The sequence below is a fragment of the Halomonas sp. PBN3 genome (assembly GCF_000475415.1).
In the GTDB taxonomy this organism is placed as follows: Bacteria; Pseudomonadota; Gammaproteobacteria; order Pseudomonadales; family Halomonadaceae; genus Halomonas; species Halomonas shengliensis.
The window spans coordinates 1-57671 of sequence record NZ_AXCA01000185.1 but is presented as its reverse complement, the minus strand read 5'-3'; the positions used below and the strand labels follow the sequence as shown (position 1 = coordinate 57671).

The 57671-nt window shown below is 64.3% G+C and carries 44 protein-coding genes and 1 tRNA gene (1 of these 45 running past the window's edge); 9 read left to right on the top strand and 36 right to left on the bottom strand.

Annotation, left to right across the window (positions count from 1 at the left end):
• From pheT to Q673_RS31950, 8 genes are all read right to left on the bottom strand, one after another.
• Positions 1–2187 carry the 5' portion of a phenylalanine--tRNA ligase subunit beta gene (gene pheT, locus Q673_RS31985; RefSeq protein WP_023006839.1) on the bottom strand. It extends 195 nt beyond the left edge of the window, so only the first 2187 of its 2382 coding nucleotides appear in the window; it begins with the start codon at positions 2185–2187; the stop codon falls past the left edge of the window.
• Between the two features lie 39 nt (positions 2188–2226).
• Positions 2227–3246, bottom strand: coding sequence for a phenylalanine--tRNA ligase subunit alpha (gene pheS, locus Q673_RS31980; RefSeq protein ID WP_023006838.1), 1020 nt, complete (start codon positions 3244–3246; stop codon positions 2227–2229).
• A gap of 126 nt (positions 3247–3372) precedes the next feature.
• Positions 3373–3726 carry a 50S ribosomal protein L20 gene (rplT, locus tag Q673_RS31975; protein ID WP_013332273.1) on the bottom strand — a complete coding sequence of 118 codons (354 nt, stop codon included), beginning with the start codon at positions 3724–3726 and terminating at the stop codon, positions 3373–3375.
• Between the two features lie 37 nt (positions 3727–3763).
• The gene (gene rpmI, locus Q673_RS31970) at positions 3764–3958 is read right to left on the bottom strand and encodes a 50S ribosomal protein L35 (protein ID WP_023006837.1); all 195 of its coding nucleotides are present in this window, start codon (positions 3956–3958) and stop codon (positions 3764–3766) included.
• Positions 3959–4079: 121 nt separating this feature from the next.
• On the bottom strand, positions 4080–4622 hold the full coding sequence (infC, locus tag Q673_RS31965; RefSeq protein ID WP_081712064.1) for a translation initiation factor IF-3: 543 nt from the start codon (positions 4620–4622) through the stop codon (positions 4080–4082).
• 12 nt (positions 4623–4634) lie between these two features.
• A complete protein-coding gene (gene thrS / locus Q673_RS31960; protein WP_023006835.1) occupies positions 4635–6554 on the bottom strand; it encodes a threonine--tRNA ligase in 1920 nt (639 codons plus the stop codon).
• A gap of 292 nt (positions 6555–6846) precedes the next feature.
• Complete coding sequence (locus Q673_RS31955; RefSeq protein WP_023006834.1) at positions 6847–7503, bottom strand: OmpA family protein; 657 nt, start codon at positions 7501–7503, stop codon at positions 6847–6849.
• A gap of 256 nt (positions 7504–7759) precedes the next feature.
• A complete protein-coding gene (locus Q673_RS31950; RefSeq protein WP_023006833.1) occupies positions 7760–8227 on the bottom strand; it encodes a DUF2489 domain-containing protein in 468 nt (155 codons plus the stop codon).
• A 128-nt stretch (positions 8228–8355) separates the two neighbouring features.
• On the opposite strand from Q673_RS31950, the gene Q673_RS31945 reads away from it, so the two are divergent.
• Complete coding sequence (locus tag Q673_RS31945) at positions 8356–9816, top strand: SLC13 family permease (protein WP_023006832.1); 1461 nt, start codon at positions 8356–8358, stop codon at positions 9814–9816.
• 71 nt (positions 9817–9887) lie between these two features.
• Here the strand turns inward: Q673_RS31945 and cyoE are convergent, their stop codons facing one another.
• The 4 genes from cyoE to Q673_RS31925 are packed head-to-tail and all read right to left on the bottom strand — an operon-like array spanning position 9888 to position 13196.
• The gene (cyoE, locus tag Q673_RS31940) at positions 9888–10841 is read right to left on the bottom strand and encodes a heme o synthase (protein WP_023006831.1); all 954 of its coding nucleotides are present in this window, start codon (positions 10839–10841) and stop codon (positions 9888–9890) included.
• Entirely contained in the window at positions 10834–11895 is a 1062-nt protein-coding gene (locus tag Q673_RS31935; RefSeq protein ID WP_023006830.1) for a COX15/CtaA family protein, read from the bottom strand. The genes cyoE and Q673_RS31935 overlap by 8 nt, the downstream gene beginning before the upstream one ends.
• Positions 11896–11919: 24 nt before the next feature.
• Positions 11920–12468: a hypothetical protein gene (locus tag Q673_RS31930; protein WP_023006829.1), complete on the bottom strand. Its 549-nt coding sequence runs from the start codon at positions 12466–12468 to the stop codon at positions 11920–11922.
• Complete coding sequence (locus Q673_RS31925) at positions 12465–13196, bottom strand: SURF1 family protein (protein WP_023006828.1); 732 nt, start codon at positions 13194–13196, stop codon at positions 12465–12467. The genes Q673_RS31930 and Q673_RS31925 overlap by 4 nt, the downstream gene beginning before the upstream one ends.
• Between Q673_RS31925 and Q673_RS31920 the strand changes: the two genes are divergently transcribed.
• Complete coding sequence (locus Q673_RS31920; protein ID WP_023006827.1) at positions 13195–13386, top strand: DUF2909 family protein; 192 nt, start codon at positions 13195–13197, stop codon at positions 13384–13386. The genes Q673_RS31925 and Q673_RS31920 overlap by 2 nt on opposite strands.
• A gap of 24 nt (positions 13387–13410) precedes the next feature.
• On the opposite strand, the gene Q673_RS31915 is transcribed toward Q673_RS31920, so the two are convergent.
• From Q673_RS31915 to Q673_RS36135, 5 genes are all read right to left on the bottom strand, one after another.
• Positions 13411–14268: a cytochrome c oxidase subunit 3 gene (locus Q673_RS31915; protein WP_023006826.1), complete on the bottom strand. Its 858-nt coding sequence runs from the start codon at positions 14266–14268 to the stop codon at positions 13411–13413.
• Positions 14265–14858, bottom strand: a complete 594-nt coding sequence (locus Q673_RS31910; RefSeq protein WP_023006825.1) for a cytochrome c oxidase assembly protein — start codon at positions 14856–14858, stop codon at positions 14265–14267. Before Q673_RS31910 ends, Q673_RS31915 begins: the two co-directional genes overlap by 4 nt.
• A 24-nt stretch (positions 14859–14882) precedes the next feature.
• Positions 14883–16517 carry a cytochrome c oxidase subunit I gene (gene ctaD, locus Q673_RS31905; protein ID WP_023006824.1) on the bottom strand — a complete coding sequence of 545 codons (1635 nt, stop codon included), beginning with the start codon at positions 16515–16517 and terminating at the stop codon, positions 14883–14885.
• A gap of 68 nt (positions 16518–16585) precedes the next feature.
• A complete protein-coding gene (gene coxB, locus Q673_RS31900; protein ID WP_023006823.1) occupies positions 16586–17704 on the bottom strand; it encodes a cytochrome c oxidase subunit II in 1119 nt (372 codons plus the stop codon).
• A 158-nt stretch (positions 17705–17862) separates the two neighbouring features.
• Positions 17863–18036, bottom strand: a complete 174-nt coding sequence (locus Q673_RS36135; RefSeq protein ID WP_023006822.1) for a DUF2970 domain-containing protein — start codon at positions 18034–18036, stop codon at positions 17863–17865.
• A gap of 134 nt (positions 18037–18170) precedes the next feature.
• On the opposite strand from Q673_RS36135, the gene Q673_RS31895 reads away from it, so the two are divergent.
• On the top strand, positions 18171–18500 hold the full coding sequence (locus Q673_RS31895) for a hypothetical protein (protein ID WP_023006821.1): 330 nt from the start codon (positions 18171–18173) through the stop codon (positions 18498–18500).
• Positions 18501–18558: 58 nt separating this feature from the next.
• Here Q673_RS31895 and Q673_RS31890 read toward each other — a convergent pair whose 3' ends face one another.
• From Q673_RS31890 to Q673_RS31880, 3 genes are all read right to left on the bottom strand, one after another.
• Complete coding sequence (locus Q673_RS31890; RefSeq protein WP_023006820.1) at positions 18559–19293, bottom strand: LrgB family protein; 735 nt, start codon at positions 19291–19293, stop codon at positions 18559–18561.
• Positions 19290–19649 (bottom strand): CidA/LrgA family protein, encoded by a 360-nt coding sequence (locus Q673_RS31885; protein WP_023006819.1) that lies wholly within the window; start codon positions 19647–19649, stop codon positions 19290–19292. The genes Q673_RS31890 and Q673_RS31885 overlap by 4 nt, the downstream gene beginning before the upstream one ends.
• Before the next feature lie 63 nt (positions 19650–19712).
• Positions 19713–21341, bottom strand: a complete 1629-nt coding sequence (locus Q673_RS31880; protein WP_023006818.1) for a BCCT family transporter — start codon at positions 21339–21341, stop codon at positions 19713–19715.
• 206 nt (positions 21342–21547) lie between these two features.
• Here Q673_RS31880 and Q673_RS31875 point away from each other — a divergent pair.
• A tRNA-Pro gene (locus Q673_RS31875) sits at positions 21548–21624 on the top strand.
• A 206-nt stretch (positions 21625–21830) separates the two neighbouring features.
• Here the strand turns inward: Q673_RS31875 and Q673_RS31870 are convergent.
• Entirely contained in the window at positions 21831–23954 is a 2124-nt protein-coding gene (locus Q673_RS31870; RefSeq protein ID WP_023006817.1) for a UvrD-helicase domain-containing protein, read from the bottom strand.
• Between the two features lies 1 nt (position 23955).
• Positions 23956–30465 carry a DEAD/DEAH box helicase gene (locus Q673_RS31865; RefSeq protein WP_023006816.1) on the bottom strand — a complete coding sequence of 2170 codons (6510 nt, stop codon included), beginning with the start codon at positions 30463–30465 and terminating at the stop codon, positions 23956–23958.
• Positions 30466–30587: 122 nt separating this feature from the next.
• Between Q673_RS31865 and Q673_RS31860 the strand changes: the two genes are divergently transcribed.
• Positions 30588–30851 (top strand): DUF2281 domain-containing protein, encoded by a 264-nt coding sequence (locus Q673_RS31860; protein WP_023006815.1) that lies wholly within the window; start codon positions 30588–30590, stop codon positions 30849–30851.
• Positions 30852–30965: 114 nt separating this feature from the next.
• Here the strand turns inward: Q673_RS31860 and Q673_RS31855 are convergent, their stop codons facing one another.
• Positions 30966–31196, bottom strand: coding sequence for a type II toxin-antitoxin system Phd/YefM family antitoxin (locus Q673_RS31855; protein ID WP_023006814.1), 231 nt, complete (start codon positions 31194–31196; stop codon positions 30966–30968).
• 52 nt (positions 31197–31248) lie between these two features.
• Between Q673_RS31855 and Q673_RS31850 the strand changes: the two genes are divergently transcribed.
• The gene (locus tag Q673_RS31850; RefSeq protein ID WP_023006813.1) at positions 31249–31494 is read left to right on the top strand and encodes a hypothetical protein; all 246 of its coding nucleotides are present in this window, start codon (positions 31249–31251) and stop codon (positions 31492–31494) included.
• 45 nt (positions 31495–31539) lie between these two features.
• Here Q673_RS31850 and Q673_RS0118640 read toward each other — a convergent pair whose 3' ends face one another.
• The 9 genes from Q673_RS0118640 to Q673_RS31815 form a co-directional block, all read right to left on the bottom strand.
• Positions 31540–34578: a DEAD/DEAH box helicase gene (locus Q673_RS0118640; protein ID WP_031218497.1), complete on the bottom strand. Its 3039-nt coding sequence runs from the start codon at positions 34576–34578 to the stop codon at positions 31540–31542.
• Positions 34568–36406, bottom strand: a complete 1839-nt coding sequence (locus Q673_RS36130) for an EH signature domain-containing protein (protein ID WP_152527135.1) — start codon at positions 36404–36406, stop codon at positions 34568–34570. The genes Q673_RS0118640 and Q673_RS36130 overlap by 11 nt, the downstream gene beginning before the upstream one ends.
• Positions 36403–37167, bottom strand: coding sequence for an OmpA/MotB family protein (locus Q673_RS36125; protein WP_081712063.1), 765 nt, complete (start codon positions 37165–37167; stop codon positions 36403–36405). The genes Q673_RS36130 and Q673_RS36125 overlap by 4 nt, the downstream gene beginning before the upstream one ends.
• Positions 37167–39137, bottom strand: coding sequence for an anti-phage ZorAB system protein ZorA (zorA, locus tag Q673_RS31835; protein WP_161629679.1), 1971 nt, complete (start codon positions 39135–39137; stop codon positions 37167–37169). The genes Q673_RS36125 and zorA overlap by 1 nt, the downstream gene beginning before the upstream one ends.
• A 105-nt stretch (positions 39138–39242) precedes the next feature.
• Positions 39243–39611: a hypothetical protein gene (locus tag Q673_RS36120; protein ID WP_081712062.1), complete on the bottom strand. Its 369-nt coding sequence runs from the start codon at positions 39609–39611 to the stop codon at positions 39243–39245.
• Positions 39612–39627: 16 nt separating this feature from the next.
• On the bottom strand, positions 39628–41868 hold the full coding sequence (locus Q673_RS31830; protein ID WP_023006807.1) for a GmrSD restriction endonuclease domain-containing protein: 2241 nt from the start codon (positions 41866–41868) through the stop codon (positions 39628–39630).
• Between the two features lie 37 nt (positions 41869–41905).
• On the bottom strand, positions 41906–42265 hold the full coding sequence (locus Q673_RS31825; RefSeq protein ID WP_023006806.1) for a DUF2628 domain-containing protein: 360 nt from the start codon (positions 42263–42265) through the stop codon (positions 41906–41908).
• A gap of 52 nt (positions 42266–42317) precedes the next feature.
• Positions 42318–42788: a DUF2846 domain-containing protein gene (locus tag Q673_RS31820; RefSeq protein WP_023006805.1), complete on the bottom strand. Its 471-nt coding sequence runs from the start codon at positions 42786–42788 to the stop codon at positions 42318–42320.
• Positions 42789–42868: 80 nt separating this feature from the next.
• A complete protein-coding gene (locus tag Q673_RS31815) occupies positions 42869–43510 on the bottom strand; it encodes a hypothetical protein (protein ID WP_152527134.1) in 642 nt (213 codons plus the stop codon).
• Positions 43511–44069: 559 nt separating this feature from the next.
• On the opposite strand from Q673_RS31815, the gene Q673_RS31810 reads away from it, so the two are divergent.
• The 3 genes from Q673_RS31810 to tnpC are packed head-to-tail and all read left to right on the top strand — an operon-like array spanning position 44070 to position 46276.
• Positions 44070–44279 carry a hypothetical protein gene (locus tag Q673_RS31810; RefSeq protein WP_023006803.1) on the top strand — a complete coding sequence of 70 codons (210 nt, stop codon included), beginning with the start codon at positions 44070–44072 and terminating at the stop codon, positions 44277–44279.
• Positions 44276–44632, top strand: coding sequence for an IS66 family insertion sequence element accessory protein TnpB (gene tnpB / locus Q673_RS31805; protein WP_023006802.1), 357 nt, complete (start codon positions 44276–44278; stop codon positions 44630–44632). Before Q673_RS31810 ends, tnpB begins: the two co-directional genes overlap by 4 nt.
• Before the next feature lie 42 nt (positions 44633–44674).
• Positions 44675–46276, top strand: a complete 1602-nt coding sequence (gene tnpC, locus Q673_RS31800) for an IS66 family transposase (protein ID WP_031218493.1) — start codon at positions 44675–44677, stop codon at positions 46274–46276.
• A gap of 1 nt (position 46277) precedes the next feature.
• Here the strand turns inward: tnpC and Q673_RS31795 are convergent, their stop codons facing one another.
• From Q673_RS31795 to Q673_RS31780, 4 genes are all read right to left on the bottom strand, one after another.
• Positions 46278–50381 carry a class I SAM-dependent DNA methyltransferase gene (locus Q673_RS31795; RefSeq protein WP_023006800.1) on the bottom strand — a complete coding sequence of 1368 codons (4104 nt, stop codon included), beginning with the start codon at positions 50379–50381 and terminating at the stop codon, positions 46278–46280.
• A gap of 71 nt (positions 50382–50452) precedes the next feature.
• Positions 50453–53467, bottom strand: a complete 3015-nt coding sequence (locus Q673_RS31790; RefSeq protein WP_023006799.1) for a DEAD/DEAH box helicase — start codon at positions 53465–53467, stop codon at positions 50453–50455.
• A 292-nt stretch (positions 53468–53759) separates the two neighbouring features.
• On the bottom strand, positions 53760–56420 hold the full coding sequence (locus tag Q673_RS31785; RefSeq protein ID WP_023006798.1) for an AAA family ATPase: 2661 nt from the start codon (positions 56418–56420) through the stop codon (positions 53760–53762).
• Positions 56417–57553: a metallophosphoesterase family protein gene (locus tag Q673_RS31780; RefSeq protein WP_023006797.1), complete on the bottom strand. Its 1137-nt coding sequence runs from the start codon at positions 57551–57553 to the stop codon at positions 56417–56419. Before Q673_RS31780 ends, Q673_RS31785 begins: the two co-directional genes overlap by 4 nt.
• Between the last annotated feature and the right edge of the window lie 118 nt (positions 57554–57671).

The window sequence follows — 57671 nt, the reverse complement described above, 5'->3', positions numbered from 1 at the left end:
GGCCTGGCCGCGCAGAGTGTCGAGCAGCGCCTGTACCGGCAAGTCCTCGTCGACCAGGAAGGCGAGGTCGCGGCGCACCTCGGGGTAGCGCGACAGCGGGGTGAAGGCCGGCACCCGCCCCTGGGTCAAGGCATCGAGACGCACCTCGAACAGCACGGCGTCGACCTTGAGGCCAAGCTCGGCGCGCACCGCAGGGTGCAGGGTGCCGATCCAGCCGGCCTCCTCGCCGCGATGCAGCAGGCGGGCACACTGCCCCGGGTGCAGGGCCGGATGCTGGGCCGGCTCGAAGCGCCAGGCAGCAGCCTCGCCGCCCATGGCCAGCAGGCTCTCCAGGTCGCCCTTGAGGTCGAAGAAATCGACCCGCTCGCGGCCGGCCGCCCAGCCTTCGGGGTCCCGGGCGCCACAGGCCAGGGCGCCGAGCATCGCCACCTGGGCCAGGTCGTCGAGCTCACCGCGGAATACCAGGCCGGTCTCGAACAGGCGCACACGGGTCTGCTGGCGGTTGAGGTTGTGCTGCAGGGCACGCACCAGCCCCGGGAAGAGGCTGGCGCGCATCACCGAGAGGTCGCTGGAGATCGGGTTGGCCAGCACCGGCGACACCGCCTCGGGGAGCAGCGCCTGCTGCAGCTCCGGCGCGACGAAGCTGTAGGTCACCGCCTCCTGGTAGCCACGCGCCACCATCTGGCGACGTAGCCGCCCGAGCGGCGTACGCGCCTCGTGGTCCGGGCGCAGGCCGAGACGCGCCTGGGGACGGCGCACCGGCAGGCGGTTGTAGCCATGGATGCGCGCCACCTCCTCGATCAGGTCCTCCTCGATGGCGAGGTCGAAACGCCAGCTGGGGATCGCCGCCTCCCAGCCCGCCTCGTTGGCCTCGACCGCCAGCCCCAGGCGCTCGAGGATCTCGCCGACCTCGGCGGCGGGCAGCGCCTTGCCCAGCGCCTGCTCCAGGCGAGCGGCACGCAGCGTGACGCGCCGCGCCGCCGGCAGGTGCTCGGCATGCGCAACCTCCACCAGGGGACCCGCCTCGCCGCCGACGATCTCGAGCAGCAAGGCGGTGGCCCGCTCGGCGGCCTCGCGGGCCAGCAGCGGGTCCACGCCGCGCTCGAAACGGTGGGAGGCGTCGGTATGCAGGCCGTAGGTGCGCGCCTGCCCGGCCACCGCCAGGGGGGTAAAGAAGGCCGACTCCAGGAAGATGTCGCGGGTCTCGGCGTTCACGCCGGAGTGCTCGCCACCCATCACGCCGGCGATGGCCAGGGGGCCCCGCTCGTCGGCGATCACCAGGGTCGAGGCATCGAGGCTCACCTCCTGGCCGTCTAGGAGCACCAGACGCTCCCCTTCCCGGGCCAGGCGCACGATCACCGCGCCGTGCAGGTTGGCGCGGTCGAAGGCGTGGAGGGGCTGGCCCAGCTCCAGCATCACGTAGTTGGTGACGTCCACCACCGGGTCGATGCTGCGCACTCCGCCGCGGCGCAGGCGCTCCACCATCCACAGCGGCGTCTCGGCGCCGACGTCGACCCCCTGGATCAGCCGGCCGATATAGCGCGGGCAGCGCTCGCCATCCTCGACGCGCACCGGGAAGGTCTCGTCATGGGCCGCCGGCACCGCGGCGGTCTCCGGCCCCGTCACCGGCAGGCGGTTGAGCACGCCGACCTCGCGGGCCAGCCCCTTGAGGCTCAGGCAGTCGCCGCGGTTGGGGGTGAGGTCCACCTCGATGGTGTGGTCGTCGAGCCCCAGCCAGGCGCGGAAGTCCTCGCCCACCGGCGCCGAACCGGGCAGCTCCAGGATCCCCGGCGAGGTCTCCTCCTCCAGGCCGAGCTCCGAGGCGGAGCAGATCATGCCGCGGGATTCCTGGCCGCGCAGCTTGGCCTTCTTGATCTTGAAGTCGCCGGGCAGCACGGCGCCGACCCGGGCGAAGGGCACCTTCTGCCCTGCGGCCACGTTGGGCGCCCCGCACACCACCTGCACCGGCTCGCCGCTGCCGTCGTCGACCCGGCAAACGCTCAGCTTGTCAGCATCGGGATGCGCGGTGCGCTCCAGCACCTCGGCCACCACCACCCCCGCGAAGGCGGCGGCGACGGGGGCTACCGCGTCCACCTCGAGGCCGGCCATGGTGATCTGGTCGGCCAGCGCCTGGGTCCCGAGCTGAGGGGAGACCCACTCGCGCAGCCACTGTTCGGAAAATTTCATGACAACTCCTATCGCTGTGTTCGTCGTTGCGGTGGTCGATCAGGCGAACTGGCGCAGGAAGCGCAGGTCGTTGTCGAAGAACAGGCGCAGGTCATTGACCCCATAGCGCAGCATGGCCAACCGCTCGGCGCCCATGCCGAAGGCGAAGCCGGTGTAGCGCTCGGCATCGATGCCGGAATGGCGGAACACCTCCGGGTGCACCATGCCGCAGCCCATCACCTCCAGCCAGCCGCTGTGGCCGCAGACCCGACAGCCGTCGCCTGCGCACATCACGCACTGGATGTCGACCTCGGCGGAGGGCTCGGTGAAGGGGAAGTAGGAGGGCCGGAAGCGCACCGACAGGTCGTCGCGCTCGAAGAAGGCGTGGAGGAAGTCCTCGATGGTGCCCTTGAGGTCGGCGAAGCTGATGTCCTCGTCCACCAGCAGCCCCTCCACCTGGTGGAACATCGGGGTGTGGGTCAGGTCCGAGTCGCTGCGATAGACGCGCCCCGGGCAGACGATGCGGATCGGCGGCTCGGCCTCCTTCATGGTGCGCACCTGCACCGGCGAGGTGTGGGTGCGCAGCAGGCGGGTGGCATCGAAGTAGAAGGTGTCGGCCATGCCCCGCGCGGGATGGTGGGCGGGGATGTTGAGCGCCTCGAAGTTGTGGTAGTCATCCTCGATCTCGGGTCCTACCGCCACGTCGTAGCCGATCCGCGTGAACAGTCCCTCGATGCGCTCCAGGGTGCGGGTCACCGGGTGCAGGCCGCCGCTGGGCTGGCCACGGCCGGGCAGGGTCACGTCGATGCGCTCGGCGGCGAGGCGCGCCTCCAGGGCCGCCTTCTCGAGGATCGCCTTGCGCCCCTCCAGCTCCTCGGTGAGGGCCTGCTTGGCCTGGTTGATGCGTTCGCCGGCGGCCGGTCGCTCGGCGGCGGGCAGCTTGCCCAGCCCCTTGAGCTGCGCGGTGATCTCGCCCTTCTTGCCGAGGTAGCGCACGCGCAGCTCCTCCAGGGCCGGAATGGTCTCGGCGGCCTGGATCGCCTGGCGGGCCTCGCTGACCAGTTGAGGAAGGTGGTCCATCCGTTGCGCTCCGAATTCGATACGTAAGTCACAGGGCTAAAAAAACAGGGGAAGAGCGGCTGCTCTTCCCCTGCGACGTCGACGGCCGAGCGGCGGATACCGCCCGGCCGGAAGTGACGCTGTCTCTTACTGGGCAGCCTTGGCCTTCTCGACGATGGCCGCGAAGGCGGCCTTCTCGTTGACGGCCAGGTCCGCCAGGACCTTGCGGTCGATCTCGATGCCGGCCTTCTTCAGACCGCCGACGAAGCGGCTGTAGGAGAGGCCGTGCTGACGAGCACCGGCGTTGATACGCTGGATCCACAGCGCGCGGAACTGACGCTTGCGCTGGCGACGGTCGCGGTAGGCGTACTGACCGGCCTTGATGACCGCCTGCTTGGCGACACGAAAGACGCGGCTGCGGGCACCGTAGTAGCCCTTGGCCTGCTTGAGGATCTTCTTGTGACGGCGACGGGCGACGACGCCCCGCTTGACACGAGTCATGGCTTACTCCTGACGTAAAGTGTGGTCTTCCAAGAGGTTAGAGGTTGGGCAGCATCCGCTGGATGAGCGCCTTGTCCGCGTCGTGGATCTGCTTCATGCCGCGCAGATGACGCTTCCGCTTGGTGGACTTCTTGGTCAGGATGTGGCTACGGAACGACTGCTTGTGCTTGAAGCCGTTGGCCGTCTTCTTGAAGCGCTTGGCGGCGCCACTGTTGCTCTTGATCTTCGGCATGAGGAAAACTCCGCTCGAGGTTCTTGAGAAAACCCGCGGCCGACGCCTGGCAGCCGCCATGCGCCCGTTGAACCGGCCATCGGATCACTTTTTCGGGGTACCGCTTGCCGGGCGGTACCGGTTACTGCTTCTTCTTGGGGGCGATGATCATGGTCATCTGCCGCCCTTCCATCTTGGGGAAGGACTCCACGGTCCCGAGGTCCTCGAGATCGGCGGCGATACGCTCCATCAGCTTGCGGCCGATGTCCTGGTGCGCCATCTCGCGGCCGCGGAAACGCAGCGTGACCTTGCCCTTGTCACCGTTCTCGAGGAAGCGCGTCAGGTTCTTCATCTTGACCTGATAGTCGCCCTCGTCGGTACCAGGCCGGAACTTCACTTCCTTGACCTGAATCTGCTTCGTCTTCTTCTTCTGGGCAGCCTTCTGCTTCTTCTGCTCGAAGACGAACTTGCCGTAATCCATGATCTTGCAGACGATCGGATCGGCATTGGAAATCTGCACGAGGTCCATTCCGGCCGCTTCGGCGCGCTCCAGCGCTTCGCTGGTGGGCACTATGCCCAGCTGCTCGCCGTCGCTGTCAATCAGGCGAACCTGATCCTCGGTGATACGCTCGTTCATCGGGGGGCGCTTATCCTGGACACGCCCTCTTGGGTTGCTTCGCTTGATCGCTCAGTCTCCTTAAGACGATTGACGATGTCGTTGGCCGAGTTCGGTGCCGAGACGCTCGATGAGGTCATCGACCCGCAGGGTACCTAGATCCTCACCGGTACGCGTGCGCACGGCCACCGAGTCGGCCTCGACTTCCTTATCTCCTACGACCAGGAGATAAGGAACCTTCTGCAACGTATGCTCCCGGATTTTAAAGCCGATCTTCTCGTTCCTCAAGTCTGCCTTGACGCGCAGGCCGATTTTCTGCAGCCGGCGCTCCAGATCCAGCACGTAGTGGCGCTGGGCATCGGTGATGTTGAGGATCACCGCCTGCTGCGGTGCCAGCCACAGCGGCATGGCCCCGGCGTAGTGCTCGATGAGGATGCCCAGGAAGCGCTCGAAGGAGCCGAGGATCGCCCGGTGGAGCATCACCGGCGTCTTGCGGGCGCCATCCTCGTCGACGAACTGGGCACCGAGGCGACCCGGCAGGTTGAAGTCGAGCTGCAGGGTGCCGCACTGCCAGACGCGGTTGAGGCAGTCGCGCAGGGAGAACTCGATCTTGGGGCCGTAGAAGGCGCCCTCCCCCGGCTGCAGTTCCCAGTCGAGGCCGGTGGCATTCAGCGCCGCCTCGAGGCCCGCCTCTGCGCGGTCCCACAGCGCGGGCTCGCCCATGTAGTCGTCGGGGCGGGTGGAGAGCTTGAGCTCCACGTCCTCGAAGCCGAGGTCGCGGTAGACCTGCAGCGTCAGGGCGATGAACGCCTCGGCCTCGGACTGGATCTGCTTCTCGCTACAGAAGATGTGGGCGTCGTCCTGGGTGAAGCCGCGCACCCGCATCAGGCCATGCAGTGAGCCGGAGGGCTCGTTGCGGTGGCAGCTGCCGAACTCCGCCAGGCGCAGGGGCAGATCGCGATAGCTCTTCAGCCCCTGGTTGAACACCTGCACGTGACAGGGACAGTTCATCGGCTTGATGGCGTAGTCGCGCTTCTCCGACTCGGTGGTGAACATCAGCTCGCTGTAGTGGCCCCAGTGGCCGGACTTCTTCCACAGCGAGAGGTCCACCACCTGGGGCGTCTTAATCTCCTGGTAACCGTTCTCCACCTGCACCCGGCGCATGTACTGCTCCAGGGCCTGGTACATGGTCCAGCCGTTGGGGTGCCAGAACACCATCCCCGGCGCCTCCTCCTGGAGGTGGAAGAGGTCCATCTTGCGCGCCAGCTTGCGGTGGTCACGCTTCTCGGCCTCCTCCAGGCGCTTCAGGTAGGCCTTGAGCTGCTTCTTGTCGGGCCAGGCGGTGCCGTAGATGCGGGTCAACATCGGTTTCTCGGCGTCACCGCGCCAGTAGGCACCGGCCAGCTTGGTCAGCTTGAACGCCTTCAGGTGCCGGGTGTTGGGCACATGGGGCCCCCGACACATGTCGATGTACTCTTCGTGGTGGTAGAGCCGGATGGTCTCGCCCTCCGGAATCTCCCGCACAATCTCCTGCTTGTAGGGCTCGTCGCGATGCAGGAAGGTGAGCATCGCCTTGTCACGGTCGACGTACTCGCGGACCACGTCGTAGCCTTTGTCGATCAGCGCCTTCATGCGCGCCTCGATCGCCTCGAGGTCCTCCGGCGTCGCCGAACGCCCGAAGTCGATGTCGTAGTAGAAGCCATCCTCGATGACCGGGCCGATGGCCATCTTCGCCTCGGGATAGAGCTGCTTCACGGCATGGCCGATCAGGTGGGCACAGGAGTGGCGCACCACCTCCAGGCCTTCGGGATCCTTGGCGGTGAGGATGGCGACCTCGGCATCGCGCTCGATGACATCGGCGGCGTCCACCAGCACGCCGTCGATCTTGCCGGCCACGCAGGCCTTGGCGAGACCGGGACCGATGTCCTCGGCCAGCTGCATCACGGTGAGCGGTTCGTCGTAGCGTCTCTGGCTGCCGTCCGGCAGGGTAACGATAGGCATGAAGGGGTCCTTTAGCGCAGTGGTGGCCCATACGAAAGACCACATGTCGCGATGAACGGGAGTGAATGGCACAGGCGCACATGGCGAGCCGGTGACACCCGGCGGCGCAGCCGGAGGTCAGGGCCGAACCGGCGAGCATCGGGCGCCGCGCCGAATGACGCGCCACGATAGCAAAGCGGGGCAACGGGCGCCAGCGACCGGAACGAAACCGGGGCGCCCCATAACGCAGCAGGGGCGCCCGAGGGCGCCCCTGCCGGCGAGCCCGAGCGGGCTCGTCGCGATCGAACCAGGCTTACTGGCTCATGATCTCCACGCGACGGTTCATGGCGCGGCCTTCGTCGGTCTCGTTGGTGGCGACCGGACGCTCCTCGCCATAACCCACGGTACGCATGCGGCCGTCGGCGACGCCCTGGGAGACCAGGTAGTCACGCACGGACTCCGCACGACGCTCGGACAGGCCCAGGTTGTACTCGTTGGAGCCGATGGAGTCGGTGTGACCGGCGATGGTCACGCGGACTTCGGGGTTGTTGTTGAGGGTCGCCGCCACTTCGTTGAGCTCGTACTCGGCGCCGGGACGCAGCTCGGCGGAGTCGAAGGCGAAGGTGACGTCGCTCTGCAGGGTCACCGTCTCGAACTCGGGCTCCGGCTCCGGCTCGGGTTCCGGCATCGGCTCGGGTTCCGGCTGCGGCTCCGGAGAGCGGTCGGCACACAGCAGCGCACCGATGGCGGCCGCAGAGGTGGCACCGATGGCAGCGCCGGTCTCCTCGTCGGACTCGCCGCTGGTGGCGTAGCCGATGCCGCCGCCAATCAGGGCGCCGGCGACGCCGCAGGTCACCGGTTGCTGGTACCAGGGCTTGTCGGAGGAGGGGGTGGTATTAGGGGTGGCACAGCCGGCCAGGCCGACCACCAGAGCAGAACCGAGCAGCAAGCCAGTCGTGGACTTCTTCATGTGAAACTCCTTCTCTTCTTTTCTTAGTCGCTCCAGGGCAGGCAACCGCTTACCGCCTTCCCAGATGATCCCGACGATCGGGCGCCGCGTTCGGACGTCGCGGCTACCATGTCGCGGCCCCGGCCGTGATGGCCCGAGTGCCTGACGACACGCCGCCAAGCTTGCAGCAGCATGACGGCGGTTTCAATCGCCTGTCAGCAATTTAGCAGAAGCGTGGCGAAAGCGCACAGTGTTCGATAAAGCACCTGTTTGCCGGTCAATGGAGGCTGGCCGGCCAGTCACGGCGGAACACCAGCACGGCCTGTGCCGCCTCGAGCACCGACTGGCGGTGCGCCTCCTCCACCGCGTGACGCTCCTTGTCCTCCCGGAAGCGCTCCTTGGGGCTGAGCGCCTGGCGCGCCTGGTGGGTATGCAGGTGGCGGGTCAAGGCATGCACCTCGCCGAAGGGACGGAAGCTCTCCCGCTCCATCAGGCGGGGGTCGAGGATCTCGAGCAGCACCTTGCAGCGCCAGGCCCCCTCGGTGACATCCACCTGCTCCTGGAGCAGCGCCGAGGCGACCAGCTCCAGGTTCTCCAGGCAGTTGTCGTGGGCGCGCCGCAGCTCCGCCTCCTGGCGCTGCTGGCGCCGGCGCACCTCGCGCCACAGGGTGAAGGCGTAGGCGCCGAGGCCGGCGATGATCACCAGGCCAAGGCCTGCCAGGATCACGGCAGTGGTGGTCGTCATGGGGATTCCCCTTGTCGGAGTGAGTCGCCATCGATTCTACCCGCACATGGCGAGTGACCCCAACGCCGGACGCTTGCATGCGGCCGGGGGCGGACTAGAATGCCGCCACCCGACGACAAGGAGCGATCATGGCCACCCCCGACCCTCATCCCGGCGACGAATCCTCGTCACCGACCCTCGCCTCACGCATCGGCCTGTGGCTCGGCCCCGCGCTGCTCGCCGCCACGCTGCTGCTGCCGCCCCCCGGCGGCATGACCTCCGCGGCCTGGGCCTGCGTGGGCATGGCGCTGCTGATGGCCACCTGGTGGTCGACCGAGGCGATCCCGATTCCCGCCACCTCGCTGCTGCCCATGGTCCTGGTGCCCGCCCTCGGGCTCGGCAGCATGGGCGAAGCCACCGGCAGCTACGCCAACCCCATCATCTACCTCTTCCTGGGGGGCTTCCTGCTGGGCATCGCCATGCAACGCTGGCAGCTGCATCGCCGCCTCGCCCTGCATGTCCTGAGGCTGGTCGGTCACCAGCCCCGCCGGCAGATCGCCGGCTTCATGGTCGCCACCGGCTTTCTCAGCATGTGGGTCTCCAACACCGCCACAGCGATCATGATGCTGCCTATCGGCATGTCGGTGATCAGCCTGCTCGATGACAGTGACCCCGAGGAGCTCAGGCGCTACGCCACCGCCCTGTTACTGGCCATCGCCTACTCCGCCAGCATCGGCGGGGTCGCCACCCTGATCGGCACCCCGCCCAACGCCCTGCTGGCGGGTTACCTGGCCGAGGATCGCGGCATCGACCTCGGCTTCGCCCAGTGGATGCTGGTAGGCCTGCCGATCAGCATCGCCATGATGGTGGCCGCCTGGTGGTGGCTGACGCGCCGCGGCTTCGCCCTGAACGCCACCGAGCAGAGCGGCACCCTGGTCGTGGACGAGCTCACGCGACTCGGCCCCATGACCGCCCCGGAGCGACGCGTCGCGGTGGTCTTCGGCCTGGCCGCCCTGACCTGGGTCGCCCGCCCGCTGCTCAACGACCTGGGCCTTGGCTGGCTGACCGACACCGGCGTCGCCATCGCCGCCGGCATCGCGCTCTTCCTGCTGCCCAGCGGCCAGGCGCGGGGCCAGCGCCTGCTGGCCTGGGAGGACGCCCAGCAGGTGCCCTGGGGCATCCTGCTGCTGTTCGGCGGCGGCCTGGCGCTCGCCGGCACCATCACCCGCACCGGCCTGGCCGAGTGGATCGCCGAACAGCTAGGCGTCTTCGGTGCCCTGCCGCTGCTGGCCATGGTCGGCGTCGTGGTGCTGGTGATCATCTTCCTCACCGAGGTCACCTCCAACACCGCCACCGCGGCGGCCTTCCTGCCCCTGCTGGGGGCCCTGGCCCTGTCGCTGGAGATCTCGCCGCTGCTGATCACCGTGCCCGCCGCCATCGCCGCCAGCTGCGCCTTCATGATGCCGGTGGCCACCCCGCCGAACGCCATCGTCTTCGGCAGCGGCCACATGAAGATCCAGTCGATGATCCGCACGGGCTTCGCTCTCAACCTGATCAGTACCGTGCTGGTGACGCTGATGGCCTACGGGTTGATCCAGTTGCTCTGGTGACCCCGTACCACCCACGACACGGGCCCGGCAATCGCCGGGCCCGTGTCGTTCGCACTCCCCTCCTCTCTCGCTCAGGGCAGCACCGGGGCCACCCACAGAGACCAGGCCTGGGCGTAGTGGTCCAGCAGCAACACGCCGAACAACCCCAGGATATAGCGGATCGAGAACCAAAAGGCCGCCAGCGGGGCCCTCGGGTCGGCCCCCCGCCAGACCCGGAAGTTCCACACCATGAAGCGCAGGTTCAGCGCCATCACCCCCACCAGGTAGACGGCGCCGCTCATGCCGATCACGAAGGGCAGCAGGGTCACCGCCACGGTGAGCCAGCCATAGAGCCATACCTGCAGGCGGGTGAAGGCCTCGCCGTGGGTCACCGGCAGCATCGGCACCCCGGCCCGGGCATACTCGTCGCGCTTGTGCAGCGCCAGCGCCCAGAAGTGCGGCGGGGTCCAGGCGAAGATGATCAGCACCAGCAGCAGCGGCTCGGGACCGGCCTGGCCGGTCACCGCCGTCCAGCCCAGCAGCGGCGGCGCCGCCCCCGCGACCCCACCGATCACGATGTTCTGGGGCGTGGCGTGCTTGAGGAAGGCGGTGTAGACCAGCGCATAGCCGATCAGCGACCCCAGGGTGAGCCAGGCGGTCAGGGCGTTCACCTGCCACAGCAGCAGCCCGATGCCGGCCACCGAGAGCAGCGTGGCCCAACCCAGGGCGATGGGACTCGGCATGCGCTGGGCCGCCAGCGGACGACGCGAGGTGCGCAGCATCATGGCATCCAGCCGCCGGTCCACCACATGGTTGAAGGCCGCCGCCCCGCTGGCCGCCAGGCCGATCCCCAGCAGGCCGAAGAGCACCACAGCGGGGGAAGGCAGGGTCGGCGTGGCCAGCGCCATCCCCACCAGGGCACACACCAGCATCACCGCCACCACCCGCGGCTTGCCCAGGGTCACCAGGTCTCGCCAGCCCCAGGCGGCCGGTGCCACGACGGGGAGCTCGGCGACTCGCATCTCGCCGGTCAGCGCTTCAGACATGGGCCCACTCCTTCTCGGTCGGTTGTCGTATCGTGTCGGCCTGGGGCGGCAAGGCGCGCCATGCCCAGGCCGCGAGCGCCAGGCCGAGCACCAGGGCCACGGCACCGGCGGTGTGCAGCAGGGCCAACCACAGCGGCAGCCACAGCAGCACGTTGGCCACCCCCAGCAGGAACTGCATGCCATAGGCGAGCCCCAGGCCCGCCAGCCAGGGGCGCATGGCCCGCTCCCGCCAGGCGCTCAGCACCAGCGCCAGCAATGCCACTCCCAGCGCCAGGGCCCCCAGGCGGTGGCCCACCTGGATGGCGGCGCGCGCCTCGGCATGCAGCTGGCCATGCAGGTAGTTGGGCCCCACCGCCTGGGTCAGGTGGTACCCCTCGCTCCAGTCCAGGGCGGGCCACCACTCGCCGTTGCAGGTGGGGAAGCCCTGGCAGGCGATGCCGGCGTAGTTGCTCGAGACCCAGCCCCCCAGCGCCAGCTGGGTCACCAGCAGGACCGCGGCGACGCCCCACAGCGGGGTCAGGCGGCGGCGTGGCGGCGCCACGCCCCCCAGGGTCAGGCGCCCGGAGGCGCAGCGGCGCAGGCGCAGGTGCAGCCACAGGAACGCGAGCATCACCGAGAGCCCGCCGAGCAGGTGCAGGGTCACCACCTGGGGCCACAGCTGGAGGGTCACGGTGAAGGCCCCGAAGGCCCCCTGCACCAGGATCAGCGCCAGCAGCCCCAGGCTCACTCGCCACGGGTAGTCAGGGCGGCGGCGCAGCGGCCGGCCCAGTACCACCAGGGCGATCACCAGCAGCCCCAGGGCCGAGGCCACATAGCGGTGGATCATCTCCATCCACGCCTTGGCGCTCTCCAGCGGCGTGTCGGGGCTATGAGCCAGGGCGCGCGCCTCGTCGGGCACCACCAGGGCACCGTAGCAGCCGGGCCAGTCCGGGCAGCCGAGCCCGGCATCCACCAGGCGCGTCCAGGCGCCCACCAGGATCACCAGCACCGTGGCCGCCACCCCCACCAGGCTGAGGGCCTTGAGCAGCGCCAGTCGTCCCTGTTGCTCGTGCATCGTCGTCACTCCCTCCCGCGGGCCTCAGCGCCCGGCCAGCTCCTGGCCGCCCTGCCAGGGCGCCTCCGGATTCATGCGCAGCAGTCTTCCCAGGTCATCCTTCACCGCATAGGGGTCGACGTCCGCCGCATAGCCCAACACCGGCAACCCCCGGGGATCGAGCAGCCACAGGCTCTCCCCCTCGGCCCAGTCAGGCCGCTCGCGCCATTGCGCCACCACCTCGCCGGGCAGGGCTGCCTGGCTGCCCCCGACCCGCAGCCGGCTGACCCGGGGCGCCTCGCGCCCCAGGGCCCGGTGCAGCCGCCACCAGAGATCGCCACGCTCGGCGCAACGCTCGCGGCAGGCGAAGGCCAGTACCCAGTCGCCGGCCAGCGCCTCGTCGACCGGGGCCTCCAGCGGCCACTGCGCCAGGCTCGGCACCCCGGGCCCCAGCTCGCCGTGCGCGGTGCGCCCCTCGGGGATCCCCACCCGGGTAAGCGCCATCCCGGTGGCCACCAGCACCGGCAGCGAGAGGAACAGCAGCAGGGCCGCCAGCTTCAGGCGCCCTCGGGACACGGGGGATGCAGCGCTCATCGAGGATCCTCCTTCCGGGTGTCACCTGAGTGGTCATGACCCAGGTGGCGCCCACCCAGGATCATCATCGCCAGGGCCGCCAGGGCGAGCCCCCACCACTGGATGGCATAGCCGACATGACGGCTAGGCGGCAGCACGTTGGGGGTCCACCAGGCAGGCAGCGCCCCGGGCCCTTCCTCCAGGTGCAGCCAGCCGGCATGGGCGAAGTCGAGCGGCCAGGCCTCCAGCGCGATGCGCTGCAGCCGCGCGCCCTCGCGATTGGGTCCGAACAGCGGCGGCCCCTCGCCGGCCACCTGCCAGCGACCGCGCAGGGTCACCCGCCCCTGCGGGGTATCGACGACGGGGTCGGCGCGGCTGGTGCCGGTCTCCAGGAAGCCACGCTGGACCAGCCACAGCCGGCCGTCGTCGCCCCGCAGCGGGGTCAGCGGGGCCACCCCGAGGCGGCCGTCATGGGTGCGGTTGTCCAGGAACAGGGTGTGCGCCGCCAGGTACTCGCCGGAGAGGGTCAGCCGGCTGCCCTCGGGCGGCGCCTCGCGGGGGGCCGTCAGGGTCGGGGCGTCGGCCAGGCGCGCCAGGTAGGCACGCTTCTCGGCGGCGCGCTCCCACTGCCACAGGCCAAGCGCCAGGCCCAGCACCACCAGCAGCGACCACAGCGCATACCACAGGCGTTGCCGCCACCGGCCGCGGCGGGCATGCTGAGACGTCGTGATACCCAAGGTGGTTGCCATGCTGCTCAAGACCCTGATCGCTGTAGTGTTCCTGGCCATGCTGACGAGCCTCGCCGCCGGCGCCGGCTTCCTGCTGCGCGACGGCGGCGCCTCGCGGCGCCTGCTCGTCTCCCTCAAGCTGCGGGTGGCACTGGCGGCCACCCTGCTCGCCCTGCTCCTCTACGGCTTCTATGCCGGCAACCTGGCCTGATTGTTTTTCTCTGAAGCCCCGGTCTCAGAAGACATAGACGAACAGGAAGAGCCCGATCCACACCACATCCACGAAGTGCCAGTACCAGGCCGCCGCCTCGAAGCCGAAGTGGTGCTCGGGGGCGAAGTGGCCGCGCAGGATACGGATCAGCATCACCGTAAGGATGGTGGCCCCGATGATCACGTGGGCACCGTGGAAGCCGGTGAGCAGGAAGAAGGTCGCCCCGTAGATCCCCGCCTGCAGGGTGATCCCGTAGTGGTGGTAAGCCTCGTAGTACTCCACCCCCTGGATGACGATGAAGGTGAAGCCCAGCAGCACCGTGACCAGCAGCCAGTTGCGGGTGGTGTCGCGCATCCCCTCCTTGAGCCCCTCGTGGGCCACGGTGAGGGTGATGCTCGAGCCCACCAGGATCAGGGTGTTGACCAGCGGCAGCTGCCAGGGGCTGAAGGTGTCGCGCGGCCCGGCGACGTCGCCCGGCGGCTCCAGCAGCGGCCAGCTGGCGGTGAACTCCGGCCACAGCAGCGCCGCCACGCCCTTGGCCCCCTCGCCGTCGAGCCATGGCAGCGCGAAGGTACGCACGTAGAAGAGCGCGCCGAAGAAGGCCGCGAAGAACATCACCTCCGAGAAGATGAACCAGGCCATGCCCTGGCGGAAGGAGCGGTCCATCTGGGCGTCGTAGAGGCCGCTTCGGGACTCCTTCACCACGTCGCGGAACCAAAAGCCCATCACCGCCAGCACTGCCAGGATCCCGAGCCCCATCAGCGCGCTGCCGCTGCCGTGCACCAGCACCATGCCGGTGCCGATCATCATGGCCCCCAGCGCCAGCGAGCCCAGTATCGGCCACTTGCTGGTTGCGGGGACGTAGTAGCTGCCACCACTCATGCCTCATCTCCTTTGCCGGCAGTCGCCCGCGCCTGAAGCGGCGCCTCGTCACGGGTGACCGGATACAGGGTGTAGACCAGGGTTACGGTATTGACGTCCTCGGGCAGGTCCCGGGTCAGCTGGAACACCAGCGGCGCAGACATCCTCTCACCCGCCTCGAGGCGCTGCTCCTGAAAACAGAAGCAGGTCAGCTTGCGCAGGTGCGGGTTGGCGCGCGCCGGCGACACGCTGGGCACCGCCCGCCCCCAGATGGCGCTGTCCCCGGTGTTGTGGAAGGCGAAGCCGACCTCGGCGCTCTGCCCCGGGTGGACGCGTATCTGGCGCGTCTCGACCTCCAGATTCCACGGCAGACCCGCACTACCCCGAGTCACGAACTGCACCGTGACCATGCGCGAGGCGTCGACCTCCTCGTGCACCAGGGCCTGGGCCGAGCCACTGGTCTTGCCGTTGAGCCCGGTCACCTCGCAGAAGACGTCGTAGAGGGGCACCAGGGCGAAGGCGAAGAGGAACATCCCGGCCAGGGCGAACAGCGTCTTGGCGACGGTGCGACGCACCCCCTGACGGCTGGCGGGCTCCCGGACATCGGACATGGCGGTCTCCTCCTGGCGCTGGCCTCACTCGCCCTCGCGGCGGAAGGTGGGCGGATGCTCGAAGGTGTGCAGCGGCGCCGGGCTCGGCACGCTCCACTCCAGGTCCTCGGCGCCCTCCCAGGCCTTGGCCGGGGCCTTCTCGCCGCCGCGCACGCACTTGATGATCAGCAGCACGAAGAGCAGCTGCGAGGCGCCGAACAGGAAGGCGCCGAGGCTCGAGGCGACGTTGAAGTCGGCGAACTGCAGCGCGTAGTCGGGGATGCGGCGCGGCATCCCCGCCAGCCCCGAGAAGTGCATGGGGAAGAAGGTCAGGTTGACGCCGATCACGGAGAGCCAGAAGTGCCACTGGGCCAGCTTCACGTTGGGGTAGTGGCCGGTCCACTTGGGCAGCCAGTAGTAGGCGGCGGCGAGGATCGCGAAGAGCGCGCCGGGCACCAGCACGTAGTGGAAGTGCGCCACCACGAAGTAGGTGTCGTGGTACTGGAAGTCGGCCGGCGAGATCGCCAGCATCAGCCCCGAGAAGCCACCGATGGTGAACTGCACCACGAAGGCCAGCGCGAACAGCATCGGCGGCTCGAAGCTGATCGAGCCACGGAACATGGTGGCGATCCAGTTGAACACCTTCACCCCGGTGGGCACCGCGATCAGCATGGTGGTGTACATGAAGAACAGCTCGGCGGCCAGCGGCAGCCCCACGGTGAACATGTGGTGGGCCCAGACCAGGAACGACAGGATGGCGATGGCTGCCGTGGCATAGACCATGGAGGCGTAGCCGAACAGGCGCTTGCGCGAGAAGGCCGGGATGATCGCCGAGACGATGCCGAAGGCCGGCAGGATCATGATGTAGACCTCGGGGTGCCCGAAGAACCAGAACAGGTGCTGGAACAGCACCGGATCACCGCCGCCGGCGGCGTTGAAGAAGCTGGTGCCGAAGTTGATGTCCATCAGCATCATGGTGACCGCCCCGGCCAGCACCGGCATCACCGCGATCAGCAGGAAAGCGGTGATCAGCCAGGTCCAGCAGAACAGCGGCATGTCCATCAGACGCATGCCGGGGGCGCGCAGGTTGAGGATGGTGGCGATGATGTTGATGGCGCCGAGGATCGAGCTGATACCGGCGATGTGCAGCGAGAGGATGAAGAAGGTGGTGGACGGCGGCGCATAGGTGGTGGAGAGCGGCGCGTAGAAGGTCCAGCCGAAGTTGGGCCCGCCTCCCGGCATCAGCAGGGTGCTGAGCAGCAGGGTGAAGGCCACCGGCAGCAGCCAGAAGCTGAAGTTGTTGAGCCGCGGCAGGGCCATGTCCGGCGCCCCGATCTGCAGCGGCACCATCCAGTTGGCCAGCCCCACGAAGGCCGGCATGATCGCCCCGAACACCATGATCAGCCCGTGCATGGTGGTCATCTGGTTGAAGAACTCCGGCACCACCAGCTGCAGCCCGGGCTGGAACAGCTCGGCGCGCACCACCAGGGCGAAGATCCCGCCGATGAAGAACATCGTCAGCGAGAAGATCAGGTAGAGGCTGCCGATCTCCTTGTGATTGGTGGTGAGCAGCCAGCGCATCAGCCCGCGGGGCGGCGCGGCGTGGGCACTCGCCTGGCCGCCGGCACTGGCGGTGGAGCTCTGCTCGACGGGGTGATGCAAGGGCAACTTCGGCGCCATGGTCAATCTCCCTGATCTTCGCGGTTCTTGTGTCGTCGCTGGGGACGGGGGAAGCCCCGAGGGCCGGCCTAGTCGGCCAGCCGCTCGGCGATCTCCGCCGGCTGCACCAGGTCACCGGTGTCGTTGCCCCAGGCGTTGCGTTCGTAGGTGATCACGGCGGCGATCTCCACCGGGTTCAGGGTGCTGCGGAAGGCCGGCATGGCCGCGCCCGACACGCCGTTGACCACGACGTCGATGTGCCGCTCGCGGTCATCCATCAGCGCCTGGTTGCCGGCCAGCGCCGGGAAGGCCGGCGGGTTGCCGCTGCCGTCGGGCTGGTGACAGGAGGCACAGACGGCGTCGTAGCTCTGCTTCCCGCGTGCCATCAGCTCCTCCATGGACCACTCGCGATCGACGCCCTGGGCCTCCTGGGCCGCCGCCTCCTTGCGCTCGGCCAGCCAGGCGTCGAACGCCTCGCCCTCCATGGCCTGCACCACGATGGGCATGAAGCCGTGATCCATGCCGCACAGCTCGGCGCACTGGCCGCGGTAGATGCCCGGCTCGTTGATGCGCGCCCAGTTCTCGTTGACGAACCCCGGGATGGTGTCCTGCTTGACGGCGAGGTCCGGCACCCACCAGGAGTGGATGACGTCATCCGAGGTCAGCAGGAAGCGCACCTTGCGACCGACGGGCAGTACCAGCGGCTCGTCGACCTCCAGCAGGTAGTGCTCGCCGCGCTCCTCGGCGCCGCTGATCGCCTCGCGGGAGGTGCCCAGGTTGGAGGTGAAGGCGACATCCTCGCCCAGGTACTCGTAGCGCCAGCGCCACTGCTGGCCGGTGATCATCACGTCGAGGTCGGCGTCGGAGGGGTCGTACATCTTCTTGAGGGTGGCGGTGGCCGGCACCGCCATGCCCACCAGGATCAGCAGGGGCACCGCCGTCCACAGCACCTCCACCAGGGTGTTCTCGTGGAAATGGGCAGGCTTGGCCCCCTTGGAGTGGCGGAAGCGGAACAGGGAGTAGAACATCACCCCGAACACCACCACACCGATGACCACGCAGATCCAGAAGATGGTCATGTGCAGCGAGTGGACCTCGCGACTCACGTCGGTCACGCCCACCGGCATGTTCCAGCCGTTGGCCATGGCCAGCGTCGTCATCAGGGGGACGACCAGGCAACCTACCATCCACACGATGAACGTGCGCATCGGCGCCTCCTCCTTGCTTGTTGTTGTCGTCACACGCGTCGCGGCCAGGCGGCAACCACGCGATGCTTGTCGGAAAAGTTCAGCGACCTCTCATGAAAGAGTGTAGACGGCCTGTCCGCGACCGACTGTCGCAGCCGCCGCCACAGCCAACGCCAGTTTCAACGGGCCACGGCCATGGCCACCAGGGCCACCACCACCACCAGTACCAACGCCATCAGGATGCCCACCACGATGAACACCAGGGGGCGTCCCTGCTCGAAGTCCTCCCGCCGTCGCACCTCCTTCTGTACCCCGAAGAAGGCCGCCAGCACCGACTTGACCACACTCCACATCGTCATTCTCCCGTGACGTGAATCAAACAACCCATGACCGACCCGGGCCCATCACGGACGGCTCTCCTATACTCTAGACACACATCCCGGCCCGAGGCGACACCGGCCCAAACGACGTTCAACGGGAGGTCATCATGGCCCAGAATGTATTCACCAACCCGATGTTCGACTGGTGGCAACAGCAGTGGATGAAGGGCGCCAACCCCATGGCCAAGGCCCAGCTCGCCTGGATGGAGAGCCTCGCCGAGGCGCTGCAGTTCGAGGCCCAGTTCGTCAGGGCGATCGCCGAGAGCGGCGAGCGCATGGCCCGGTGCTTCGGTGGCGAGCAGCCCACCACCCCCGAGGAGGTGCAGGCATGCTACGAGAAGCTGGTCAAGGAGGTAGGAGACGCCCAGATGAAGCGGTTGGAACAGGCCACCCAGCTCACCCATGACTTCCGCAAGCGGCTCTGGGAAGAGATCTGACGACCCGAGCGAGAAGACAGCGACCCAGCGACGACGCCCCCACGGGGGCGTCGTCGTTTCAGGCCCCCAGCCCCAGCAGGCGGGTGATCAGTGGCAGCAGGAAGGCCGTCAGCAGGCCGGTCAGCCCCATGGCGAGGCCCGAGAAGGCCCCCGCCACCGCGCCGATACGGGCGAACGCCTGGGCGGTACCGAAGCCATGGGCCGAGAGACCCAGCGCGAAGCCCTTGACCGCCGGGTCCTCGATCCTCAGCAGCCGGAACACCCAGGGCGAGAGGGCACAGCCGATGGAGCCCGTGAGCAGCACCAGCCCCGCCGCGAGCGACGGAATGCCGCCGATCTGCTCGGCGATGCCCATGGCGATGGGCGAGGTCACCGAGCGCGGCGCCAGGGAGAGCACCGTCTCGAGGCGTGCCCCCAGCGCCAGCGACAGCCCCACGGTGCTGGTCACCGCCACCGCTATGCCGACCAGGCAGGCCAGCAGCAACGGTACCAGCAGGCGCCGGATCCGCTCCCGATGGTCGTAGAGGGGAATCGCCAGCGCTACGGTGGCCGGCCCCAGCAGGAAGTGGATGAACTGCGCCCCCTCGAAGTAGGTGGCGTAGTCCATGTCCGCCAGCAGCAGCAGCCCGATCAGCATGGCGATGGAGAGCGTCACCGGATGCACCAGGGGCGTGCCCCCCAGCGCCTTGTTGATGCGAACCGCCAGGGCGAACACCACCAGGGTGCCCAGCAGCCACAGCAGCGGGTTGCCCGAGAGGTAGACCCACAACTGGTCAAGGCTCGCCAGGTTCATCGCCCCTGCCCTCCCCGCCGCCGGTTGAGGCGATCCAGTGCCCAGGCGGTGGTGGCCAGGGTGAGCGCCGTGGATACCACCAGGGTGACGAGGATCGGCCACAGGTCGCGTCCGATCAGGGCGAAGTGGACCATCAACCCCACGCCCGCCGGCACGAACAGCAGCGTCAGGTAGCAAAGCAGTCCCTCGCCGGTGAGCCGCAGGCTCCTGGGCACCTTGCCCCGCACCATCAACCCGATCAGCAGGATTACCATGCCGATGACCGGCCCCGGAATCGGCAGCGTCAGTCCCCTGGCGATCACCTCGCCCAGGAACTGGCAGGTAAGCAGCACACTCATTCCCATGATCAACGGCATTACGTTGCTCCTCCTTGCAGAAAGGCGACATCACCCCTCGTCATCAAGGACAGTGTCACCCAGTCAGTGCGGCTTGTGTGCCTCGTCACCGGACACCGGTACCGGTTCGACACCGGCATCCTCCAGGTCGACCCAGGGCTCGCGCGGGGCTTCCGCGCGGTCACCGGTACGCGCCGCATAGCGCTCGCGGTGCAGCGCCTTGAGCAGGCCGCCGATCATCAGCATGATCACCACCGAGAAGGGCAGCGCCGCCATGATCACCGCCGCCTGGAGGGTCTCCAGGCCCCCCGCCAGCAGCAGCACCGAGGTCAGCACGCCGAGCAGCACCCCCCACAGGATACGGTGCAGGGTCGGCGGCTCGGGGTCGCCGCCGGAGAGAATGGTATTGATCACCAGGGTGCCGGCGTTGGCCGAGGTGATCAGGTAGGTGGCGATCAGCACCACCAGGGCCAGTGATACCAGTTCGCCCGCCATGCCCAGGCGCATGGCATCGATGGTGGCGAACAGCGCCGTGGCGACCTCGCGATCCACCGCCGCGATGATGCCTCCGCCACCAAACAGTTCGTGGTAGAGCGCCGTGCCCCCGAACAGGCCGATCCACACCACCGTGATCACCGTGGGGACCAGCAGCACCCCCATCACGAACTCACGGAAGGTGCGCCCCCTGGACACCCTGGCGATGAACATGCCGACGAAGGGCGACCAGGCCAGCCACCAGCCCCAGAAGAACACCGTCCATTCCGCCTGCCAGCTGTCGTCACGGGTCGCATTGGTGTGGAACGTCATGCCCATCAGGTTCTGGATGTAGTCGCCAGTGGATTCGATGGTGATGGCGATCAGATACTGGGTCGGCCCGGCCAGCAGCAGGAACACCACCACCGCGATGCTGAGCCAGAAGTTCAGCTCCGAGAGCAGGCGCACGCCGCGTTTCACGCCGGATACCACCGAGACGGTGGCCACGCACATGATCACCGCCATGACGGTAAGCTGCAGCCAGGAACTGCTGGGAATGCCGAACAGCGCCCCCAGCCCGGCGTTCATCTGCTGCACCCCGAGGCCCAGGGTGGTGGCGATGCCGAACACCGTGCCGAACACCGCCAGCACGTCCACCGCGTCGCCCAGGACACCCTCCACGCGCTTGCCCAGGAACGGCTGCAGCGCCGAACGGATGGTCAACGGCATCTTCCAGCGATAGGCGAAGTAGGCCAGCACCAGCGCCACGAAGGAGAAGATCGCCCAGCCGTTCAGCCCCCAGTGGAAATAGGTGAGCCGCATCGCCACCCGGGCCGCATCCGGCGTCATGCTCTCGCCGATGAAGGGGTTGGACTGAAACTGCAGGATTGGCTGGGCCACCGCCCAGAACAACAGGCCGACCCCGGTGCCGGCGGCAAACAGCATCGACACCCAGGAGAAGAAGGTGAACTCCGGCTGCTCGAAGTCACCGCCGAGGCGCACGTTCTTGTAGCGCCCCACCCCCAGCCACACCATAAACAGCAGCAGGAAGGCCACTAGCAGCACGTAGTACCACTCGAGGAAGGGGTCCAGCACCAGGCGAGCCATGGCCAGACCACGGCCCAGCCGCTCGGTAAAGAAGGCGCCGTACACCAGCGACACCGCCACCACCACCAGTGCCACCAGGGTGATCCGGGGATTCATTCCCTTGAGCCAACCACGCTCCGCCTGTCCGTACATGCCCACCTCCCTGACACCATGGAATCCTCGGACCGCAGGCCCGAGAACCGCCCATGATAAAGCATCCCCACCCCTCGCCCCAGTCACACTGGCCCAAGCGATTGAATAGAAAGTGCAAAAGGGGCTTTTCATTTGCCGAGGAAAGCGCTAGTATACGCCTCGTTCTCGGGGTACAGGCCGAACGGCCAAGAACCGAGAAACAGAGTCGGAGCGTGGCGCAGCTTGGTAGCGCGTTGCAATGGGGTTGCAAAGGTCGCAGGTTCGAATCCTGTCGCTCCGACCAGAAACATCAAGAGAAACCGCCACTTACGGGTCATGCCGGGTGGCGGTTTTTCGTTGTGGCTCCAGTGGGTTCCATGCGGGAGCCACAACCAGCGACGCCCAGTGCCCTACCTTTCCCTAGATCACGGACTCTGCATCCGTGGCTGTCCACTCATCACTTGGATCACCCCGTGCACTTAGACTCGGGGCATGATTGAACTACCCGGCTCAAAACCACTCGCTCATCTGCCCGTAGCCGAAGACGAACGCCAGCTTGCGGGCGCGGGTAAGGCTGACGTAGAGCAGAGCACGCTCCTCGTTCTCGCGCTGGCGGCGGGTCACGGCGTCCGCGGCAGAGTTGACCACCGGCGCCAGCGGCACCAGGCCACGGTTCGCCGAGGCGACGAAGACAGCATCGAACTCCAGGCCCTTCACCCGGTGCATGGTGGCCAGGTTGAGCTCGCCGTCAGGCGTGGCGGCGCTGCGGCCATCGAGCTGGTGGCAGGGCTGCCCGCGGCTCTCCAGGGCGGCCTTCAGCTCCCCCAGCTCCCGGTGAGTACGGGCGATCACACAGCAGGCCTCGGGGGCCAGGCCGTGGTCGCGGATGGCAGCCAGGATGGCTTCCGCCTGTTCTTCCATGGAATCGAAGGCGCGCACCTCCGGGGCGGGCCCGTGCATCAGGGAGTGGTAGAACTGCTGGGAGTCCTGGCCGCCGTCGAGGTCATCCACCTCCACCCCTTCCAGGATGCTCACCGCCAGCTTGCGGGTCTCGTCGGTGGTGCGGTAGTTCACCTTGAGGCGTGCGCTGCGGCCGCGGATATCGATGCCGCACTGCCCCAGCACCACCTTGTTCTTGCCGTAGATGCGCTGGTGGCCGTCGCCGACGATAAACAGGTCGTTGGGCCCCGGCGGCACCAGGGCGCGCAGCAGCATGAAGGCCTGGGAGCCCATGTCCTGGGCCTCGTCCACGATCACCGAGCAGAGAGCCGGGCGCAGCTCCGGGTTGGCCTCCAGCAGCTCCCGAGCGTCGCGGTAGACGTCGTCGGTCTCCTTCAGGTGGTTGCTGGCCAGCAGGTGGCGGAAGCGCTCGAACACCGGCCAGATCTCGAGGCGCTGCTGGCGGTTAAGGCGCGTGCCGCGGCCGATGCGTGAGGCGCGCTTGTAGCCGTCCAGGCTCTGGATCGACTGGGGCTGGATCACCCTCGCCCACTCCTCCTGGAAGAAGGCGAGCCCCAGGTCGCTGGTGGCCGGCTTCTCCGCATAGGCCTCCTCCCAGAGGCGCTTGTGCTGCTGGGCGTCGAGCAGCAGGCCGTAGTCGTAGCCCTGCTTCTTGAGGAAGCTGACCACCCAGGCGTCCAGGTTGAGCACCTCGATGCGCTCCAGCGCTTGCCGGGAGCAGATCTTGTTGAGGTTCTGGCGGATATCCGCCGCCAGGTTGCGGGTAAAGGTGGTAAAGAGCACCTTGCCCTGAGGCTCACCGGGCTGGGCGCTGTTGGCGACATTCTCGGCCAGCCATTTGGCCCGGTGCATGGCCACCACCGTCTTGCCGGTACCGGCGCCGCCCAACACGCGCACCGGCCCGTTCTTCTTCCCTTCGGCCAGGCGCCGCTGGGCCGGATGCAGGAAGACCCGCCACTTCTCGATAGACTGGTTGAGCACCTCCTGCAGCGCCTGCTCGTTGTCAGCCACGGTAAACCGCGCCTGGGACTCCGGCCGCGCCAGGGCGGTCGCGTAGTCCTCGGTATCCACCGCCTCGGGGGCGGCGGGCACCACCTCGGCATAGGCCTCCTCGAAGCTGGCCCCCGCCATCAACATGAAGAGCCCCTCGTAGGCGTCGGCGGGGATCTGCTCGCTGTGGTGGGCGCTTTCCAGGTCCGCCTCGATGGTCATGCGGCGCACCAGGGGCAGCGCCTCCTCGGGCACGCCCAGCTGAAGCAGCTGGCGATCGCGAATGGCATCGAAGAGCCCCGGCAGCGTCGGCGCGGCCGGCTGGGCGGGAGCGGCCTCCTCTCGGCGCTCCTCCACCGTGAACACCTGCAGGCTGCCGGTATTGGGGTTGATCTCCACCTTGCGCTTGGCGGCCCAGGCGTAGGCCGCCTCGTGGTGGTCCACGTAGAGCATCAGGTAGAGGTCTTCCTTCTCGGCGGCGGCGAGGATGATACGCACATCCTGGTTGGCGCGGATCGAGCGCAGCTTGCCGTCCTTGTAGGCGGTCAGCTTCTCGTAGTGCAGGCCGCCGTGCTGCGGGTCCTGCTGGAAGAGCATCACCGCCTTGTTGGCCTGGCTCTGCTCGTTGGGGGTTAGCTTGAGCAGGCTGTCGAAGTACTTTTCCGAGAACGCCACACTGACCATATCAGGCTCCTTGTTGTGACTCGTTCACCGAGTCCATTCCATTGATCACCGCCACCAGCTCCTCCACATCGGTCAATACGCGCCAGCCGCGCGATTCCAGGTGTGGCCGGGCCGCCAGCTGCTCTTCGTCATCCTCCAGCAGGAAGGCGATGCGCGACGCTTCGAAGAGGAGCTCTGCGAGACCAATGACCTCCTCAGCTTCGTCGACCACGTCCTCACCCACCTGGGGTGCCTCCGGCCAATCGACCTGCCGCCCTCTCAACGCCTCGGCCAGCGACGCATCGAGGTAAGCGTACCAGGCAGGCTCCGGTGACACTGCCGGCTGCTCGTCAGCTGCGGGGCGGCGCTCGGGCCAGAGCAGCCCGGCGGCGATACCGCTGTTACGAGATTCCGGGGTCCAGGCATACATCAGCGGCAGGAACTGCAGCAGGTTCACCGCCGCCCAGAAGCGCTGCCACGGATAGCGGGCGCCCTCCTCGCCGCCACCGCGCAGCTCATAGGAGACCGACACCATGGCGCTGTCGAGGTCGAAGCGCTTGAGCAGCTCCTCCCCCGCCAGCAGCCGCAGCACGATGGCCGCCGCGCCCTGATCGTCGTTGAGCTCCACGGCACCAGCCAATACCACCGGCTGCGGGGTGCGGTCGGTGAAGGCCGCGGGCAGGCCGTGGAGCGAGTCGATCACCTGCTGCTTCAGGGCCGGGTCGGCCAGGGCCTTGGCCGGCAGGCACTGCAGCACGAAGAGCAGCGCATGCCGGGCCAGCGTCTCGGGCTGCTGTTCCGCCAAAAAGCCCATCAGCAGCTCGAAGGTCGCCCGGCCGAGGTGCTGGGCCGGGTTGGCCACTCCGCCGACCTTCGCCAACCCGGCGATGGCCGCATGGTGCTGCTCCGGCGAGGTCATGCCCGCCGGCAGCGGCACATCCATGGCCTTGTCGCCCATCACCTGGTTGACGTCGTACCAGTTGAGGCTCCACACCACGTAGCCCGCGTGATTCAGCGCCTGGCGCTTGAGCAGGTCGTCGCTGGCCTTGTCGGCATGGAATCGGTAGCCGTCCAGGAAGATCGCCACAGGGGCCAGGCCACTGCGTACCGGCCACAGCACGAAGTCCGGACGGCTGGCGAACTGCACCCCCTGGGCCAGCCCCAGGTCCACCTGGGGTTCCATCTCGTAGGCCAGCTCGCCGATGGTCAACCGATAGCCGTGCTTGCCGCGAATCACATCCTGGGAGACCCGAACCCGCTGCTGGCCCACGCACTCATGGCCGGAGAAGCGCGCCAGCGACTCGGGGAAGCGCGCCTCCAGCTCGCTGTCGATCCAGGGGTTGCCAGAGAGCGCGCTCAGCCCTTGCTCGTCCTGCACCCACTCGTGCCCCCCCTCCACGATCTCCTTGAGCATCTCCAGGGCCAGCGCCTTGCTGGTGCTCTCCATGCCGTAGGCGTTGCGGTACTCCAGCAGGCAGCGGTAGCAGCCGTCCATCGGTTGTGAGTCGGGAGAGCTGTTGGCGTAGCAGTCGCAGGCCTGCATCACCGCATAGGCCAGTCGGAACACCTCCTGCATGTGCTCCGCCCGGCTGAGCAGCTCATGCAGGTAGCCGGTACCGCCAGGCACCGAATCGTAGAGCACGATGAAGTGACGTCGCTCGTCGGTCTCGCCTATGGGCTCGCTCTGGTAGGCCACCCGCAGGTGGTCCACCTTGCCGCCGAAGCGCCGCTTCAGGCCCAGCTGCAGCGCCGCCACGAAGGAGTTCACCTGCTCCTCGGTGCCGCCGCTGGAGAGCCTGGGCAGCAGGATGCGCAGCGCCTCGGAGGCGAACCGTCGGTAGAGATAGAGGCAGTTCTCGATGCCATTGTCCTGTTTCCCATTGGGCAGCGTCTTCGGCCCCTTGGCATAACGGCAGGACTTCAGGTGGGCGGGCTCCTGCTTGCCGGCGGCGGCCGCCCGGGTCTGCACCGAGCCGCACTCCCGGCAGATCGGGAAGCCGGCGCGCTGGAGCTCCTCACCGGCCACCTCGAAGGCCATCTCCTCCCCCTCCCGGCGGCCGAAGTTCACCTCCAGGAAGCGGGCGCTGCGGATGAACTCGAAGCCGAAGGGGCGCTCCTTGTCGTCCAGCACCCAGGTGATGGTGATGTCCGAAGGGTCGAAGTCGATCAGCATCTGTTTGTTGAAGAAGACCGGCTCGCGGTCGTCGGAGCGGTCATCCAACTGGGCGTCCCGGGCATTGGTGAAGGCGTAGACCTGGGTCATCTTGAGCATGCTGGTGCGCGCGCTCTCGTCGCCCCAGCGGTTGGTGTGGCAACGCGGGCAGGTGCGGTCGTTGAAGCCGGCGGTGGGGTCATCGGCCGGCGCCGAGTAGTGGCAACGCGGACAGAAGCGCCACTGCTGGATGTTGCGCCCCTTGGCGGTCTCCACCCGGGAGACCCTCACCTTGCGGTTGCCAGCGTAGAAGACCGCCTCCGGCGCCAGCTCGGTGAGTGCCGCCTGGGCCGGGCGCTGGTACTCGTACTCCCGCTTGACCAGTTCGCGCTTGATATCGCCCGCCTCGGCCCCCTCCCCGCCCGGCTTCTCGGTGCGGAAGATCACCGAGTGCAGGGTCGCCCCCTCCTCCGGGAAGGCGTAGTTGGGCAAGAGCCCCTCGTCGGTGAAGAAGTTGAGCGTCTCGCGCTTGTTGAGCCGGATACGCAGGCTGCGGTAGCCCGCCACCTCCCGCTCCAGCTCGGCGATCTCCGCCTGGGTATGCTCATCCTGGGGCCGCTGGCGCAGCTTCTCCAACTGGCGGTCCAGTTCCTTGATGGTGGTGGCCATGCGGCTGCGCTCGTCGGCCACCAGCTTGAGCCGGCCCAGCAGGTAGAGTTCCAGGCGGTCATCAACGTGCTGGGGTCCGCCGAACAGGTATTGGCGCAGCAGCTCCAGGTCGTCGCCGCCGAGCTCGGTGGCAACGTGGCCGGCAAAGCCGTCCCAGATCTCCTGCATGTTCTGCTTCATGAAGGCCAGCAGCGTATAGGGAAAGCGCTCCTCCTGAGCCTTCTCCACCGCATCCAGCACCGGCTGCATGGTCTGGGGAATCTGGTTGTCACCCCGGGCGCTGCGGGTCCAGCAGTCCATGGCGTAGGCCAGCAGCTGGCGGCGCAGCACATGGCGCGCCTTGAGGAACACCGCCGGCGGCTCCACCGGGGTATCCAGCATGCGCCCCGGGTCGGCGTAGAAGACCAGATCGTGGGGGCGGCCGTTGGCCACGGTGAGCACGAAGGCGTTGCCGTCACGGCGCCCGCCCCGGCCCACCCGCTGCAGGTAGTTGGCCTGGGCCGGCGGCACAGAGCAGAGCAGCACGCTGGAGAGGTCGCCGATGTCGATGCCCATCTCCAGGGTCGGAGTGGCCGAGAGCAGGTTGTACTCCCAGGGCTTCTTGCCATGGATAAAGCTGTCCTCCACGCGAATACGCTCGCTGGCGGCCAGCAGCCCGGTGTGCTCGTGGGCGATCACCCGATGGATCTCGCCGTCGCGGTAGAGCCCGGCGTAGAGGGAGTCCCGCACCGGCACCGGGGTCTCGTAGGCCAGCTCCGGGCGGGCGGCGCTGAGCAGGGGCAGCCCCAGCCAGGCCTCGGCGTGGGATGCCGGTACGTGCATGGGGCGGTAGCCCGGGCACTCCACTCCCTGTACCGCCGTGGTGATGCTCAGCGCCTCCGGCCGCAGGGACCACAGCCGCACGCCGCGCTCGTTGGCCTCCTCGTTCAGCAGGCCACTGTCGCGCAACGCCGAGAGCGCCGCCGCCAGCACCTGCTCCAGCTGCTTGCGATCCACCAGGGTCTCCGGGTTCAGGCAGGCCAGCCAGCGCTCGTACCAGGATTGTGCGGCACTGGCCTGGCAGAGCACCTCGTAGCCCTCCCCCTTGGCGGTGGCCGGGTAGCGGGGCCGCGGCGACCCCGGGCCGATAGGCGGCGCGTAGCTCAGAAAGCTCAGCAGGTAGGCCTTGCCGAACTTCTGGCGATAGCCGGCCAAGTCCTCAAGCCCCAGCGCCCCCTGGCCAATCAGATGCTGCATCACCCCCAGCATGAAGCCTTCGGCCGGCCGGGGCTCGATGCGATAGCCCAGGGTGTTGTCCACCGTCTGCGCCCAGGCGGAGGCGGCCTGGCGCACCGGTTCCAGGGGCCAGGCGAGCGCCGCGATCCCCAGGCGATTGAGCGAGCGCCCCACCTGTGAGCGCCAGCCCAGATCCTCCAGGGCCTGCCACAGCATCCGCTCGCGGATCAGCCTGAGCAACGGTGCCGGCTCCTTCACCTCGCCGGACTGCTCGAAGAACTCGAAGTCGCCCCGGTAGCGCTTGTCCGGCGGCATGAATTCACGCAGGTAGGCCGACAGTGCCAGGCGCCCCTGCCCGCCACCCTCTCTCTGACCCTCGGAAGTGGCCAGCCACCAGGCCTCGAAGCGCGCCGGCAGCTCGAGCAGCGGAATCGGTTCGTGGCTGCCCTCCATCAGCTGGGTCAGCGCCATGCGCACGTTGTTCTGCCAGGTGCGGGCGGCGAAGAAACCGGCACGATGGGTGGCATCCTGCACCGAGTCGCTGAAGGTGAGCAGCTTACGGTCGTCGTTGTCGCGACTGCTGAAGAGCCGATGGATGGCCACCGCGCTGAGGCTTGCCGCCCGGGCACCGAACACCACCAGGGCGGAGCGCGCCGAACACCAGGGGCAGTCGTGCTCGTGGATCACCTTGTTGATGCTGCCCCGCTTCACCTCCCTGAGCTGCTGGGGCTTGCTGACCCGCACCAGGGCGTCGGCACCGGCCTGGCACCCCCGGCACTCGGCCGTGCTCTCCACCGGCGCGGTGGTGCCGCACTCCCGGCACACCTTGAAGTGCTCCAGCCGCATGCCCGCCGGCGACTGCGCCTCGCCCCGCTGCCAGGGCAGCAGCAGCGCGGTTTCCGGCTGCTGGCCGAAGAAGGCGGAATAGATGGCCTGAAGCTCCGTCTCCACCACCTGGTCGGTGGGGTGGCTCATCTCCATGCGGGTCAGCCAGGCGGTGCCGTGGCACTCGCGGCACTGCACCAGGGGCAGGCGCACCTGGCGCTGGTCCCGGGGCGGCTTGTCGTCACCGAAGGAGAGCAGCGGCGGCAGACGGCTGGCGGCGGCATTCTCTTCCGGCATCTCCATAGTGGCGACGGGCGCCCCAGGCTCGCGCAGGGTACCCACGATGCGGCGCAGCTCCCGGGACCAGAGCTGCAGGCGCAGCTGCACGAAGGGGCGACCCACCGCATCGCGGGCGTGGGCCATCAGCGAGAGCAGCGCGATCAGGGCGAACTCCGGCTGGCGCTGGAAGCGGCCAGGGATCTGCCCCGCCAGGCGCTCGGCCAGGTCACGGAAGGTGGGCGTGCCGGGGCTCAGCTTGATCTGGCGCAGCAGGTTGGCCAGCTGGCCGTGCTGCTTTAGCTCCCGGCCCAGGGCGATACGGCCGGCCTTCGCCATCAGGTCGCCCTCCGGCGCCTTGCTGAAGTAGAGCTCGTAGGCCTTGTGCAGGTACGTCGAGAGTCCCTCGCGCAGGGCGTCTCGAAGCGCCTCCGGGCCGACCTCGGGGTTGGGCGAGAGAAAGGCGATGTTATCGAGAAAATGTGAGTCGCCCTGGCGCTGCTCGCTGATCACCGCCTCGCGACCGAAGGGGCTGGAGAAGATATCCGAGGCGTAGTGCAGCAGCCCCTCGACGCTCTCATCGCCGCCCAGGGTCGCGGAGGTGCCCACACAGATCAGCTGCTCAGGCGTCATCTCGAAGCGGGCGCGCAGGCGACGGATCAGCAGCGAGAGATCGGTGCCCTGGGCGCCATCGAAGGTGTGCAGCTCGTCCACCACCAGGTAGCGCAGGGTCTCCGGACCGTTGTGGGCCCACAGCGGCTGGTCCTTGGGGCGCATCAGCAGGTAATCGAGCATCTTGTAGTTGGTGAGCAGCACGTCCGGCGGGTTCTGGCGCAGCGCCTCCTTGTCGGTAATCACCTGCTGCGGCCCCATGGTCTGGGAGCCCCGGGCATCGCCACCCACGAAGAGGCCGACGCGTAACCCCTTGAGCGCCGGCTGGCCGTGAATCACCTCGGCGAAGCGCTTGGCCTGGTCCGTGGCCAGGGCATTCATGGGGTAGATCACGATCGCTTTGATGCCCGGCCCCGCCGCCCGCTGGCAGTGGTCCAGCACCGGATAGAGGAAACACTCCGTCTTGCCCGAGCCGGTGCCGGTGGCCACCAGTGCGTTGGCCGCTGCCCCGCTGGAGACCAGCCGCCGCCACGCCTGCTCCTGGTGGGCATAGGGCGGATGCTCGGTCTCGAACCCGGGGAAGAAGTCCCGTCCAGCGCCGCCGGTCAGGAACGGCAGCCCCACCGAGACATAGGGGCCCTTGAGGAAGGCCTCCCCCTCCTGCTGCTCCTCAACCAGACGGCGGAACTCGCCCTTGAACGGCGCCGTTTCGGTTTCATAGCCGGTAACGATGAATTCGCGCAGCGCCGCGGCGACTTCGCTGGCTAGCAGGCCGGGGATCATATCTCCTCCTTGAGCCGTTCTGTCCGAACAGACAGCCTACCAGCTTCCTGCCCTTCGTCGACGGCCTGGCGACCTACGTCGAAGCAAAACAGAAGCTACCTGTCACCTGCTAGAATGAATCCATGCCGCCCATCGCCGAGAGGCCAGTTACCATGCAGCTTGAAGAACTTATCGCCAAGGTCCGACGACTCCCGGCCCATCGCCAGCAGGAGGTACTGGATTTCGTGACGTTCCTGGAGCAGCGCTATGGCAAGGAGGCCACGAAGGATCAACCCGACTGGTCAGAGCATCACTTCCAGGCCATGAGCATCGAACAAGCCATGCGGGGGCTGGAAGACGAACCCGAGCTCTATTCCGAGGACGATCTTACGGAGCGCTGGAATTGAAACTGGCCGGCCAGATCGCGTTGATGCCATTCCCCTATACCGACCTGAGCGACAGCAAGAAGTGAGATGACGAAGCAGCAAATTGAAGTCATCTCATCGCCGTTGTCATGAGACTCAATCAATGCCCTGCTCAGCCATGCGGTCGAAGTCATCTGGCACATGGAACTCGCCAGCCAGGAAGCCCAGCCGCTTCTGCTGCTGCTGCTCGGGCGCCGGGCTGTCGATGGGTGTGACGCGCACCATGGGCTTGCCAGCCTTGGCGATGATGAAACTCTCGCCCTGCTGGGCGCGAGCGATCAGCTGCGAGAGCCGCGTCTTGGCCTCATGGATGTTGACGGATTCCATGGCACACCTCCGATCTAGTTCAACCAACTTAGCTTAGTCGAGTGGCACTCGGTTGGCCATTGACATCGCAGACACCCGACCAACCCAAACTGGCTGTTACACCGCCTCCCCCAGCCAGGGCCAGCAGGGCCATGACGATACCCTGCTGGACCAGCCCCCCTTCATCATCTTCCCCTACACTGTCTCCCGGCACAGCTGGAACATCGTGATGAACCCGGTGACGGCGGAGGGGCTTTATGACGTGGTGATCAAAGAGCCCTTTTCAGTGAGTACAAGGCTTGACCCACCGCGCCTGTGAGCACGGCTCCACCGTTGGCCAGCGGGTTGCTGAAACGGATTATCATCAATCCAGGCCAAGAGATTTCATCACCTCACTCTCACTGACCACGTCTGTAGTAACAACGGCATCCTTCAGCAGCAGTTTTCCACTGAGCAGCCTGTCGAGGTGGACGTCGAATGAATCAAATTCAGGATGCAAGGCGGTTGGAATATGGATGAAGACGTCTCTCTTCTGCCCAATACGGTAAACCCTGTCAGTAGCCTGTGCCTCCTTAGCAGGATTCCAATGACGTTCCAGATGAATGACATGGTTGGCACCCACGACTGTCAGGCCAACACCAGCCGCTACAGGGGACATGATGATGATATTAAAGCCATCAACGGATTCGAACTGTTCTATCAGCCCCTTCCTTGTCAGGCTGTCACCTTTTCCTTCTACCGCAGATGTATCCCCATTGATAATACTGACATCAAGTCCGTAAATCTTGTCTAGCCACACTTTCATGAAGCGCTGCACATTTTTAGAAAGTATAAATATAATAACTTTCTCTTGCGCCGACCTTATATCATCAAGGACATCAAGGGTTACTTTCATTTTTGCCGACTCTGACATAATCATACGATATGAGTCAGGCTTGGAAACAAGAGATTGCAACGGTTCATTAGCTCGAGGATGAAGAGATATCGCCCTCAGCTTCTGAAGCGTCGAAAGAGCAAAGCCACGAACATCGTCTTCTTCTGCGCGACGCTTTCGATACGACTCAATCGTCTCATTGTAGGCCGAGAGCTGGAAACCATTCATGGAGCAAGACAGCTTAGGATTATAGGAAGCCCCATGGGAGGCAGTGGGAACGCCACTAAGAATGCTTTTCGAAGGCAGGGCTGATAGCTGATCCTCCTTGATACGACGCAACATGAAATCACCGGCAGCCTTGCGCAGGTCGCTCCCAACCGAACCACGAACGAAATCCTTTTCATCCTCTTGGGCACGAAGTATCGGGGTTACCCAGCGATCCCTGAAATAGGTCCAATCCCCCAGAAGCCCTGGCTGAGCGGTATCCATCAGGCACCAGAAGTCACCCAGCGAATTTTCAACAGGTGTGCCCGTCGCTAATATCTTGATATCACTATTAAGCCCTTTTGCCGCATGGGTCTGCAGGGTGTTGGGGTTCTTGAGGTTTTGCGCCTCATCAAAAATCACCATCCCCCAGTCAACGAGGCAGAGAGAGAACTGGTAGTCACGAAGCGTTTGATAGGTGGTAATAACGAGACGCCTGTTGACATCCAGCCTCTTCACACCTGCATCAGGGCCCACGTGAAGAGCAAAGCGTATCTTGTCGGGCTCCATCTGACCCTCCTCGTCCAGGAGCTCAGATGCCTGAACGGACTCTCGCTTCTCCCCTTTCTTCTTGAACTCAGAAAGATCTCTTCCGGATTGCAATACCTTGACATCTTTAAAGGGAATGCTCTTGTAAGTCAGCGAAACCTCCTGCTCCCAATTCTCGAGTAGGCTTAGAGGAGCAACGATCAGGACAGGTTTCTCCGGAAGACCTTGCAGCTTCCTGTGAGACAGATACTCATTGATGGCAACAAGTGACATGTATGTCTTACCCAAACCCATGTCGTCGGCCAGAAGTCCGCCTTGAATGCGATCAAAGCTTTCAGAGTCGTCGAGGGCACTTAGCTCAATCAACCGCAACATCCAGTTAACACCCTCTTCCTGATGAGGGAAGGGTTGCCTGGCATAAGCCTCCCAGTCAGCCTGATGCTGATGGCTATGATGCTTGAGCTTTTCTAATAGTTTCTCGCCGACATCTTCGGCATCTTTTACAATGACACCGACCTGGGTTTCACTTTTCTCGGCAGAGTCTTCTGGGGCAGCTGCTGACTCCTCAGGCTTATCAAGTGAAGCCGCCACCTTGCCAAGAATACTTTTCACTTTTTCATGTTCAGATACATCAATGCTCTCTCCTTGGAAGTCAATCGTCTGTGCTCCCTGAGAGTATGCTGCATCAATCTTATTCTGAAGTTCCGAAAGCTCCTCATGGCTTTTGACAAGTTTATTGATAATCTCAGGAGGTGAAGCCGAGCTTTCGACACCGAACCAGTCGCTTTCACCTTGCCCCAGACCTCCGAAGTCCATGTGCTTGATCTTACCTACACCAAGCACCCGCACCGAGAAGCCAAGGTCCAGATTAACAAGAGAGGCATCAAGAAACGCAGAAGGAGATTTGATAAAATCGGCAACACTCTCTGCAGGAATTCGGCGATTATTCATCACCTCCCTGATGCCATCCATCTTCTCCTCGTCAAGTATAACAACATTGTTTTTTATTCTAATTACGCCGCCACGCTCATCCAGATCAAGCTGACCTAACCTCCCCTCTATCTCATCAAGGCCATAGCCCTCACCTATACTGGGAAAAAGCTCCAGGCTGCCATCATGCAACTGCTTTGCAATAATACCAACACCTTCAGCCGTTTCCACATGGATTCGTTCAAAGTGGCTAAGATCAATATTCATGCCACTGCGCTTGGCCAATTGCAATGTTGCCAGAAGCAACAGATTCTCACTGCTTGTCTTTAAATTTTCGGGAAGCAGTGAATGCCTGTCAAGGGCCTGAAAGGCTTGCATCTGCGGCTGGTCGAGAAGATAGCGGTGACCAGACCCTACTTCCATCAGAGCGCCTTTGATACGACAAGGCGCCTTACTTCCACCAAGCTCTGGAAATATCTTTACAGAGAAAGCCTTGCTGTTTGAGTGCCCATCAATGGAAACCTTGAACTCACCCGGAAAGCGTGGTGGGAGCCCCAGAAGTTCTGCCTGCTCATTATCAAGAGAGGCGGTTACACTAGCGTCGAGACTGAATCCATTAGGAAAGCGCGAGGCAAGCCCCTGCTCCTCAAGCATACGGAGGACAACGCCCTGAAGATTAATGTTAGGCGCACCCCCACCGGAAAGAAACCTTTCAAACTCGACTTTCTCAAGGTACAGCTTGACACCATCAGCATCAAACCTAATCTCAAAGCTTTCCGGCCCGTCTTGGCGATCCGTAGTGTCAGGAAGAATCCTCCTGATGACTTGAGCAAGCTTATTCTTCATCACCCAACACCCCGCTGTTTTTCAGCTCTCTCTCGCCTTCGCCCGAGTTGATCCAGTTGAAGTTTGAGACTTGTATGCAGTACCCCTTCAGGTCCAAATGCAGCACATGATTGATAGCTTTTAATGGAAGACCCAAATGCCTGGAGATATCCCTTGCCTTGCTGTCAGGGTGCCTGTGGAGATAAAGCAATATCTGAATTGCCAGAGGTGAGAGAACACTCTGATCACGATCAGCATTTGATTGGCTTTCTTTATAATCAGCACCAACATTATTGGCAGATTCACTAGACACTCTAGAAACAAACCTTTTCGCCGGCCTTACAACGGGAAGCCCAAACCTCTCCACATACCTTCTATAATCCTGCTTGCTGAGGAGGGCTTCGACATCCAGGCTAATACCGTTTTCTGACAGAAACTCAAACACCTTATTCTGCCAAGTTGAAGGGCTATGCACAATGCCGGTATACTCGAGGCTGGGATATTCTTTCTTGTAGCTCTTAGGCACCATTTGTGTTAAGTCAAAGTGGGAAAGACTCGTCACTTCATAGCCCACATACTTACGGCTTGGCGGAGCCAGATATACCCAAAGCTTGAAGCTGTGCGAGCCTTCAATCAAGTGAAAATCACCACAATCCAGATAAATAATTGCCTTGTCGGAAAGCTGCCCGTCTAACTTTATGTAGTTTACCTTCAACTCATTCTTCAAAATCTTTCTGACTGAATACTCGGCCTTGCTGCCAAGCATCAACCTGGTACTCTTGATCATTTTGAGCCGAAACAACCCTTCCAGAAAGGTTCTTCGGGCGGGAAACATCCTCTTAAGCTCAGAATTACCAGTGGCTTCACCATACTGCTCAAGAGCCTGAAGAAAGAGACGGAGATCCTGTTTGGAAAACCAGCCACGTACCTTCTCTACCCTTTGTTCACCAAGGGGGGCCCACCACTCCCGATAGCTCTTGACCCTGCTCGAAACACGGGGGTCGCCGGCCAGGCTCAGCATGAAATCCTGCCAGGCTTCACTGGCCTCGGTAACACGGTCAATCAGAACCTCCAGGGCGGCGTGCCCTATACGTTTCCCTTCTCTTCCATATGGCGCTTTGGAGACGTCGTGATGCAATAGCTCATCGAAGACAGGAGACCATTCTTGTTCATCTATCTCATGAAGCTTTTCTATATAGTAATGGGCGCGGCAGACATCGGCATATCGACCGCTGTCAAACCCTTTCAATCCAAACTTCGAGAATGCATCCTCCAGTGTCATACCATTCTTGATGGCAAGCTTGACAAGCTGCGCCGGCCCATCAACCTTTAGAATCCAGTCGCCCTGTTGCTTTACAACCGAGATCAGATCATCTGCTGTCAGCTCTTCGCCCAGATTTTCAACCTTTTGTATCTGGTCAACAAGGAGATCCTCAAATACTTCCCTCAAGGAATCATCATTTTCCGAGGAATAGCGGTCCAGTCTGTCAAATTCCTTGAAGTAGAGCTGGAGCATATTGAGAAGCGGCACTCTACCTAGCCGGGGTTGCTGAGCGTCAACCATGATTTCAAGCAGCCTGGGGCTCATCAATCTCTTGAGCACGTCAGAATGATCGAGCCACAGCTGGGTGAGGGCCCGAACGGCTACCCTTTTCTGGAGCAGAGCTGGTAATACCCCGAAGTTTCGGCTCCTTACCACATCCAGCAGCTTCTCCTCAGCCTTGAGGTAAGCATCACCACGGCCCACATCGGCTTCAATCTTTTTTGTTGACTCGACAAGCTCAACCCAAGGTTCAAGAGACTCGGGTTTCCAGCTTATCTTGACAAGTTCAAGAGGTGGCAAAATCACTGCGAATCACCTACAAATGCATCCTGCACCGCTCTATAATCTTCCACAGTGGGACGACGGATGGTAAATCGTATATCAATTCGCCGATTAGCCCTGAGCTCTTCTTCTGTCTCTTGAAACTCTGTAACAGGCCGAGTATCAGCATAGCCACTAACAGAAAATATCGGATGGCCATCCTTGTTTATCAAAGTGTCCAGCCGTCGCCCATCCGGAAGAACCTCCAGCCAGTGCTGCCAGAGGGAAATGGCACGAAAAGCCGAGAGCCCCCAATTGCCCTTGCCCATCATTCCTTGGTAGGACCGATTATCTGTATGACCTTCAACGAACACAGTGTCTAGATAATCCACCCGGTCATCTTGAAGGATTACATCAGCAAGAACATTACCAATCTGAGTTGCGGTATCCTGATACTGAGGGCCGAGATCAAATTGAGCTGTATCAAAGCCGAGAATGTCGTTCGGTATACTCAGTACCGTATCGTTCTCGCTGACCGAAACGCGTATGCCTCTCCGCTGCAGCTCCTCGGCTGCTTCATGCAATATCGTTCTTCGAACTTCTTCAGCCTGACGCAGCATCTGAATTTCTTCGGTAAACTCCTGCTGCTGCTCCTCCAACTGCTCCCTGATCTCCATCAGCTGCACAATAAGAACGACCGACGCCAGAATGAATATTATCAGCAGCACTGACATAATGTCCGAAAAAGACATCCAGTAGGGATTCTCTTCGTCTACTTGAGACTTCCCACGTCTATTAAAACTCATCAGCGACGCTCCAGATCATCCACGATACCGCTGATTGCCGTGACAGTTCTCCTCATCTGATCGGCAAAGGATAGCGTATTGGTATTCCAGGCTTCCATCCTCTCAGAAACTTGCTCGCGAACCTCCTGGCTATATGCCTTAAGCCACTCTTCGGCTTGCTTCTCAATGTTTTCCACCTGCTCACTCAGTGAATCACCAAGCTGCGTAAACTCATCACGCAGCTTACGGATAAACTCGTCATTATGGCTGCCAAGCTCGCTGAAACCTTCATTGGCGAATTTAGCAGCAGAATCAAGCTGACGGGCAGCATCGCTGATGGCTTGCTGCATGCTCGCAAGTGTACGCGCGTGCTCGGAGATGCCAGAAAGCACTTCACTATTTCTGGTTGACACTTGCTCCAGGCTTTCTGTGACGGAACTGACCCTTTCATCAAGAAGCACTGTGGCCTTGTGAAGATTGGCCGACAAGGTCCCTAACTGGGTAGAGCTATTTGTCATGTTCTGGCTACTACGCTCAGCAGAACTTGCCACTTCACTTAGCGAGGAAGATAGCTTTTCGTATTGGGACGATATACCTGTCAAGTGCTGATTGGCACTTCTTGATGCCTCTCCAACCTGTCTCATCAACTCTTGCTGCTCATTGACAAGCTTTTCTACCAGACCACCGAACCGTTCTTCAATAGCCTTTTGCTGCTCATCAAACTGCGCTGCACGCACCTGATCCCGTTCATCTGCCAGGGCAACCTGGCGCTCAATCGCCGCAGCCTGATCTTCAGAAATCTTCTGAAGACTTTCTTCATGTGCTCGCTTCCGTTGCTCATCCCGCTCAGATGCCTGATGGAACTGGGTATCCATCGACTCTGTCATGCGTTCCATGAAGGATTCAAACTTCTCCGCCAGCGCAGACTGCTGCTCCATGGCTGTCTCGCGTTGCCTGTCAAGCTGCTCGGACAGCTCGCGAGATGCGGTCTCTACATGCTCACCGCTTTTCTGTTGCTGCTCAGTTAGCTTGGTAAAGAGTTCATCCATCCTTGTACTCATTGAGGTTACTGCCTGATTCACCTCTTCAGCAGCAGTTCCAAGTGCCTTGGTTTGCTCACTCCCAGCTGTCTTCATACCCTCCATGAAATTCGAAACAAGCTTTTCAAGGACCTCGTTTGATTGATTGCTTGCATTATCAACCAGAGCCTGTATGGCTGGGGCCATGACATTGTTAAGCGAGTCTGAGATAGCCTGCTGCATGGCTTCGCTCATTCCTGACACGGTTTCCTGAAGCCTGTCTCCAATGCGCTCGTGAAGCTCCTGAAGTGCCTCCTTGCTTGCCTGGCTGGACTCAGCAATATGCATCAGAGAGTGCTCAGCTGGCATTCTTTGATAGAGAAAGTCAATAGTGTGCTGGAGCTTGTTGATGCGCCTCAGGGCACTTCTTTCCACCAGCTTCTCGATAACATTAAGTAGCAGGCTCAGCCCAACCCCCCATACTGATGTCAAAAAGGCAATAGCAGCGCCATTTATCATGCTCGCGATACCCACCCTGAGGGTATCGACATCATCAGCATCGACCTGAAGGCCTCTCAAACCAATTGTCAGGCCAATAAAAGTACCCAGCACACCGATCGCAGTCAGAAAGGTCGGTGTAGCTGCCAGCAGACGGCTCGACGTCAAACCGTAGGCTAATGTTCTTCCATTGAAGAAATGGTCGGCATCAAGAGTATTGTAAAGCTTATCCCTATCAGGAGAGTACACCAGGCTTTCATCAAACTCTTCCCACAGCTTTCCAGCCTTCACGCGTGAGCTTTGCGCCTTCTCCAGGATTTCCTGCCGCTTCCAGGCCAATTCTTCTCGCGTCTGGCCTTTTATCAAAGCTTCAACCAGCCTGACATTCTTTCGATATTTGGAAAAATAGTATGAAAGTGAAGTAATCGCGACAGCCATGATCGCCATCATTCCCAGCCAGAACCAGTCGCTCACCAAAAGCTCCTGATACCGGGAAATAGTCATGGCATGAAAATTGGGAAGAAGATGCGAAACTGACTCAATCATTCTTTACACTACCCGATGACTTTAAATGAAAGATCACCCAATATTGACGTACAGTATCGGATTGCTGCTACCCTTCTTGAACCACTCTGACACATCCATACCCTTGTATCTATGTCTCTCGTGTGGCCCGGCTACCTCTCCAACGAACTCCCAGCGACCGTCGATACTGACATCGCTGTGAGGCCTCGCATGGTAGGGAGTGGAACCTGCCGGGTGCCATGACAGCACCCGGTAGACCTCGCGCACGACACCGCCTGCAACTGCCAAGGCCAGCTCGACCCGCTCGCGTCGCTTGCCAATCCTCCACACCCCACGCGTCACTTCATAGAGCTCCTCATCGGTGATCCCTTCATGCCAGCTGCGGGAAATCCGTATCAGGACTGAAGGTTGGGTAATCTTCATACTGGCGAGCCCTCCTTCATCCAGTGGCTTTCTGAACCAGCTGGTGTGACAGCAGGTAAGGTGCCTGGCGCACCTCTTCCAGGTGATAGAGGTGCCAGCCAGCCAAGGTTGCCGGGATTGGGGACGCCTTGCCCTGTTCGTTCCAGATACCCACTCTGTGCTCCGGCCAGGCAAGCTCGAAGTTGCCCACGACCTCCCCCTTGGCATCCTCCACGTCCTGCCCGATCACCGGCTCGGGCAGATCCTGGTCGACAATCCACTCTACAACGGGCAGAGCCGCCATATCGTCCAGGTGGTGCGCCCAGGCTGGAAGCACCGCCAAAGGGTCATCAAGAATCTGCTCCGCCACATGACGCTTCAACTGATCAACATCTTCAAAGACCTGGTAGCCGGCACGGTTGGCGATCTTGATCACGTCACTCTCTTCATTGAGCAACAGAACCGCAGGTGAGCTGAGGCCGGGCTGGATGCCATCGGGCCAGGCCAGGTCAAGAATTGCCAGGGCTTCACCGCTCTTGGGATCATCCAGCTCGAACTCGAGCTCACCGGTTGGCAGCTTGTGGCTTTCCATCCACTCTTGCAGCTCACGCAGCTGCTGCTCTTCTTCCTCGCTTTCGATGCCGCCCGGGATCACACGAACCGGTTCTGCGAAGGCCGCAGCATCCTGGCTGTCATCGAAATGATAAAGCTCTTCCAGAAGTCGATTGGTCGCCTCGGCAAGGAGTTCACGCCGCGCCTTCAGGAAATCGGGGTAGCGCTCGATCGCCCACAGCTCACGCTGCATCGGCACCCATTGGCTTTGTAGCGCATCCGGGTAGCTCTTGAGCACCTCCTCGAAATACTCCACGGGAAGACGATTGGAAATGCTGAGATTCGAGCCCTTGGTCAGGAAGCAGAAGTTGGCGAGAGAGTTGACCTGCTTATGGTCATAGCCGTATTCGCGAAGCCGATGCTTGGGGAAGATGTGATGCAGCTCCAGGGATGAGTTGCTTCCCAGCATGTTCTTCTTGAGCGCGATCCCTAGCCCCCAATCCTGCGCCTCGCCGGTACGGGTAAGAAGGTAGAGCAGCGAATAGAAGCGGTTGCCACGGGTATGGCCGGCAAAATGGTCGGCGCGAACCTTGAGGCTGCCACGCCAGAGGTGCAGCTCCTTGATGAGCGCCTGGATCCCATGTGGCTGATTGTCGAGCAAGATATCGAGGTCACGTGAGAGCACGCTCTCGGTCGAGCCAGAGTAGCGCCCCCAGATGGCCGAATGGATGTACCAGAAGAGCATCGCATCCAGGGTGGCCTTGTCGGTGATCTTGCCGCCCTGCTCCTCGACGTAGCGTACAAGCACCGGGAAGCTGTAGTGCCCTGTGAGTACCTGCTGATGGTCCAAGCCGAGACGGTCGCCGATCACATCCAGCAGATAGCTGATGTGCTTGATCGCCTTGTTCAGCCCGGCCACGAACTGCTGACCGTCCAGGTCATGGATGAAGGAGAACTTGGCCTCGTTGGTCGTCAGGGTGGTGATACAGCGGAGCAGCCAGTCAAGAGAGAAGTGAAAACCCTGAGCCCGCCAGTCATCCAGGGCCTTTCGCATCCTGGCCCGTGCATCCGGCTGAGTGGAGCAGATACGCGCCAGTGCCAGATCACCCTTGGAGAGCTTCGTCCCGCCACTGTTGACCTTGTTGAAGATCTCAACGACCACATCCAGAGTCTTGTCCTGCCCTGAGATCTGCTCCACATGGACCTCAATATCACGGACATCACGCAGCCGGTTGAGCCGGTTGTTGTACCGACTGCCCTCCTTGAAACTCAGTTCCAAGGATTCGCCCAGTCGTTCGGTGACCGCCTCTGCGCCATCGATCATCAGCTGTGTCACGCTGATCCATTTGGGATCGTTGGCCATCTTACTGGGCATATAGAAGGAGAACTCCTCGTTCTCCACATTGAAATAGAGGTCGGTGAAGGCACGCTCGTCGCCATCGAAGAAGGCCGGAGGCCGGCCGCGCACGATACCGTAGAGCGACGTGATGCGCTGCTGGCCATCCAGGAGCAGGTTGACCGTACCGGCATTGAGCTGCTGCTCGCCCCTGTGCCCTACCGTCATAGCGTCGGTCGCCCAGGAGAGCAGGCTTCCCACGGGATAGCGCTTGTAGAGGGAGGTCATCAGGCCGCGAACCTGGTCGCGGTTCCACACATAGCCGCGCTGAAACTCGGGTAGCGCCGTCTGGCCGTTGTCGATCTGGTCGAGCAGCGTCGAAATCTTCATGGTTGTCCAACTCCCTGCGTGTCACTTCTTTCCATGGCTATTCATCTGCATGCCGTCCCTTGAGGTACAGCGCCACGGCCCCCTCGGGATTCGAGGCGGAGACGGTATCCACATGATCATAGCCACGGCTTGAAAGGTGCTTCTCGCGCCAGCGGTTGCCGTTGATGCCACAGGCGATATAGATGCCGAATGAGATCAGGGTGGCCAGGCCGCCGATGGCGGTATCGACGGGGAACAGGCCGAGCACGATCACGGCGACCAGCAGGCCGACGCCGAGACCCCACATCTTCTTGACCATGGCCCAGATGGGGCCGAAGAAGAAGCCTGGCCACGACCAGCCCTGCTTGACGGCTTCGTGTCGGCCTTCGGGATACTCGAAGATCTTGAACTCTTTCATGCTGCGCTCCACCCATGTGGGCACCGCCTATGGCGGTGCCCACTCGACTCGATCAGATTTCCTTGCTGCAGTTGCCACTTGCCGCCAGGTCGAGCTTGCTTACTTCCCTCATGCCATCTTCTTCATCATGCTGCCTGAGGTTTGCACCACCAACGAAGACACCCAACTTGATGTACTGCTCGACGAAGTAGTTGTTTCCAGCCTCGGTGAACAGAGTCAAGGTATTGGGTGAGAACTCGGACTCGGTCGCTATCTCATGTTCCTGACCACCTTCAACCTGCTTATAGAAGAACACTCCACGCGCACTTTCGCCTACACATTCCCCGTCAATCCAGATATCCTTTTTAAGACTCACGCCTACTGGAATATCTTTTCGGAACACGTAGATACCAGCTTTCCCATCGCCAGGGTAGGTAAACTCCTTGGCGGCGGCCGACTCCTGCTGAGGCGCCATATTGACCGAGGCACAGCCTGTCATGATGGCGAGGAGCGCGAGCGCTGCGATGGTCTTGATCAGCTTCATTTCAGTTCCCTTCTTGCTTTTTTATGGCAGCCCTCGGCTGCCTTCCTTGACCGCAGCCTTCTTGGCCACGGCATTTGGCGTCATGCCAAATTCCTTTGCTTCTCAAAAATCTCCCAAGCGACCCGATAATCCTCCTCCCGATCCGGGCGGAAGAACGGGGCCTGGTACGTCACGGTGGTTTCCCAGGGACCGTCGGGGAGAGTGTCGTCTTCATAGGTCTTGCGGACGACGCCTTCCTGCATCTCCTTGATGTCTTCCCAGCCGAGGGCGATGCCGTACTCGCTGCGCTCGGGGGATTCGATGGAGTAGTGGGTGCCCTCCTTCAGCTCGGCGGGCTTGGCCTTGCGGGGCAGGCCGACGCCGACGAGGCCCTTGCTGGGGGTGAATACGATGCGGCCGTTCTGGTCGTACCAGGTGTCGGCCTCGTACTGGCGCATCACCGGGAACTGCACGCGGTAGATGGTGAGCAGCTCTTCCAAGGTAAGGCCCAGAGCCTTGGCGACGAGGACGTCGATCTCCACCAGTGCCTGGCGGCGGGCGTAGTCGCTGCGCAGGGCGTTATGGCGCTGCCACTCGGGGGTGAGATTGGCGAAGAAGTCCCGGGGCAAGGCGGTTTCGGGGACATGATCGGCGGCGGCCCACTGCTGCTGGCGGAAGGAGTCTTGCCAGTTGGACTGCCAGAGGTCGGCGTAGTGGTTGGTAACTGATGTTAGTGCTAGCACTCTGACTTTGGCAGCCTCAGACTCCACCAGCGGAAACGTTCGAAGCGTAGATTCGTATACATCCGCTTTTCCAGTCGTCTTCAGAAAGAAGTCTGAGACTACCGAATAGCACGCAGCAGCAAAACTTAGCAGATGATCAGAGCACCTGAATGTCGTGGAGAGCACCGGGTGTATATGACCAACTTGCCTAGGGACAATAGTTCCGATCAGCGATCTCTCCGAAGATGCACCGAACATCCTTCTATTTACCCATCGATAATAGTCTGTAACAGGCCTGTTGGTTAGCCGTGGCCACTCGCCATATTCACCACTTCGGTCAGCCTCCTCAGGTGTCATATGTGCCCAGTGGAGTCTAACCAGTACCTCTTCTTCCCAGGGCACGCGCGGGGTGCGGTCGCAGTAGGTGGCGGGGTCGCAGGCGGGCACGTAGTTGGTGCGCGGCAAGTAGTCGTCCGGCAGGGTTTGCAGGTCGAGCTTGTGTAAGCGGTCCACAAACCCCATCTTCTGCCGCTGAGTAGTATCCGTCAGACTGGTGTCATTCGATAGCAAGGAGGACACCATGACCGACCTGACCTCGACACAGGCCTACTGGCTGGGCCACCTGTTCCATGCCTCCTTCCGGCAACTGGCGCTGAGTGAATACGCCGAGGAGCAAGGACTGGAACTGGCGTCACTGCTGGCGTGGGAGCAGCGCCTGAAGGTGCAGGGCGTGCCCGTGCCACCTCGCCACCGGCCGCTGCGCTTCGTCGCCGTGGAGGTGGCCCGATGATCCGGCCGGACACCCGGCTGCGCGTCTACCTGTGTCGCGAGCCGGTCGACATGCGCAAGCAGATCGATGGACTGGCCCTGCTGGTTCAGGAGGCCATGGCGCTCAACCCCTTCGAGGAGGCGGTCTTCGTGTTCGGCAACCGCCAGCGCGATAAGGTCAAGCTGCTGTTCTGGGAGCGTAACGGCTTCGTGGTCTGGTACAAGCGCCTGGAGCGGGAGCGCTTCAAGTGGCCGGACCGCCTGGAGGGCGACACCGTCACGCTCTCGGGCCAGGAGCTGAACTGGCTTCTGGATGGCTATGACCTCAGCGCCATGCGCCCCCATAAGGCCTTGGATTTTCAGGCGGTTGGCTGATTTTCTGCTGCTTTCATCGGCACCGCTTGGTAAAATGGCGGCATGATCTCATCGGCCTCGACACCTTCCCTCAGCATCTCCCAACTGCAGCGCCAAGTGCGCGCTCAGCAGGAGGAGATTGCGCGTCTTCATCGTCTGATGGAGAAGAAGGAGGCTCAGTGGGAAGCGGCCAAGCAGTCCCTTTTTGAGCAACTCAAGCTGGCCATTGAAGGCCGGTTCGGTCCCTCTACCGAGAAGTACCGCGTCGAACAGGGTGATCTGCTCATCAACGAGGCCGAGGTGGTGGTCGATGAGGAAGAGGCCAGCGCCCAAGACGACACGGTTGACGGCGAGGTTGACGCGCAGGTCGAATCCCATCAGCCGGCCAAGCGCCGCACCCGTGGCGGCCGAGTAGCCCTGCCGCCTGAGCTGCCCCGCATCGAAGTCGTCCATGAGCTCCCCGAAGATGCCCGTCATTGCCACCACGACGGCACCGAGCTCAAGGAGATCGGCAAAGAGATCAGCGAGGAACTGCACGTCGTGCCGGCGCGGATCGAGGTGATCCGTCATGTGCGCATCAAATACGGCTGCCCAGACTGCGAAGAGGGCGTGCAGATCGCCCCGGCACCGGCCAAGCTGCTGCCCAAGAGCAATGCCAGCCCGACCCTGCTCGCCTACGTGGCCACCGCCAAGTACCAGGATGCCTTGCCGCTCTATCGGCAGAGCCAGATCTTTGCCCGGCACGGCATCGAGATCCCGCGCAACACCCTGGCCCGCTGGATGGTGCAGGTCGGCGAGCGGCTGATGCCGTTGGTCGAGGCCCTGCGACAGCACCTGCTGCAGGCCCCGCTGATTCACATGGACGAGACCACGCTGCAGGTCAACGCCGAGGCCGACCGGCCGGCGAGCTCAACGTCCTATATGTGGCTGCAACGCGGGGGGCCGCCGGGCCAACAGGTGGTGCTGTTCGACTATGACGCCAGCCGAGCCGGCAGGGTGCCCGTGCGCCTGCTGGGTGACTATGCGGGGTGCCTGGTCACCGATGGCTACGAAGGCTATGCCGAGGTGGTGCGAAAGAACGGCATCACCCATGCCGGGTGCTGGGCGCACGCTCGTCGCAAGTTCGTCGAGGCCCAGAAAGTGCAGCCCAAGGGCAAGACCGGCAAGGCCGACTGGGCGCTCAACCAGATCCGCAAACTCTACGCCGTGGAAAAGCAGGCCAAGGCGCTGGAGCCCGAGGCGCGTCAGGCATTGCGTGATCAGAAGAGCCGCCCGCTGATCACCCAGCTGCGCACCTGGCTCGACAAGTCGCTGACGCAGGTGCTGCCGAAGAGCGCGCTGGGCCGGGCGCTGCACTACCTGGAGGGCCAGTGGCAGCGCGTGACCCGCTTCCTCGATGACGGGTTGATCCCGCTGGACAACAACCCGGCCGAGAACGCCATTCGCCCCTTCGTCGTTGGCCGCAAGAACTGGCTGTTCAGCCACACACCGAGCGGTGCCCAGGCCAGCGCGGCCATCTACAGCCTGATCGAGACGGCCAAGGCCAACGGCCTCTCACCCTACGAGTACCTGCGGTTCGTGTTCGAGACCCTGCCAACTCTCGGCGAGGATGACGACCTCGGCACGCTACTGCCCTGGTGCTGGAAAGACACTCTACCGGTCTAACTCAGGCCGCAACAGGTGGGGTTGGTGGAGCGCTTACGAGCTTGTCGTAGGCCTTGTTGGTGTCGCATACCGCACGAGGCGTATTGTAGAACGGGTTGCCGACGAAGAAATGAGGGCCGGAGAGTATCCACTGCTCGGGGCTTTCCGGGAAGCGAGTTTCCCGTCGCATGGTGCCATCCTGCTGGGCATTTACCTCGTTCCAATGCTGGGTGGAGTAGTACTGCCCCTTCAGGTCGCCCAGTCGCCTGGGCTGTGCGGCAAATTTTTCCAATACCGCCATCAGCTGCCGAGCGTGAAGAGCCGGCAGACGGGCTTCCAGAGCATCGGTACCGGCTTGATCGTAGAGCTGGGCGAAAAGCGCCAGCTCATGCTGACCGATCTCGATGATGCGGTCGCGATGGCCATCGAAGTTCCACTTTACCTTGACCCGGCCATCCGGCAGCTCCATTTCCTCCTTGATGCCAGGAACCTGGCCTTTACCGTCATGGGCAAAGGACATGTCGATTGTGCCGGGAATAAACAGGTTCGAGACGTGCTTGAAGCCGGGGGCTCTGAAGGGGCCATGGACGTTGATGCTAAACAGCGTCTGGTTGTGTACCTCGGCGAACAGCTTGGTCTCGTTAATGAACTGGAAGTGGGCTCGCAGTCGTTGATACACCTCCCTCCGGAAGCCTCCACCATTGGGATCATCGTAGATCCCCTCCGGATGCAGAAAGCCACTGACGCCTTGCGCGTTAGCATTGGCCCAGGCGCGAGGCAGGAAGCACTTGTAGAGGTTAGCCTTCTGGCCGGTCAGCTGCGGGTAGTTCTGGGTGGCGTTGAGGAACGCCTGGGAGCCCTCGGCCTCGGCCAGCTCGGCGAACCAGGCGGATTCCAGCTCGGGGCTGCGGGCAAGGGCAGCCTCGCGCTGGTCGGTGAGCTGCTTGGCGCTGAGCTTGTGGAGCACGAAGCGGGGGTTGTGGTCGCCGAGTATGCCGCCCTCCTGCCACTCCACCTTGCGCCAGGGCGGGTTGCCCAGGGTGATATCGAAGCCGCCGCGGGTTGCGAAAAGATCGGCGAAGGCCAGCTCCCAGTGGAAGAAGCGGTAGTGTTCGCCAAGCTCGTTGGCGAGCCTGAGGGTGGCGAAAAAGGGGTTGGCGAAGAGCTTCTCCAGGTTGAGCTCGCCGCGCTGGTTGCTCACCTCGCGGGCGGCGCGGGTCTCCGCGCGCAGGCTCTGCTGGGGCTCGTCGGCGGCGAAGAGGTCCTCCACCGGCTTGGCGAACAGATCCTCGCCAGCGCCGTCTTCCGCCGGGTCGCCACCGCCCAGCAGGCTCTCCTGCTCCGGGGCGAAGGCGAAGGTGCCGGCGCTGTTGAGGATGGTGTTGAGGTCGAAGAGCCACTTCTGGCGGTCGGGCAGCTCGTCGACGCGCTCCAGGGGCCAGAACCAGAGCGCGCACCAGTAGTCCATGGCGAGCTTGAGGCGCCGGTAGGGCGAGGCGATGCGGGCGTGGGTATTGAAGATGCCGCTGGTGCGGATGTCGTCCTTGGCCTGGGTGCTGATATGGCGCTCCTCGCCGCCAGCCTGGCCCCACAGGGTATAGGTGTCCTCGGTGCGCTGGCGGTCGTGGGCCAGCATCCGGGTGTGCTCGCGCCACAGGCGGTCCACGGCGTCACTGAGGCTCTGCAGGGTGCGGATCTCGTCGTCGTCCAGCGGGGCGCAGAAGGCCTTCTTCCACGCCTTGATCGTCTGGAAAGCCTCGGGGCGGAGCTGCTTGGCCACCTTGTCGCTGTAGCCGACCATGCCGGGGTCGGGGAGCAGGAAGTGGTAGATTTCGTGCGGGCGGCGGCCCTCAGTGGCTTCGCTGTCTGATTGCTCGGCTTCTGGTCGCCCTGCTTCTGATCGCCCGATAAATCGGGCTCCTACAGGCTCATCTGGCACGTCACCGCCATCGGATCGCCGAGATGCCGGACCACCGATAAATCGGGCGCCCGCGGGGTGGCTTAGCAGCGTTTCGGGCGGGAGGCGGCGCGGGGCCTGGTTGTACCAGTAGCCCTCCTTGGCCTGCTTCTTCAGGGCGCGGACCGGGTAGACCTCGCGGCGGGCGCCGATCAGGCTGTTGCCGGTGAAGAGCTGGTAGCCGAACCAGGGCACGCTGTGGCCGCCGGAGAGGGCGTTGAGCCACAGCGAGACCTCGGCCAGCTCCACGGCGATGGGGTTGAGGTCCACGCCGAAGACGTTGTGGTCGGCAATATGCATCTTCACCCGCTGGAGTTCCTGCTGGTACGCCTCGTGGGGGATGCGCTGGCCGAGCTCCTGCTCCTTGCGGGCCAGGTACGCCTGGGCGAGCTGGTTGACCGCCTCGTTCAGGAACGCCGCGCTGCCCATGGCGGGCTCGCAGATCGTCAGGTTGAGGATGTCGTCCGCACTGAGCTCGTCGGTGAGCCGCTCCTTGAGGGTGTACTTCACCAGGCTCTTGGTGAGCACCTCCGGGGTGTAGTAGCTGGCGGATTTCTCCCGGTCGCGCCCGGCCATGCGGTAGATGAACTTGCCTTTCGGGTGCACGCGCAGGGTCTTCTTGCCGTCCACGTGATCGTAGACGCGCTCGTCCGCGTGGAACTCTTCCAGCTGCGCCCGGGTGACGAAGTAGCCGGTATCGAGCTCGTCCGGGTTGATGTTCTTGCCCCTGGGGGCGACCTCGTAGAGCTCCTCGGTGGCGAAGAAGCCGCGATAGCTGAGCAGCGCCTCGTAGACGGCGCCGAGCTGGTTGATGCCGAGCTGGGTGTAGCTGACCCGGCCGCGGCGTTTCTTGCCCTTGGCGGGGCGGGTCAGCGACATGCTCTGGATCACCCGCTGCAGGGTGGCGTTGCTGAACACCACGCGGTTGAGCAGCGGGGTCCTGGCCGGGTCGAAGAGGTGGCTGTCCAGGCCCTGCAGGGTGAAGGCGTTGGCGGTGCTCTGGTGGAGCTGGTCACCCTGGCGGCTTACGCGGTAGCCCTCGTAGATCAGCGTGAACATGCGCTGCAGGCTATCGTGGAAGTAGCGCCCCTGCCGGCTCTCGTCGGTGGTCAGGCGCACCATCTCCAGGTCGCGCAGGCTCTCCAGGCTGTAGCCCTGGCGCCAGGTGTCGTCGCCCACGGGCAGGTAGCCGAGCTCCGGGCGCGCCTCGATGTAGAACAAAAAGAGGATGCGGTACATGGTGCGCAGGCACTCCCGGGAGAGCTGCTCCGGGTCCAGGGCGTTCTGGCCGCTGTAGATCCCCTCCTTGCGGCTGCGGGCCTGCTCGATCAGCTGCTCGGCGGCCTCGTTGCCCAGCAGCTCGATGGCCTGGCGCAGGGCGTACTTGAGGTCGTCGGAGACGGCGAAGGCGTGCTTGTGGCTGTTCTCGTCCAGGCTGTCCAGGCGGCTCTGGCCCGGGTTGCCCTGTTGATCGACGGGCGCCAGGCTCTCGCGGTGCAGCAGCACGGCGGTGGCCTTGAGGGTGCGGTCGTCGCGGCGGCCGAGGATCTCCTCCCAGTCGAAGCGCAGCATGCGGTTCTGGGACCACTTGTAGCGGTCGACGAGGATGCCCTGGCGGTCGGAGAGCAGCAGCACCCAGCGCGGCGGATTCTCGTTGTAGGGCGCGGCCTGGCGCAGCACCGCCTGGTCGAGGATCTGGTACCAGCTCTGCCCCGCCAGGGCATCGAAGTGGGGGCCCTCGCCGAAGAACTGCCGGGCGTCCAGGGTGAGCGAGAGCGGGTCCTCGCCCTCGTTTTCGGGGTCCAGGGCGCCGAGCACCCAGAGTTTGTCGCCCAGGGCGGCGAGCACGGGCAGCTCGGTATTGGCGGCCACCTCGCGGTTGTGGGGCTGCCAGGGGATGCCGAGTACGCCCATCAGCTCGCGGAAGAAGTCGCGCTGCTGGCGGATGCGTTCCACGGCGCTGCGCTCACTCTTGAGGCGGTGGCGCAGGGCGAAGTAGCCCTGGTGGAGGTTGCGCAGGGCGCGATGGGGCGGCTCGCCCTCGGCCTCCCAGGCCTTGAGGGTCTCGGCCAGGTCGCCCTCGAACACTTCGGCCAGGTAGTGGGCGCTGAAGAATTCGTTGTCGTTGGTCAGGCCAATGAAGGTGGCGGCGGTGTCCTGAACGGCCATGTTCTCTTGCTCCTTTGCCCTGCGGCACCCGTCGGTGGGGCTCTTTCAATCGGCGCTTTCAATCTAGCCCTTTAATCAGGGTCGCGAGTCAGCACGGCGATGATCTGGATAAAGGGGACCGGCTCGATGGTGAGGGTGTCCTCCACCCAGGTGCGGTAGTCGTCGAACACCGCCTCGATGCGGCCCAGGCGCTGCTCCCGGCGGCTGGCCTTGAAGTGCTCGGCCTGGCGGGAGCCTTCCAGCGCCATCTCCAGCTGGTGGACCTGACGCTCCTGCAGGGCCTTGAGCTCGGCGAGCTGCCGCTCGAGCTCCGGCCGGGTTTCGGCGCTGTACTCGGCCTGGCGCCGGGCCATCTGTTCCCGGGCGGCAGCGATCACCGGCCGGCGCAGAGCCTCGAGGGGCTCCAGCGCCAGCGGGCGGGCGCGGTTGGGCAGCTTGCCGTCGAGCCCCAGGCGCGGCAGCCAGGTCTCGGCGTCCTGCACCTCCACCACCTCGCCCGGCTCACCTTTACCCCCCTGGGCCTGGCCGAGGCGGCAGCGGATGGCGAACCACTCCCAGATCACCGGGTGGGCCTTGCGGTTGGGGATCAGGCCGCTGACCAGGAAGACCGCCTCGCCGGCGGGCAGGCAGTCGTTGATCGCCGGGGAGTCGGGCAGGGCTAGCACCGGGGCGCTGTGGCGGGCCACCTGGGCGAGGAGCTTCTCCTCCAGCCACTGGATGGCGGGATGCTGGGGCCAGAGGTAGTGCAACTTGGGCCAGGCGTTCTCGTCCTGGCGGCTGCGGCGGATCTCCTCGGCGAAGCGCTGCTTGTCGGCGGTAAGCACCAGGCTGCCGTGCTCCGGGCGGATCTCCGGGGGCAGGAAGCGGAAGCGGTAATCGAGGTCGTCCGGCGGCGTCAGGGTAATGGTGGCCCGCTCGGGGTTGGCGCTGAACTCCACCTGGCGACGCTCGCGGTTGAGCGCCTCCAGGGCCTGGCGGGCGAACTCGAAGTCGCCGGGAAAGAGGCTGTAGCGCTCCACGGTGGGCGAGTCGCCCTCGTCCGGCTGGGGCGCGCCCGCCGCCTCGGGATTCAGGAACAGCGCCAGCAGGTCGTCGCCCTCGTTGCTGTCATCGGGCTGGTACTGGGCGTCGAAGGCGGCGGCATCGGTGCCCTCGGCCATGGCCTCCATGGTCAGGGCCTCCTCGGCCTCCGGGTCGTGCACCTTCATGAAGGTGGCCGGGTCGCCGATGTTCCTGTAGGCCTGCTCGTCCTTCTCCTTGAGGATCTCGAGGATGCGCTGGTCGCCGCGCACCTTGGGGTTGTCGCTGCGGTTAATCAGATAGGTGATGATCGGCGTTTCGCTCTGGCCGTAGCGGTCCACCCGGCCGTTGCGCTGCTGGAAGACCATCAGCGACCAGGGCAGGTCGAAGTGCACCAGCCGGTGCGAGAGGTAGTGCAGGTTGATGCCCTCGCTAGCCACGTCGGAGCAGAGCAGCACGCGCAGCGGCGTCTCCGGCTTGCCGAAGGCCTCGACGATGGCCTGCTGCTCGATATCGCTCATGCCGCCGTGGAGGATCTGGAGGGCCTCGTCCTTGAGCTTGAGGTCCTCCTGCATCCGCCCCTGCAGCCAGTTCAGGGTCTCGATGCGCTCGGAGAAGATCACCAGGCGGTCCTGGGTGTCGCGCTTCTTCCAGCCAAACTCGTTGCTTTTCAGCAGCGCGAGCAGCTGCTGATACTTGCCGAAGCTCGGAGCGTCCACGTTGCGCAGCGCCAGGCGCAGGCTCTCCAGGGCCTGGATCTCGGCCTGCTCGTCGTCGCTTGGCTGGCGGGGGCTCGCCTCGCTGCCGGCGAGCTTCCTGATGCGCTGGGCCACCGAGACCTCCGCCGCCGCCGGGGAGCTGAAGATCGCCTTCTGCAGGCCGATGCGCACCAGCTGGCCGTTGCGCTCGGCTCCGTTCTTGAGAGAGCACTCGCCGCGGTAGGTGAAAGGCACATCGAGCAGGGCCTGGTATGCGGCCTCCTCCTGGGGCGAGGCGTCCAGAACGATATCCTTGACCACGCGCTCCTTGAACTCCTGCTGCACCTGGTCGCGGATGTCCTTCTTGAAGCGGCGGATCACCAGGCCCTTGTCGCGGAAGTCCTCCCGGGCGTAGTCCTCCGGGTCGGAGATCGCCGTGGGGTCGAGCATGTTCATCAGGCTGGCAAACGACTTCGCCTTGCCGTCGTGGGGCGTGGCGGAGAGCATGATCAGGGTATCGGAGCGCCCCGCCAGCAGCTGGGCCAGCCGGGCGCGCTGGGAGCTGGTGCCCCGCTCGGCCACGTTGTGGGCCTCGTCGATGACGATGATGTCCCAGTAGGCCTGCTCCAGGTGGCGGCGGTACTCGTTGTCCTGCTTGAGGGTGTCGATGGAGATGATCGACTTGTCGTAGTAGTAGAAGGGGTTGTGGTTGCCGGGAATGTGGTTGCGCACCCGCTGCAGGCCGGCGGAGTCGAGCCGAGTGAGCGGGATGGTGAAGCGGTTCCACAGCTCCTTCTGGAACTGGGTCATCATGCTCTTGAGGGTGAGCACCAGGATGCGCTTGCCGCGGCCGCGGCGCATCAGCTCGGTGATCAGGATGCCGGCTTCCAGGGTCTTGCCCAGGCCCACGGCGTCGGCGATCAGGATGCGCTGGCGGTTCTGCTTCAACGCCTGCAGGGCCGGATCGAGCTGGTAGGGCACCGGGTCCATGGCGGCCTTGTGGCCCAGGTGGATGCGGGCGTCCGCCGGAGTGATCTGGCGCCGCTGGGTCTCGATGAACAGCCGGCTCTTCTCGAAGCCGGGGGTCAGGTCCTGCTCGAAGCGGGTCTCGGCCGGGTCGAGCACGCGGATGGCGTCGGCCTCCTCCTCCAGCCGGGTGAGGAAACGCGCGCTCTTGCCGCTGACCAGCTCCGAGAGGCCGTCCACGGTGAGCACATAGCCGCCGTCGTCGCTGGGGTCGGCCCGGCGCACGATCCACTCGCAATCACGGATCACCATCCGTGCCCCCGGGGCGTAACGCGCCTGCATTTCCTGCTCCTGCATCCCCCCGGCCTGCCTTCCCTGCGCCTGCATCCCGTGCTCCTGCATACCCGCCTCCTTTACCCACGCCTCCTCCTGCGTGCCGCAAGGGGAAACGCGCTGGAAACAGCGAAGAGGCTGGCAGACGGTGCCGAAACCCTTGTCACCAGCTCAAGCCGCTAAGTCCATTTGTTGCCATGGGCCGTCACCTAATCGGCTTAGGGTATCACCGGCACGAGAGCCGGCACAGTGAGGCGAAAGGCGGAGAGAGCGCATCCTGTCACTTCCTTGATCCGGGCCGGGTCCACTTGCCCGGGCTACCCACGCCGCCGCGTGAACGTCCGGGGCAGTGTCCGATGGGCTAGGTTGCCTCCTTCAAGGTGCGTAATTCGCGAGGCGCCACGCCCAGCTCCTGCCAGTTTTCCGGATGGCAGGTAAACATCAGAATTTGGTGACGCTGTGCGGCATCGAAGAGGATGCGTGCCATCTGCTCACGGCGCGCCCGGTCGCAGTGCACCAGGGCGTCGTCGAGGATGATCAGGGTGGGGCGCCCGGCCTCCTGCAGCAGGTCGGCATAGGCCAGGCGGCTGATCAGCCCCATCTGTTCCCGAGCCCCGAAACTCAGCGCCTCGAGGTCGCCGCGCTCTTCCCCGCCGGCTTCCGGGCGGATCAGCATGCCGGGCTTCAGCGCTTCATCTACGGTGAGCTCGGCCCCGGGAAACAACAGCTTCAGGTAGCGGTTGAGGTGCTTCTGCAGCGGTGCCTGCAGCCGGACGGTGACCTCGCGGCGCTGCTCCTTGAGCAGCGTCAGCAGCAGGTCCAGCGCGGCGGCGCGACGCTCCAGCTGTTCGCGACGGCGCTGCTGTGCCGCCAGCTGCCCTTGCGCCTCGTCGCGACGCTCTTCCAGGCCGTTGGCGCCCAGGGTTTCCAGGCGAATCCTGAGGCGAGTGATTTCGGCATCGCGCTCCTGCGCATGGCGCTGCATGGCCTCCGCTGCCTGGCTAAAGCGCTTCACATCCTGGGCCAGCAGTTCGGGGTTGGCGGCGTCGATCTGGTGCTGGCGCTCCTGCAGCGATGTGGTCAGCTGCTCCTCTGCCGCCCTGAGATCGGTCAACGCATCGCGCGCCTCGCGCTGGCGCTGCTGTCGATCGGGGGCGTTGAGCTCATCGTGAAGCCGTTGCCACTCGGTTTCGGCAGTCGCAAGCGCTTGCTCGGCGAGGCTCAGCGCCTGGCGATGCTCCCTTTCGGCCTGTTCCGCCGCCTTCAAAGCCTCGCCGGCACCGTCGAGCTCGCTCTGCGCCTGGGCCACGCTGGGCAGACCATCCTGCTCTTCTGCCTGCGGCAGCTCGGCAAGCTCGGCGGCCAGCTGATCACGGCCCTGAACGGCCAGGCGATGCTGGCGCTCCAGCGTATCTACGCCATCCGGGGCCAGGCCCTCGAGGCGCGCACGGGTCCGCTGCTGAGCCTGCTCAAGCTCGCCGGCCCGCCGCGCTCGGGCCTCGGCGGCGGCCAGGTCGTCCACGCCCAGCTGCTGCAACAGGGCATCACGTTCGGATTCCAGGCGCTGCTGCCGGCGGAGCAGGTCGGCAACATCCGTGCCGCCGGGCTGGATCGTCAGCTTGCCCACCCCAGGAATGCTGAGCTCGGCCTCTTCGAGCAGCAGGGCTTCACCCTCACCACTGAGCGCCTGGCCGTCCAGCTCGAGCCGTTGCCCAGCCTCCAGGCTGTAGCCGAGCCGGGTGGCCAAGGTCTGCTGCTGAACGGCCAGCTTGCCAAGCTCGGCGTCGCGCTTGCGCAGCTCGCCGAGCACCTGGTCATCCACCGCCTGGGCCTGGTGCTCTACGGCCAGTTCCTGAAGTTCGTCGCGCAGCTGGCGGGCCTTGGCCAGGGTGCCAGCCAGCTGCGTCACCTCCTTGGCCAGCCGCTCATGCTCGGCCTGGCGGCTTCGCCGATGATCGCGCTGGTGGGCCGCCTGCAGACGGGTCGTGGCCCGCTCGTAGGCGGTAGTCGCGACCGACAGATGGTGCTGAACAGAAGCGCCTCCGGCCTGGCATGCCTCAAGCCGGCGCTGGGCGTCCTCCTTCTCCTTCTGGCGCTTGCCCAGCTGCGCGGCCTGGGTCTCGAAGTCCTGCAGCTGCTGGCGGTATAGCCCCTGCTGGCGCTGGTTAGCCTCGAGATCACGACGCGCCTGGGCCTGCTGCTGCTGGAGCTGCTCGACGGCCTCAAGCTGCTTGGCGGCCTCACCAGCCTTCTCCTGTTGGGCTTCCCAGGGCCGGGTGGCGTCGATCTCCTGCTGCTGTTGCCTGAGCTCACCCAGGCGGTCGACGCTGGCCTGATAGCCCCTCACCTCCTCCTCCAGTTGCTCCAGGTCGTCCTGCAGGCTGCTGCAGGCCTGCTGCGTATCGCGCAGCTCGCCGGAGGGGCGGCCGGTCGCGGTCAACAGGCGGGCGCGCTCACCCTCCACCTGCCGAATCAGCGCATCGCCGCTGCTGCTGGTCACCTCGCCCAGAGCCTCGCCGAGGCTGCCGGCCAGCGCCGACTGCAGGTGCTCGCCGGCGTGGCCCACCGGGTCGCGCACCTCCTGGCCGGCGCCCTGCTCGACCCACAGCAGGCCGGGAATGCCCCAGTGCTCGGCCTTGCTGGCTCCCCGCCCGGGGAACTGATAGCCCAGCAGCTCGGCCAGGCGCTCCTCGGCCTCGTCGCCATTAAGCTGTTCGCCGGCGGCCACCAGGTCGCAGCGCTGGCGTCTGAGAAAGCGCTTGTCCAGCTGCCACTCCTGCCCCTGCCAGGTAAATGCCAGGGTGATCTCGGGTGCCGCCGAGGAGTCCCCCCAGGGCTGCAGTTCGGTCAGGCTGGTGGAGCGATGGCGCTCGAAGAAGGCGGCGCGAATGGCGCGCACCAGGGTGCTCTTGCCGGACTCGTTGGGGCCGGCAAACAGGTTGATGCCCTCGGCGAGGTCGTCGACCTCGAGCGGCGTGCGAAACTGCTGAAACTGGTCGAGGCGAATACGCGAAAGCTTCATCCCTGGGGCTCCTCACGGTGGTCTGGCTGTCGGGCACTCAGCATCCCGGCAAGGATACCCAGTGCCTCGCGTGCGACCTCGCGTTCGTTACCGGCCTCCTGCCGATGCTGCAGCTCGGCGATCACATGGCCCAGATAGCCGTCGGCATGCAGGTCGGCGATATCCTCGTCGGTAGGTGCCAGGGCGAGCTCGGAGGTCTCCACCTGCAGGCTGCGATGGCGTCCCGCCGCGGCGCCCAGGGCCTGCTCCAGGCGCTGGTGGCCGGCGAGGTCGAGCTGGCCTTCCAGCGTCAGGTCGAGCACCGACATGGGTGGCAGCTTATCCAACTCCGCCAGCAGGGCGTCGAGGTCGGAGGCCACCGACAACCGCTGACGCCAGGCATACCAGCCGTGCTGGCCTATCGGCCGGGCTTCCACCTGGGGCTCCGCGCCGGGGCCATCCAGCGTCACCAGCAGCGCCTGGCCGGCACCGTTGTCCTTGAAGCGCTCTTGCTCGGGAGTGCCGCTGTACCAGGTGCGCTCGTCGATCTGCTTGAGGCCGTGCCAGTCGCCCAGGGCCAGGTAGTCCAGACGAGCGCTGGCGGCGCGGTCGGCGGCGATGGGGTTGGAAGCATCGATGCCTTCCGCCAGCTGCCCCTCCACGCTGCCATGGGCCAACCCGATGCGTACCAATCCCGCTGGGGTTTCGGCCTCGTCGAACCAGGTGGTGAGGTCGCGGTGGGTCTGGCGCTGGGTCAGGGGCGCCGGAAGGATAGCCACGCCGATCTCATCGAACAGCGTCACCTCGGGTGCCACTAGCAAGTGCACGTTGTCGGGTATGGCGCCGATGCGCCGCGCGTGAGTCCAGATGCTCTCCGCCAGGGCGGCGTCGTGGTTGCCGGGAATCATGATCCAGGGGCCGCTGAAGCCGGCCAGCGCCTGGAAGGTACGGTGCAGGGTGCGCTCGCTGAGGGTCTGGGCATCGAAGATATCGCCAGCGACCAGTACGGCATCCACCCGCTCCTCCGTGGCCAGGCGTGCCAGCCGCTCCACCGCGGTAAAGCGCGCCTCGGCCAGGGCGACGGCATCCTCGGGCTCGAAGCGGCCATACTGACGGCCTATCTGCCAGTCGGCGGTGTGCAGAAAACGGGGCATGTCAGCCTCCTTGCTGAGGATTGCGTTGGGGTGGAAATCATGGTGGTGGCATCGAACCAGCTGACCCGCCACTGCTCCCGAGCCGGCTTCGAGCAAAAAAGTAAGTATCCCCCGGCAA

Bases quoted from the DNA above. Each gene is read 5' to 3' on its own strand.
- pheS (WP_023006838.1), bottom strand. From the start codon at position 3,246: ATGGACCACCTTCCTCAACTGGTCAGCGAGGCCCGCCAGGCGATCCAG.
- rplT (WP_013332273.1), bottom strand. From the start codon at position 3,726: ATGACTCGTGTCAAGCGGGGCGTCGTCGCCCGTCGCCGTCACAAGAAG.
- rpmI (WP_023006837.1), bottom strand. From the start codon at position 3,958: ATGCCGAAGATCAAGAGCAACAGTGGCGCCGCCAAGCGCTTCAAGAAG.
- thrS (WP_023006835.1), bottom strand. From the start codon at position 6,554: ATGCCTATCGTTACCCTGCCGGACGGCAGCCAGAGACGCTACGACGAA.
- Q673_RS31955 (WP_023006834.1), bottom strand. From the start codon at position 7,503: ATGAAGAAGTCCACGACTGGCTTGCTGCTCGGTTCTGCTCTGGTGGTC.
- Q673_RS31950 (WP_023006833.1), bottom strand. From the start codon at position 8,227: ATGACGACCACCACTGCCGTGATCCTGGCAGGCCTTGGCCTGGTGATC.
- Q673_RS31945 (WP_023006832.1), top strand. From the start codon at position 8,356: ATGGCCACCCCCGACCCTCATCCCGGCGACGAATCCTCGTCACCGACC.
- cyoE (WP_023006831.1), bottom strand. From the start codon at position 10,841: ATGTCTGAAGCGCTGACCGGCGAGATGCGAGTCGCCGAGCTCCCCGTC.
- Q673_RS31935 (WP_023006830.1), bottom strand. From the start codon at position 11,895: ATGCACGAGCAACAGGGACGACTGGCGCTGCTCAAGGCCCTCAGCCTG.
- Q673_RS31930 (WP_023006829.1), bottom strand. From the start codon at position 12,468: ATGAGCGCTGCATCCCCCGTGTCCCGAGGGCGCCTGAAGCTGGCGGCC.
- Q673_RS31920 (WP_023006827.1), top strand. From the start codon at position 13,195: ATGCTGCTCAAGACCCTGATCGCTGTAGTGTTCCTGGCCATGCTGACG.
- Q673_RS31925 (WP_023006828.1), bottom strand. From the start codon at position 13,196: ATGGCAACCACCTTGGGTATCACGACGTCTCAGCATGCCCGCCGCGGC.
- Q673_RS31915 (WP_023006826.1), bottom strand. From the start codon at position 14,268: ATGAGTGGTGGCAGCTACTACGTCCCCGCAACCAGCAAGTGGCCGATA.
- Q673_RS31910 (WP_023006825.1), bottom strand. From the start codon at position 14,858: ATGTCCGATGTCCGGGAGCCCGCCAGCCGTCAGGGGGTGCGTCGCACC.
- ctaD (WP_023006824.1), bottom strand. From the start codon at position 16,517: ATGGCGCCGAAGTTGCCCTTGCATCACCCCGTCGAGCAGAGCTCCACC.
- coxB (WP_023006823.1), bottom strand. From the start codon at position 17,704: ATGCGCACGTTCATCGTGTGGATGGTAGGTTGCCTGGTCGTCCCCCTG.
- Q673_RS36135 (WP_023006822.1), bottom strand. From the start codon at position 18,036: ATGTGGAGTGTGGTCAAGTCGGTGCTGGCGGCCTTCTTCGGGGTACAG.
- Q673_RS31895 (WP_023006821.1), top strand. From the start codon at position 18,171: ATGGCCCAGAATGTATTCACCAACCCGATGTTCGACTGGTGGCAACAG.
- Q673_RS31890 (WP_023006820.1), bottom strand. From the start codon at position 19,293: ATGAACCTGGCGAGCCTTGACCAGTTGTGGGTCTACCTCTCGGGCAAC.
- Q673_RS31885 (WP_023006819.1), bottom strand. From the start codon at position 19,649: ATGCCGTTGATCATGGGAATGAGTGTGCTGCTTACCTGCCAGTTCCTG.
- Q673_RS31880 (WP_023006818.1), bottom strand. From the start codon at position 21,341: ATGTACGGACAGGCGGAGCGTGGTTGGCTCAAGGGAATGAATCCCCGG.
- Q673_RS31870 (WP_023006817.1), bottom strand. From the start codon at position 23,954: ATGGTCAGTGTGGCGTTCTCGGAAAAGTACTTCGACAGCCTGCTCAAG.
- Q673_RS31865 (WP_023006816.1), bottom strand. From the start codon at position 30,465: ATGATCCCCGGCCTGCTAGCCAGCGAAGTCGCCGCGGCGCTGCGCGAA.
- Q673_RS31860 (WP_023006815.1), top strand. From the start codon at position 30,588: ATGCCGCCCATCGCCGAGAGGCCAGTTACCATGCAGCTTGAAGAACTT.
- Q673_RS31855 (WP_023006814.1), bottom strand. From the start codon at position 31,196: ATGGAATCCGTCAACATCCATGAGGCCAAGACGCGGCTCTCGCAGCTG.
- Q673_RS0118640 (WP_031218497.1), bottom strand. From the start codon at position 34,578: ATGAAGAATAAGCTTGCTCAAGTCATCAGGAGGATTCTTCCTGACACT.
- Q673_RS36125 (WP_081712063.1), bottom strand. From the start codon at position 37,167: ATGAGTTTTAATAGACGTGGGAAGTCTCAAGTAGACGAAGAGAATCCC.
- Q673_RS36120 (WP_081712062.1), bottom strand. From the start codon at position 39,611: ATGAAGATTACCCAACCTTCAGTCCTGATACGGATTTCCCGCAGCTGG.
- Q673_RS31830 (WP_023006807.1), bottom strand. From the start codon at position 41,868: ATGAAGATTTCGACGCTGCTCGACCAGATCGACAACGGCCAGACGGCG.
- Q673_RS31825 (WP_023006806.1), bottom strand. From the start codon at position 42,265: ATGAAAGAGTTCAAGATCTTCGAGTATCCCGAAGGCCGACACGAAGCC.
- Q673_RS31820 (WP_023006805.1), bottom strand. From the start codon at position 42,788: ATGAAGCTGATCAAGACCATCGCAGCGCTCGCGCTCCTCGCCATCATG.
- Q673_RS31810 (WP_023006803.1), top strand. From the start codon at position 44,070: ATGACCGACCTGACCTCGACACAGGCCTACTGGCTGGGCCACCTGTTC.
- tnpB (WP_023006802.1), top strand. From the start codon at position 44,276: ATGATCCGGCCGGACACCCGGCTGCGCGTCTACCTGTGTCGCGAGCCG.
- tnpC (WP_031218493.1), top strand. From the start codon at position 44,675: ATGATCTCATCGGCCTCGACACCTTCCCTCAGCATCTCCCAACTGCAG.
- Q673_RS31795 (WP_023006800.1), bottom strand. From the start codon at position 50,381: ATGGCCGTTCAGGACACCGCCGCCACCTTCATTGGCCTGACCAACGAC.
- Q673_RS31790 (WP_023006799.1), bottom strand. From the start codon at position 53,467: ATGCAGGAGCACGGGATGCAGGCGCAGGGAAGGCAGGCCGGGGGGATG.
- Q673_RS31785 (WP_023006798.1), bottom strand. From the start codon at position 56,420: ATGAAGCTTTCGCGTATTCGCCTCGACCAGTTTCAGCAGTTTCGCACG.
- Q673_RS31780 (WP_023006797.1), bottom strand. From the start codon at position 57,553: ATGCCCCGTTTTCTGCACACCGCCGACTGGCAGATAGGCCGTCAGTAT.